Here is a 56,727-nt window from a genome sequence, read left to right on the forward strand (position 1 = left end):
GGACATGCCGCTGAACGCCTGACCGAGCAGTTCGCCAACCAGCAATTTGCGTTTGACCTGGGCGAGGCTGGTTTCAGCAGCGGTGCGCACGTTGGCGTCGGCTTCGACGCCGGGTTCGAGCAGGCCTTCAAGTCGGGTGCGAGCCAATGGGTCGCCGGTTTCACCGAGCAGACGCACGGCCGCGAGGCGCACCGCCGGGTCAGTGTCGACCAGTTGCAGGTTGGCCAGCGCCAGGCTCAGGGCGGCGTGGACGTTTTCATCTTGTTCGCCAGCCAGTTGCTGGTCGAGGAATTTCAGCTGCGCCGGTTTGGCGCTTTTCTGCAATTGCTGTGCAGCGCTCAGACGGGTTTTGGCGTCGGCGGCGAGCAATTGGTGGCTGGCCAGTGCGGTGTCGATCAGACCCCGCAGGCGGTTGTTCAGGCGCAGGGTTTTGGGTTGGCCGTCGACGGTCAGCTCGCCTTGTTGCAGGGCGTTGATCAGTTCGACACGCGCCGGATCGGGCTGCGCGGCCCAGGCTTCCAGCAGTTTGGCCTGTTGCGTCGGGTTGGCGGCGACGAAGTCTTCGGCGTCGCTGGCATGGGTCATCATGGGCAGCAGGAGCAAGAGGGCCAGGATGACGCGGTAAAAGGCAGTGGGCATGGGTGGTGCTTCCTGTGTTGCGGTGGCCGATGGAGCGGTGTCCGACTGCGAAATCCAGCCCTCACCCTAGCCCTCTCCCGGAGGGAGAGGGGACTGACCGAGTTGTCTGTTCATCAAGCATCGACCTGAAAAAACAGAGTCGAACTCAGGCTTTGAAAACGATGGAGATCTGCTCCCTTTCCCCCTCTCCCTGAGGGAGAGGGCTGGGGTGAGGGGGAAGGTCTCAAGTCCGCCTCAAGGTCTGAACCCGCCTCAGTTGCTCTTCACCGCATAATCCGGCTTCTTGTCATTACCCGGAATGAAAGGGCTCCAAGGCTGTGCCCGAATCGGCCCCTCGGTCTGCCACACCACGTTGAACTGACCGTCGGCCTGGATCTCGCCGATCATCACCGGTTTGTGCAGGTGGTGGTTGGTCTTGTCCATGGTCAGGGTGTAGCCGGACGGCGCAGCGAAGGTCTGGCCGCCTAGGGCTTCGCGGACCTTGTCGACGTCGGTGGATTTGGCTTTCTCCGCTGCCTGCGCCCACATGTGGATACCGACGTAGGTGGCTTCCATCGGGTCGTTGGTCACCGCTTTGTCGGCGCCCGGCAGGTTGTGTTTCTTCGCGTAGGCTTTCCAGTCGGCGACGAATTTCTTGTTCACCGGGTTCTCCACCGACTCGAAGTAGTTCCACGCCGCGAGGTTGCCCACCAGCGGCTTGGTATCGATGCCGCGCAGTTCTTCTTCACCCACCGAGAACGCCACCACCGGTACGTCGGTCGCCTTCAGGCCCTGGTTGGCCAGCTCTTTGTAGAACGGCACGTTGGAGTCGCCATTCACGGTGGAGATCACAGCGGTCTTGCCGCCGGCCGAGAATTTTTTGATGTTGGCGACGATGGTTTGATAGTCGCTGTGGCCGAACGGGGTGTAGACCTCTTCGATGTCTTTATCCGCGACGCCTTTGGAATGCAGGAACGAACGCAGGATCTTGTTGGTGGTGCGCGGGTAGACGTAGTCGGTGCCGAGCAGGAAGTAGCGCTTGGCGCCGCCACCTTCTTCGCTCATCAGGTATTCAACCGCCGGGATCGCTTGCTGGTTCGGCGCGGCGCCGGTGTAGAACACGTTCGGCGACATCTCTTCGCCTTCATATTGCACCGGGTAGAACAGCAGGCCGTTGAGTTCTTCGAACACCGGCAGCACCGATTTGCGCGACACCGAAGTCCAGCAGCCGAACACCACCGCGACCTTGTCCTGGGTCAGCAACTGCCGGCCCTTCTCTGCGAACAGCGGCCAGTTCGACGCCGGGTCGACCACCACCGGTTCAAGCATCTTGCCGTTCACGCCGCCCTTGGCGTTGATCTCGTCGATGGTCATCAACGCCATGTCCTTGAGCGATGTTTCGGAGATCGCCATGGTGCCGGACAACGAATGCAGAATTCCGACCTTGATGGTCTCGGCGGCCTGTACCGTCCAGGTCATGCCCATCGCGGCAATCGATGCCGTGAGTGTGAAAGCCTTGATCAAACTGCGACGCTTCATTGTGCGATCTCCATGAACGTTAAAGTTTTTTATGGTTGGCAGATGCGAACGACTGAAGGGTGTTTTGCAAGGGCTGTGCCCGGTCGTGTTTGAGCAGGGAAATGTCGGTTTAGAGCGGTTGCGCGCAAAGTCCGCGCACCATCGGAGGACGTGTTGCATGCAAAGGTGCAGCGGGGTGCGCCAGAATGGGGCGCGCCCCGAGGAGTCAGCGACGGCGCATCAGGCCGATGAAGAACAGCCCGCCGAGGGCCGCGGTGGCGACGCCGATGGGCAGGTCTTCGGGAGCAATCAGCGTGCGTGCGGCGACGTCGACCCAGACGAGGAATACGCTGCCGAGCAACACGCACACCGGCAGCAGACGCCGGTGCTCTGCACCGATCAAACGCCGGGCAATGTGCGGCACCATCAGCCCGACAAAGCCGATGGAACCACTGATCGACACCAGTACCCCGGTCATCAACGAAGCAATCACGAACACCCGCAGACGCACCGCCCGGGCATTCAGGCCGAGGGTGACGGCGGTCTGTTCGCCGGCCATCAAGGCGTTCAGCGGACGGGCCATGCCGATCAGCAGAATCAGTCCGAGCAACACGCTGAGCGCCGGCACCGCCAACAATTCCCAGCGCGCCAGACCGAGTCCGCCGAGCATCCAGAACATCACCGCTGAACTTGCCCGGTGATCGCCCATGAACAGCAGCAGGTTGGCGATCGCCATCATCACGAACGACACGGCCACGCCGCACAGCAGCAGACGATCACTGTCCAGCCGCCCCTGACGGTTGGCGATGCCCAGCACCAGAAACATGCTCAACAATGCGCCGATGAATGCGGCGATCGGCAAGGTCAGCAGGCCGACGATTTCACCGACGTGCAGCACCACGATTACTGCACCGAGCGTGGCGCCGGAGGTGACGCCGAGCAGGTGCGGATCGGCCAGCGGATTGCGCGTCACCGCTTGCAGTACCGCACCGATCAACGCCAGCCCGGCGCCGACCAATGCACCGAGCAACATGCGCGGCACGCGGATCAGCCAGACGATGTGCTCCTGGCCGGCGCTCCAGTCCGACACGCCGAGGCCGAACAGTTTGTGCTGCAGAATCCGCCACACCACGTCCACCGGCACCCGCGCCGGGCCGAAGCCCAGCGACACCACGCACGACACCAGCAGCACGGCACCGAGGGCGATCAGCAGCAGCGCATAGCGACGATCGATCATTCGCCGTGGAACCCTTTGGCCAGGGTTTCAACCGCCAACACGTTGTCGATCCCCGGCGTGGCCTGCACGTAAGGGATGACGATGAAGCGCTGGTTCTTGATCGCGTCCACCGATTGCAGCGCCTTGTTCTTCAGCAGGAATTCAATCTTCTGCTCGGCGGTGATTTCGCTGTAGTCGACGATCACGATCACCTGCGGATTGCGCTCGACCACGGTTTCCCAGTTGACCCGGGTCCAGCTCGCTTCGACGTCATCGAGCACGTTGCGCCCGCCGGCGGCGTCGATCAGCGCCTGCGGCATGCCGAGGCGGCCGGAGGTCATGGCGCGGTCTTCGCCGCTGTCGTACAGGAACACCCGTGGTTTTTCAGCGGGCAGGTTTTTGCGGATTTCCGCGACCTGACTTTGCATGTCGGCGATCAGCGCGTTGGCGCGGTCCTGCACGTCGAAAATCTTTCCGAGGTTGCGCAGATCGTTGTAAGTATCGTCCAGCGTGGCGGCCGGGCGCTTCATCACGAAGGCGCAGGACTCGGTCAGTTCATACACATTGATGCCCAGCGGTTGCAGGGTCTGCGGCGTGAGATCGCCGCCCACGCGCATGCCGTAGTCCCAACCGGCGAAGAAGAAATCGACGTTGGCGTTGAGCAGGGTTTCCACCGACGGGTACTTGGCTGCCAGTTCCGGCAGACCGTCGAGCAGGCTCTGCATTTCAGGCGTTACCGATTTCCAGCCACTGACGCCGCTGTAACCGGCCATCTTCGACTTGAGGCCGAGGGCGAGCATCATCTGGGTCATGTTGATGTCGTGACTGACCGCGTGTTTCGGCGCTTGCTCGAAGGTCACTTCGCGGTTGCAGCTCTGGATCGTCAGCGGGTACTTCGTGGCCTCGGCAAAGGCTTGAGTGGTGCCCAGCAACAGAGCGAGGCAAAGCAGGGAGCGCACAGTCATGGTCGGGTTATCCAGGTGATTCGCGGGTAGCCGTGGAGGGGGTGGGAATCGATCAGTGCTTCGACGCCGAACACGTCGCGCAGCAGTTCGACGGTCAGGACTTGTTGCGGGGTGCCGCTGGCGACGATGCGACCGTGGTTGATCACATACAAACGGTCGCAGAACGCGGCAGCCAGGTTCAGGTCGTGGATGCTCGCCAACGTGCCGATCTGCAAACGCTTGACCAGCTGCAGCAGTTCCAGCTGATAGCGTGGGTCGAGGTGGTTGGTCGGCTCGTCGAGGATCAGCAGTTGCGGTTGCTGGGTCAGGGCGCGGGCCAGAATCACACGCTGTTTTTCACCACCGGAAAGGGTGGCGAACGCGTGGTCTTCGAAGCCGTCGAGGCCCACGGATTTGAGGGCCTGGGTGGCGAGCTGGCGGTCTTCCAGTGTGTCGCCATCGAACAGACCCTTGTGCGGCGTGCGGCCCATGGCGACCACTTCTTCGACCGTCAGGCCGAAGGCGTCGGGGAATTCCTGCAGCACCACGGCGATGCGTTGCGCACACCAGCGTGAAGATTGTTTCCAGACGTTGTGGTGGTCGAGTTTGACCTCGCCGCGTTCCGGCTGGCTGAAGCGGTAGGCGCAGCGCAACAGGCTGGTCTTGCCGCTGCCATTGGGCCCGATCAGCCCGACGAACTCACCGGCGGCCACTTGCAGCGAGGCGTCACGCAGTTGGAACTGGTGATGGCAGTGGCCGTGGCCCAGGGGTGTCCAGGCGAGATCGGTGAGGGACAGTGAGGTCATTTCGTTCCTGTTCTAGAAGGTGTAGTCAGCCGTGACAAAGAACGAACGAGGCTCACCCAGAATCCACTGCTGCCCCTCATTGTATTGGCTTTGTGCATACGTCCGGTCAAACAGATTGTTCACCTGCAACCCCAGCGTGGTGTTGCGCAGGGCTTTCCACGACAGCGTCGCATCGACCACGGTGTAACTCGGCAGCTCGTTGCGGTTGGCCATGTCGGCGTAGCGCGCATCGACATAACGCACACCGGCGCCGGCCTTCAGGTCATCGGTCAACGCCTTGCTCAGCCACAGATTGGCAGTGCGACGTGGCACGTCCACCGGGCGATTGCCATTACGCGACACCGGCACGCCGCCGATCACTTCTTCGAAATCGTCGTACTTGGCCTTCACGATTGCGGCGTTGGCCTGCAGTTGCCAGGCGTTCGGCAGTTGCAGATCGAGGCTGGCTTCCAGGCCGTTCGACGATTGCTGGCCGACCTGTTGCTTGAGCGTCGGGTTGCCCGGGTCGTCAGTCAGCAGCTTCTTCTTCACGATGCGATACGCCGCCAGCGTGAACTCGCCGCGCTGATCCCAGAACAGCTGCTTCAGGCCGATCTCGGTTTGCCGCGCGGTGGACAGGTCATATTGCTGCTGGCTCGGGCTCAGGGAAATCAGGCCGCCGACGCCGTCGGTGCTGGTGGCGACCTGGCCGTAGAACGAGGTGTCCTGCGTCAGCGCGAACACCAGCCCGGCCTTCCAGTTGTTGCCGGTCAGGGTCTTGTCGCTCTGGCTGCCGTCGACCAGGTTGTTGCGATCCACGTGCACGTAGTCGCGGCGCACACCGGTCACCAGCGACCAGCGCTCGCTCAGTTGCGTGCGGTTTTCGGCGAACACCGACATCTGTCTGGTGGTGCTGTCGAACTGATCGCGATAGGGGTCGGCGCTCTCGAAATAGCCAATCTGCGGGTGATACCGATCCAGCGGCTCGCCGCTCGGCAATACATCGTTGAACGGCGAATTGCTGTCGAGCTGAAAGCGGATGCGGTTGTAATCGACGCCGGTCACGGTCTGGCTGTCGAGGCCGAACAGCGAGTGCTTGAAGGTGAAGGTCTGGCGGTCGCCGACCTGTTCCTGTTTGTGGCCAATGCCGAAGTAACCACTGCGGCTGAGCTGTTGGCTTGCGATATCGAAGTTGTAGTTCTCGGCGTTCTGCCAGCGGCGTTGGGCCTTGAGGTAATACAGCTCGTTGCTGGCGCTGACTGCATCGTTGATCTGCCAGTCGCTGGTCAGACGCGTCCATTGATCGTTGTAGTGCTGCTGGTCGTCGCGCACGTTGTAGTTCTTGTTGCGCAGGCTGTCCTTCAACTGGCCGTTGATCAGTGGCGTGCCGAAGTAGTTCTGTGGGCGTTGATCGCCGTAATCGTGGGCCAGGGTGAAGGTCAGATCATCGGTGGCCTGCCAGCGCAGGGCGGCGCTGATGAAGTCGCTGGACGAGTCGCCGCGATCAACCCAGCCGTTGCTGCGCAGGCGATTGAGGTTGAGGCGATAGCTCAGGGTATCGGTCAGCGAACCGCCGCTGTCGAACGCCTGCTGCTGGCGGTCGAACGAGCCGTAGCCGACCCGCACATGATTTTCGATTTCGCCTGCGAACGGCTTCTTCGGGATCACGTTGACCACCGCGCCGGTCGCGCCTTCGCCGTACAGCACCGAGGCCGGGCCGCGCAGCACGTCGACGCGCTCCACCGACCAGGTGTCGACCGGGAAGGTCACGGTGCCCATGCCGGTGTACATGCGGTTGCCGTCATACAACTGCATCACCGAACTCTGTCCGGTAAAACCCCGGGCCTGCAACGAAGTGCCGCCATCGCCCGGCGTGCCGGTGCGGCTGATGCCGGTGCTGCGCGACACCGCGTCCTGCACGCTGCGGTCGCCACGGGTACGGACTTGTTCGCCGCTCAGGCTTTCGACGCTGGCCGGGGTTTCCATCGCGCTGAGGTTCAGGCGCGAGCCGGCACTGGTCGGCGTGGTCAGGCTGACGGTCTGGTCGTCATTGGCCAGGGCGGTGATGGTGCCGGTGGGCAGCGTCAGCGGGGCGTTGTCGGCGTGGGCGCTGTTGTTCAAGGCGAACAGACAGAGGCTGGACAAGAGGTACTTGTTCATCGGGGCGGTGAATCACTTCTTCAAAAGAAAAGCCCGCAGGCTCATGACAGTGCATGGCTGCGGGCAGAGCAGCAAATTTGCGTTATACAGTAACACTAAAAAATGCCGGAGTTTAAGCCCCGGCAGTTTAAAGGTCTGTCTGGCTCGCGCATCTCGCCTGTTTCATGATGAAGTTGAGGCAGATTCAGTTTGTCGGCCCAGGCGCGACAGCAGCAGCCGATCCAGCAACCACACCACCACCAGCGAAGCCCCCACCAGCGGAAACACCACCGCCAGCACCAGCATGATCGCCACGCCGGTTTTCCACTTCGGCAGATCGTGGCGCAGCGGCGGCACGCCGAATTTGCCCTGGGGCCGGCGCTTCCACCAGATCACCACGCCGCTGACGGCGCTGAGCAGGATCATCAGGCAGATCAGCAACACGATGATCTGGTTGAAGGTGCCGAACATCTTGCCTTCGTGGAGCATCACGCCGATCTCGGTGGCCCGGGCAACCGCGCCGTACTGCTCGAAACGCACGTCGGCCAACACCTTGCCGGTGTACTGATCGACATGCAGGGTCGCGTCGTTGCGCGGGTCGTCGGCGAACACCGCAATGGTGAACACACCGGTGGAAGTGGTCGGCAGGGTGATGCTGTAGCCCGGCTCGACCTTGCTCTCGATGGCGATGTTCTGCACATCCTGCAGGCGGATGCTCGGCGCGGCGGGGCCGTGTTGCATGCCGCCGTGGGCCATGTGTTCGGCGTGGTCACCGGACATCGGCATCGGCGTGTTTTCCATCGCCCACGGCACGGTCTGGCGCGCGGCGTTGTTCAGGCTGCCGGCCTCGACGTCGGAGGTCGGCACGTTGTTCCACATCGCCGCCGGGAACACGTTCCACACCTGGGCGTACTGCTTGCCCCAGAAGCCGGTCCAGGTCATGCCGCTGAGCAGCATCACCAGCAGCAGTGCCGCGCCCCAGAACCCGGTGACCGCGTGAAGGTCACGCCACAGCACGCGACCGCGACTGTTCAGGCGTGGCCACAGAATCCCCGCTGCCTGACCTCGCGGCCACCACAGGAAAACCCCGGACACCACCAGCACCACGCCCCACCCGGCGGCCAGTTCGATCAGCCGGTCACCGACGGTGCCGATCATCAGTTCGCCGTGGATCGCCCGGGCGAGCGCCTGCAGGTTCTGCTTGGCATCCTGCTCGCCGAGGATGTCGCCGTGGTACGGATCAACGAACACGTTCAGCTCATGGCCGGCATTCTTCACCACGAATTGCGCACTGCGCTCGGCGTTCGCCGGTGGCAGGTACTGGGTGACCTGGCCTTGTGGATAAGCGCTTCTGACCTTTTGCAGCAGGTCGTCGGCCGGCACGGTGTGATGTCCGGCGGGGACGTTCAGCAGGCTGCTGTACATCAGTGAATCGAGCTGCGGCTTGAACAGGTAAATGATGCCGGTCAGGGCCAGCATCACCATGAATGGCGCGACGAACAATCCGGCATAAAAATGCCAACGCCAGGCCAGGTTGTAGAAATTCGGTTTGGGCTGTTTCATCACGAGTGCTCCGCTTGGCTTGGATCTTCTGGTTGTCTGTTGTCACTCGCTCCCTCAAGGGGAGCGAGTGCCCTTGAGGGTTAGAAACTCATGTCCACCTTGGTCCAGAGCGTGCGCCCCGGCTCGTTGATGGCTTGCGGGTCGTTGGCCGGATAGCCGAACCCGGCGTTGCCCGCCAGGTTGAGGTGTTCGGCGTAAGCCTTGCCGAACAGGTTGTCGACGCCGGTACTGACCTTCCAGTTCTTGTTGATCCGGTAGGCACCGTTGAGCGAGAACACGCCGAAGCCCGAACTCTTGTCGTAATCCTTGCCGACCACGTTGCCCTTGTTCTGGTCGATCCGGTTTTGCGCGGCAACCACCCTCCACAGTGCGCCGGCGCTCCAGTTGTCTTCGCTGTAGGTGAGGCCGAAACGTGCATCCAGCGGCGGCATCTGCGGCAGGGCCTTGCCGTCGCTGCTGTTCTTGCCCCAGGCGTAGGCCAGGGTCGCATCGGCTTTCCAGTTGTCGGTGAGTTTGTAGGCGGCGCCGAGTTCACCGCCCATGATCCGCGCGTCAATGTTCTCGGCGCGGGAGGTGCTCATGCCCATCATCGTCGGGGTGTAGTCGAACAGGATGTAGTCGCGCACCACGCCGATGTAGCCCGAGGCCCAGGCTTCGAGATCGGCGTCCTTGTAGTTCACGCCGAAGTCCAGCTGAGTGGTCTTTTCCGGTTTGATCGAATCGAACGCATTGACCGAACCCGCCGGGCCGGACTTGGGCGAAAACAGTTCCCAGTAATCCGGGAATCGTTGTGCGTGGCCGAGGCCGGCGTAGAGCGTGGTCGGGCTGTCGGTGAGGTCATGCTCGTAACGGATGAAGCCACTGGGCAGGGTGTCGGCTCGGGTATCGCCGGCAGTCGGATTCGGGCGAGACATCATTCCCGAGCCGATGCTCTGCCGGTAATCCTTGGCCGAGGCTCGGTCGACCCGGGCGCCGGTAATCAGCCGGTCGCGGTCGGCGGCGTACCAGGTCATCTCGCTGAACACCCCGTAGTTATGGAAGTCGGCGTCCTTGGTGTACGGCTGATCCTTGTAGGTATCGATGCCCATGCCGCTGCGCTGACGGTGTTCGTTGGTCTGCGCATCGAGCCCGGTGATCAGCTGGATGTCGGCCCAGCGCCAGGTGGCTTTGATCCGTGCGCCGAGGGTGCGACGGTCGACGTTGGACGCCATGGGACCTGCCATCATCCCGGTGCCGGACGGCGTGCGCAGGGTGTAGTTGTCCATCACGTGGTCGGCGTAGTTGTAGTAGACCTGGGCTTCGAGCTTCTCCAGCACATCGGTGATGTTGGATTTTTCGAAGCGCAGACCGAGGCTTTCGCGCAGGAACTGTGAGCCGTCCATGCCGCGTCCGGCGTAGCGCGCTTCGCCGTCGCCCTTGCCGGCGGTGAGTTCGATCAGGGTGTCGGCATCGGGAGTCCAACCCAGCGCCACGTCGCCGTTCCACTTGTCATAGCGGGAGGCAACGATGTCGTTGTTGCCGTCGCGGTAGTCGTCGGACTGCGCGGTGTTGCCGATCACCCGCACATAGCCCAGCGATCCTCCGGCCGCCGCATCGACGACTTTGTCGAAGCGGCCGTGGGAGCCCGCCAGCACGCTGGCATTCACGCGGGTACCGAGTTCGCCGAAGCTTTCCGGCTCGCGGTCGAACAGGATCGTGCCGGCCGAGGCGCCCGGTCCGTAGAGCACGGTTTGCGGGCCTTTGATCACGGTGAGTTTGTCGTAGGTCTCGGGCGATATGTACGAGGTCGGCGCGTCCATCCGGCCGGGGCAGGCACCGAGCATCATGCTGCCGTTGGTGAGAATGTTCAGACGCGAACCGAACATCCCGCGCAGCACCGGATCACCGTTGGTGCCGCCGTTGCGCACCAGGGCGAAGCCGGGAATGGTCTTCAGGTAGTCGCCACCGTCGCTGGCCGGCACCGGTTGGCGCGGATCTTTCGGATTGGTGACGATGGTCAGCGGCGAGCTCGGGGCGATGGCGGTGATCACCGTCGGGCTCAGTTCGTCAGCATGGCCGGTGTGTTCATCGGCGTGGACCAGCGGGGAAAGCAGGACGCCGCAAAGGACGGCGGTAGCGTGCCTGAAACGAACGCGGGATTCGTTCAGGGCAAAGGACGCCGGGGCAGAACCCGGGCGTGGGACAGCAGAAAACCTGGACATGACAATTTCCATCAAACAGTCGTAAACGACACGGCCGGCAGCCTGAAGCTGTCTTCTCAACCGTGTGCAATCAGAGGTGGGTGTTTACGCTGCGACGGGCGGGGCGCGGGTGCGGGCGCCGGGGAAGAAGGTCTGCCGGGCATGGCCCAGACGCGGGGAGGGTGGGGTGAAGGTGTTGACGAGTGGAATGCTGAAAGTGGCGAAGCTGCCGCCGCCGGTCAGCGCCGGGCAATTGAACAGCAGGCTGCAATATCCGCATTTTTCCCACAGCACATGATGCGAGGATTGCGGCGGGCAGTGTTCCGCCGAGGGCTGTGCACCGTGCCCGGCATGATCCATGCCCGGCATGTCCATCGACATGTCCATGCTCATTGGCATGGATGTCGAGGCGTGCTGATCCATCGGCATCGACTGGGAAATCAGCGGGCCGATGAAGATCATCAACATGGCGAACAGGGCGATCCAGCTGCCGCGGGTCAGGTGTTCAGTCTGACGGCGTTGCACGGACGACCTGGCGCTGCGCGGGCGCATGGGCGGAGTCTGCCGAAGGGGTTACTGGGCGTGCGCGTGTTCCGGCATGTCCTGCGGTGGCTTCTTCTGCACGGCGACTTCGACGGTCACGTTACCGGCCTTTTCGAAGTGCAGGGTCAGCGGGAAGCGCTTGCCGTCGGTGAGCAGACTGCGGTCGCTCGGATTCATCAGCATCACGTGATAGGCCATCGGCGCAAAGGTCACGTTGCCACCGGCCGGGATCGCCACGTTCGGCACCTGTTGCATCTTCATCAGGTCGCCCTGCATCACGTGTTCGTGCAGTTCGGCTGTCGGGGCGATGGGCGAATCGACGCTGAGCAACCGGTCAGCGGTTTTGCCGGCGTTGTGAATGATGAAATACGCGGCAACGGTCGGCGCATTCGGCGGCAGTTCCTGCGACCACGGGTGGGCGATTTCCAGCTCGCCGGCCTTGTATTCGTGGGCATGGGCGAAGCACGCAGGCAGCAACAGCGCAGCGATGACGATGAATTTGTTCAACATGGCAGTTCTCCAGAACGATTTGAAACGCAGGTCAAATGCGGGAACAAATCAAACCAGAGGAGAGGCGCGGGGATTGAGGCTCGGCCATTGCTGGCGCGGTGTCGGAGTCTGCAGCAAGGCGGGCGCCACGCTGCGATTGCTTTCGTATCGGGCGAAATACAGCTGCGGCGAATGCCCCGGCAACGCCACCACCGGCGCCGATCCTGAACAGCACCAGCAATGCTGCATGGTCGAATGATTGTCACCACTCTGCGGCGCTTTCTGATCGAGGCTGCCGATGTCGATCGCCACCATCTTCGTCCCGCTGCCGGTGCAGAAACTGCTCCACAGCAACTGCTCGGCCGGCGTCTGCGCCGCCTGCGCCATCGCTCCCGTCAACGGCATGGCGAGCATGTTGAACAGCACTGCAAAGCAGGCGATCCAGGCAAATGCGAGCCGGTGTCGGTTCATGGGACAGATCCGTAGGGTGGGCGATCAGGCGCGGCTATTTAGCCTGATCAGGGCCGATAAGTAAAAAAGCGTCGTGCGGTTTGGTGTCGCAGAGGATTCAGCCTGCTACGGCATGCAACCGCAAACCCAGCGCCTTCATGACTTTCATGATAGTCGCGAATTCCGGATTTCCAGTGCTGCTCAGCGCTTTATAAAGGCTTTCACGACCCAGACCTGCATCCCGCGCAACCTGAGTCATGCCTTGGGCGCGGGCAATGTCATTAAGCGCTGCACGGATGAGAACGCCATCGCCAGCATCTTCGTCAAAACAGGCGTCCAGGTAAGCCGCCATTTCCTCCGGCGTTTTAAGAAACTCTGCAGCGTCGAAGCGGGTGAATTTTTCGGTCATGACTTACTCCTCATTACCGATGCTTTGCGCCATCCGGATGGCGCGTTTGATATCTCGTTTTTGTGTCGACTTGTCGCCCCCCAGCAGTAGCAGATAAATCACGTTACCTTTACGTGTGAAGTACATCCTGTAGCCGGGACCGTAATGAACGCGCATTTCATAAACGGCACTGCCAACGAACTCGCAATCACCCATATTTCCATGCTCTGCACCTCGAATTCTGGCGATGATGCGAGCTTTGCCGTTGGTGTCTTTCATCGAGTCGAGCCAATCGGCAAATGCAGGGGATCGTTCAAATTCGATCATGTCGAAATCGTATTCCTTGGGATACGGACTGACAAGCCGCATTTATCTTGAGCGCTGCAGTGCGCTTCAAGAATTTGCTCGCTGCAAATCTGTGGGGGATTAAAGGAATCGAAATCTTGGCGTGAGGTGGCAAGAACGAACAGTCAGCTGCTTCCTGAAAATTTGCCGGTCAAATCAAGGATTAGCTCGAAATCAGGAATTATCTGACGTGGAGAGGGCTTTCAGGACTTCAGACGTACTCATGAATTCCCGATCAACCCCCGCCAACTCCGGCCGCTTCAACACCATCACCGGTACCCCAAGCTCCCGCGCCACCTCCAGTTTCGGCTCGGTCGCGGCGCTGCCGCTGTTCTTGCTGATCAGCACGTCGATCTGCCGCCGTTCGAACAGTGCCCGCTCATCTTCCAGCAGAAAGGGGCCACGGGCGCCGATGACTTCGCAGCGTTCGTTGCCGGGGTAGACGTCGAGGGCGCGCAGGGTCCAGAACTGGTGCGCGGGGATTTCATCGAGGTGTTGCAGCGGTTCGCGGCCAAGGGTGAACAGGGGGCGGCGGAAGGGTTCGAGGGCGGTGATCAGTTCGGCCCAGTCGGCGACTTCGCGCCAGTCATCGCCCGGTTGCGGTTGCCACGCCGGGCGGCGCAGGGCCCAGCAGGGGATGCCGGTGAGTTTTGCAGCGGTGGCGGCGTTCTGGCTGATTTGTGCGGCGTAGGGATGGGTCGCGTCGAGTAAAAGCGTGATGCCTTCAGCGCGAATGAACTGCGCCAGACCTTCGGCGCCACCGTAGCCGCCGACGCGTACCTGACACGTCAGATCGGTCGGGACCCGGCCGACGCCCGCCAGGCTGTAAATGTGTTCCGGCCCCAACGTGCGCGCGATGGCCAGCGCTTCAGTCACGCCGCCCAGCAACAAAATCCGTTTCATGTAAAAGCCCCCGCATGGCCAACGATGCCGCCCTGACGATCAATCGCAAACACCTCGACCTGCACCTGAGCCGGCACCACGCTGCGGGCGAATTCCAGAGCATGGCGGCAAACTTCATCGCCAAGGGCAACACCCGCCGCACTGGCCATCGCCAATGCCTGCTGACTGGTGTTCGCCCCGCGTATGGCTTGCTGCAAGGTGTCGTCGGCGCCAATCGCTGCCGCCCATTCGGCCAGTTGCGGCAGGTCGATGCTCGAGTGGCGCGAGTGCAGGTCCATGTGCCCGGCTGCCAGTTTGCTGATCTTGCCGAAGCCGCCGCACAGGCTGAGTTTATCCACAGGCACTTTGCGCAGGTGCTTGAGCACGGCGCCGACGAAGTCGCCCATTTCGATCAGGGCGATTTCCGGCAGGTTGTAGACCCGGCGCATGGTGTCTTCGCTGGCGTTGCCGGTGCAGGCGGCGATGTGCAGGTAGCCGTTGGTTTTCGCCACGTCGATGCCTTGATGGATCGAGGCGATGTACGCCGCGCAGGAAAACGGCCGGACGATGCCGCTGGTGCCGAGGATCGACAGCCCGCCGAGAATGCCCAGACGGGGGTTCATGGTTTTCAGCGCCAGGGCTTCGCCGCCCTCGACGTTGACCGTCACTTCGAAACCGCCGTTATAGCCGGTTTCTTCGGCGAGCAGCGTCAGGTGATCGCTGATCATCTTGCGCGGCACCGGGTTGATCGCCGGTTCGCCGACGGCCAGCACCAGTCCCGGGCGGGTGACGGTGCCGACACCTTTACCGGCGATGAAGCGAATTCCCGGCTCGTCGATCAGTTGCACACGGGAGTAGAGCAGGGCGCCGTGAGTCACGTCCGGATCATCGCCCGCATCTTTGATCGTCCCGGCTTCCGCGCCGTCATCGGTCAGCCGGCAGAACTCCAGACGCATCTGCACCTGCTTGCCCTTGGGCAACACGATCTGCACGGCGTCCGCCACCGCTCCGCCGAGCAGCAGGCGGGCGGCAGCAAGGCTGGTGGCCGTGGCGCAGCTGCCAGTGGTCAGGCCGCTGCGCAGGGGCGCGGGTTGTTCGGCGGTTTCGTCACGCATCGAGGGGTTTGACCAGATCGAGCAGGGTGATCGGCAACGCCTGGCGCCAGGTGTCGAACTCGCCCAGCGGTTGCGCCTGGGCGATGTGGATGCGGGTCAGCTCGCCGCCATGGCGTTCGCGCCAGCTCATCAAGGTCATTTCGCTTTGCAGGGTCACGGCGTTGGCGACCAGCCGGCCACCGGGTTTGAGTTGCTCCCAGCAGGTGTCGAGCACGCCTTCGCGGGTCACGCCGCCGCCGATGAAAATGGCGTCCGGACGTTCCAGCCCGGCGAGAGCTTGCGGGGCACTGCCGCGAACCAATTGCAGACCGGGAACGCCCAGCGCATCGCGGTTGTGTTCAATCAACTGTTGTCGGCCGTCATCGGCTTCGATAGCCAGAGCGCGGCAGCTCGGGTGAGCGCGCATCCACTCGATGCCGATCGAGCCGCTGCCGGCGCCGACATCCCACAACAGTTCGCCCGGCATCGGGGTGAGGCGGGCGAGGGTGATCGCGCGCACGTCGCGCTTGGTCAGCTGGCCGTCGTGCTGAAAGGCCGAGTCCGGCAGACCGGCGAGGCGGGACAGGCGTGGTGTCTGCGGATCGGCCAGGCATTCGATGGCGATCACGTTGAGGTCGGCAATGAGCGGATCGTTCCAGTCGTTGGCGGTGCTGTCGATCCGGCGCTCGGCGTTGCCGCCCAGATGTTCCAGAACACTCAGGCGACTGGCGCCGAATCCACGCTCGCGCAGCAATACCGCAACGGCGGCCGGGCTCTGACCGTCATTGCTCAGCAGCAACAGGCGCACGCCGCTGGACAACTGTGCATTCAGGGCGGCCAACGGTCGTGCCACCAAGGACGCGATCACCACCTCCTGCAACGGCCAGCCCAGTCGGGCAGCCGCCAGCGAGCACGAAGACGGCGCCGGCAGAACCAGCATCTCGGCCCCCGGCACATGCCGCGCCAGACTCGCGCCAACGCCATAGAACATCGGATCACCGCTGGCCAGCACGCACACCGCTTCCCCGCGACGCTCGAGCACCGGGGCCAGGGAAAACGGGCTCGGCCACAACTGGCGCTCGCCACGGATGCACACCGGCAACAGATCCAGCTGACGCTGACCGCCGATGATCCGCGAAGCGCCCATCAGGGCGCGCCGGGCATTCTTGCCCAGGCCCTTGAAGCCGTCTTCACCGATTCCTACTACTGTCAGCCAGGGTGACATCTGTAGCCTCTCAAAAAAGTGTCCGCAAACGCGCCGTTCCGACGGGCAGACTTTTCATGCCGTCGGACAAAGCAGGCATAATACCGCGCCTTCGCCCGCGAAGCGCCTTTCCCACAGAGCTGCCAGCCCTTGAACGAACGTCCGATGTCCAACGCCATACGCCCCTCGGCCTGTCCGGGGTTGCTGCGTATCGTCCAGGCGCTGGATGGTGGAATCTGCCGGATCAAGCTCGATGGCGGTTCGATCACGGCCGACCAGGCCGATGCGGTGGCCAATGCCGCCGAACGGTTTGCCGGCGGGGCGATCGAGGCCACCAACCGGGGCAATCTGCAGATTCGCGGGATCGGCGAGCAGTCCGCTGCGCTGATCGACAGCCTGCTGGCCGCCGGTCTCGGGCCACGAACCGCAGCGGGCGACGATGTGCGCAACCTGATGCTCAGCCCCGCCGCGGGCATCGACCCGCAGTTGCGCTTCGATACCCGCCCATTGGCCGGGCAGATTCTCGAGACCCTGCAAAACCATCCGCGCTTCCACGAGCTGAGTGCCAAGTTCGCCGTGCAACTGGACGGTGGTGAGGCGCTGGCGATGCTCGAACATCCCCACGATCTGTGGTTGTCGGCATTCGAAGATCACGGCGATACGCTGCTGGCGTTCGGCCTGGCGGGTTGCCCGACGGATCGACCGCTGGCCGCCGTGGCGCTTGCGGACGGACACGCGCTGGTGGTCGCGGTGCTGGAACTGTTCCTCGATCTGGCCCGACCGGAGCAGACGCGAATGCGGCATCTGCTGGACGAATGTCCGGCGCCCGTGTTTCTGGAAAAACTCGGTCAGCGGATCAGTTTGCAAAACGTCGGCGACTGGCAACGTGAAACCGTGCCGGAGGGCTTGCACATTGGCATTCATCCTCAGCAATCGGCCGGTCAGGTCTATGTCGGTGCCGCACCGGCGCTCGGCCGCCTCGATCCGGACATGCTGCGTGGCGCCGCGCAATTGGCCAGAGCCTTTGGCGACGGCAGCCTGCGTTTCACCCCTTGGCAGAGTCTGTTGCTGCCCGATGTGCGGGAAACCGATGCGGTTCAAGTGCTCGACGAATTGGGCAGGCTGAACCTGCTGACCCATGTCGAAGATCCTTTGGCGCGCCTGATCGCCTGCACCGGCGCCAACGGCTGCGGCAAAGGTCTTGCCGACACCAAACACGATGCCCGCCGTCTGGCTACGCTGTTGCCGCACGCCGTGGATGTGCACCTGTCCGGCTGCTCGCGTTCCTGCGCCGCCGCACACCGGGCTGCGGTGACTCTGCTGGCGGTGGGCCCCGGTCACTACGATCTCTATTTTCGCGATGCAGCGCTGCCGGGTTTCGGCGCGCTGCACGCCCACAACCTTACTATCGAAGCGGCCGCGGCCCTGCTCGCCGCCCGCTCACGGAGCCCCCTTGATGCTTGATTACATCCGCGACGGTCAGGAGATCTATCGCAACTCCTTCGCGATCATTCGCAGCGAGGCCAACCTGGCGCGCATCCCGGCCGATCTGGAAAAACTCGCGGTGCGGGTGATCCACGCCTGCGGCATGGTCGAGGCCATCGACGGGCTGCAATTCTCCGAAGGCGCCGGCAAGGCCGGGCGCGATGCGCTGGCCGCTGGCGCGCCGATCCTGTGTGATGCGCGGATGGTTTCCGAGGGCGTGACCCGTGCGCGCCTGCCGGCCAACAACGAAGTGATCTGCACCCTGCGTGATGACAGCGTGCCGGAGCTGGCGCGTGAACTGGGCAACACTCGCTCGGCAGCGGCGCTGGAACTGTGGCGCCCGCATCTGGAAGGCAGCGTGGTGGTGATCGGCAACGCGCCGACCGCGCTGTTCTATCTGCTGGAAATGCTCGACGCCGGCGCTCCGAAACCGGCGCTGATCCTCGGCTTCCCGGTGGGCTTCGTCGGCGCTGCCGAATCCAAGGCCGAGCTGGCCGCCAACAGCCGTGGCGTGCCGTTCGTAATCATGCAGGGCCGCCTCGGCGGCAGCGCCATGGCCGCCGCTGCGGTCAATGCCCTCGCCACGGAGATCGAATGATGCAGGCTAAAGGACGTTTGATTGGTCTGGGCGTCGGTCCCGGTGATCCGGAACTGATTACCGTCAAGGCCCTGCGCCTGCTGCGCGAATCGCCGGTGGTGGCGTACTTCGTGGCCAAGGGCAAGAAGGGCAACGCGTTCGGCATCATCGAAGCGCATCTGCAGGACGCGCAGAATCTGCTGCCGCTGGTGTACCCGGTGACCACCGAAGTGCTGCCGGCGCCGCTGTCCTACGAACAGGTGATCAGCGATTTCTACGATGACGCTGCCGAGGAAGTGGCCGCGCACCTGGACGCCGGTCGCGATGTGGCGGTGATCTGCGAAGGTGACCCGTTCTTCTACGGCTCCTACATGTACCTGCACGATCGCCTGGCCAGCCGTTACGAAGCCGAAGTGGTGCCGGGCGTCTGCTCGATGCTCGGCGGCGCTTCGGTGCTGGGCGCGCCGCTGGTGTATCGCAATCAGAGCCTGTCAGTGCTGTCCGGCGTGCTGCCTCATGACGAGCTCAAGCGGCGTCTGGCCGATGCTGACGCCGCGGTGATCATGAAGCTGGGGCGCAACTTCCCGAAAGTACGCGACGTGTTGGCAGAACTGGGTCTGGCCGAGCGTGCGCTGTATGTCGAGCGCGCCACCATGGCCAATCAGAAGATCGTGCCGCTGGATGAGGTCGAGCCGATGTCGTCGCCATACTTCTCGCTGATCATTGTGCCCGGCGAACGGTGGCAAGGCTGATGAACCATTCCACACCGGCCATCGTTATTCTCGGCCAGGGCGCACTGGCCACGGCCCGTCGCCTGCAACAGGTTTATCCGGCTGCGCAGATTCACGGCCTCTGCGGACGCGTCGAAGGTGCCGATCAGACTTACAGCGAGTTCGGCACGACCCTGCGTGAGCTGTATCAACAGGACACGCCGATCATTGCCCTGTGCGCGGCCGGCATTGTCATCCGCACCCTGGCGCCGCTGTTGCTGGAGAAAGGCAACGAGCCACCGGTGCTCGCCGTGGCTGAGGACGGCAGTGCCGTGGTGCCGCTGCTCGGTGGCCTCGGCGGGGTGAATGTCATGGCCCGCGAGATCGCGGCTGCGCTTGAAGTGGCAGCGGCGATCACCACCAGCGGCGAATTGCGTTTCGGCACTTGCCTGCTCAACCCGCCCGGCGGTTACGCGCTAGGCGATCTGGAGCAGGGCAAACGTTTTGTCTCTGATTTGCTCGCCGGCCACAGTGTGCGCATCGACGGTGCTGCGCCGTGGCTTGAGCAGGCACAACTGCCGGAAGATCCACTGGCACAGCGTTCGATTCATGTGGGCAGTGATGCTCGTGCGGCGAGTTCCAGTGAGTTGCTGATTTATCCACGCAGTGTGGCGGTGGCGGTCGGTTCAGACGTGACTGTCCTGCCGGGCACCCTTCGCGGTGCGTTGCAGCAGGCCGGGGTGGCGATTCAATCGCTGGCCTGTCTGGTGGCGGCGGACGTTCAGATGGCCTGTCCGGCCTTGCGTGAAGCTGCGCTCGAGCTGGCGGTGCCGCTGCGCTTTGTTGCGCCAGCGAATGACATCGGTGAGCTGGCTCGCGATGCAGTCCCTGACGCTCGAATCATCACAACATCCCACGATATAGCCATCGCCGTGGCCGAACAGCCGCTGGATGTTTCGCAGGTCGGTCGTCCGCGCGGACGTCTGGCTGTCATCGGCCTTGGCCCAGGTGCGGCGGAGCTGATGGTGCCGGCGGTGAAAGCCGAGCTCGCTCGAGCCACCGATGTGCTCGGCTACGAAACCTACGTGCGCATGGCCGGTCCTTTCCGCGACGATCAGGTGCAGCACTGCACGGACAACCGCGAAGAAATGCAGCGTGCCCGTCATGCCTTCAGGCTGGCCGCTGAGGGCCGTTCGGTGATCGTCGTTTCTTCGGGTGATCCGGGCGTGTTCGCCATGGCGGCGGCGGTGCTCGAAGCGTTGCACGAATCGACGGATCCGGCGTGGCACAGCGTCGATCTGGAAATCCTGCCGGGTGTTTCCGCCTCGCTGGCCACCGCTGCTCAGGCCGGTGCGCCGCTGGGTCACGACTTCTGCGTGATGTCGCTGTCGGACAACCTCAAGCCGTGGTCGATCATCGAAAAGCGTCTGGATCTGGCCGCCGAAGCCGATCTGGCATTGGCGTTCTACAACCCGATCTCCCGCGCCCGGCCATGGCAGTTGGGGCGCGCACTGGAAATCGTCGCGCAACACCGTGTGCCGCAGACACCGGTGGTGCTGGGCCGTGATATCGGTCGTCCGGGGCAGACGTTGCGGGTGACGACACTCGGCGCATTGACACCGGATCAGGTGGACATGCGCACCATGGTGCTGGTGGGATCCTCCACGACCTGCACTTTTCCACGGGCTGCCGGTGGGGAGTGGGTGTACACGCCGCGCTGGTATGGCGAGAAACCCGATAGCTGAGAAATGAAAAAGCGGCCCTTCGGAGCCGCTTTTTCATTTGCGGGGCGGCAGGTCAGCCAAGATAACCCTTCACCCCGGTAAAGATGATCTGCGCAGCCAGGGCACAGACAAACAATCCCATGAGCCGGCTGACGATCTGCAACCCCTGATCGCCGAGAATCCGCTCGATTCGATTCGACAGATACAACACCACGCCGACGGTAAAACTGGCGAGTGCGATGCTCATGATCGCGATCAGCTTGTCATCCCAGTGCGGCTGGCTGACGCCCATCACCAGCAGCGCACCGATCGTGCCGGGGCCGACGGTCAGCGGGATGGTCAGCGGGACAATGGTCACGTCCTGCTGCACATTGTCGGCCTGCACCGCCGACTTGCCCTGCGCCATGCCCAGCGCCGAGATGAAGAGCACGCTGCCGGCACCGATGCGGAAAGCATCCACGGTGATGCCGAACACGTCGAAGATCACCCGCCCGAACAGGTACAGCAACACGCTCGATACCAGGGTGGCGATCGCAACTTTCCAGGCCAGGCGCCGTTGTTCCTTGCGCGAATAACCCCGGGTCAGGCTGATGAAGCAGGACAACACGAAGAACGGGCTGTAGAGCACCAGCATCTTCAGGTAAACGCTGAACAACACATGGAGCATGATGGAAACTCGCGCCGACGAAAGTTGAACGGAGTCTATCAGGCGGATCTGGCGTCATCACGGCAAGATCCGTTGAGAAGGTGAGCGCTCGCCAGGTTCAGGGCGTTCGTGCCGCCGTGCGATTGTGTTGATCACGCTGAGCTACCCAGTGCTCGATCAGCTCGCGCAGTTGCGACAGTTCCACCGGTTTGGCCATGTGCCCGTCCATGCCGGCCTGGCGCGCACGCTCCTTGTGTTCGGCGAGGATGTGCGCGGTCAGCGCGACGATCGGCGTACGGATACGCTGATTGCCGACCTCCCAGGCCCGCAGTTGCTGGGTGGCGGAGAAGCCATCGAGGATCGGCATTTCGCAATCCATCAGCACCAGGTCGTAGCGCTGGGCCTTCATGGCCTGCAAGGCTTCTTCGCCATTGCTGGCGGTGTCCGGTTGCAGGTTGAGCTTGCCGAGCATGCCTCGGATCACCTTGGTGGAAATCGTATTGTCTTCGGCGACGAGGATGCGGAAGTCGCTCGGAACCTTGACGGCCGTGGCCGGGCCGGTCGCTTGTGGCTGGAACACCGCCTGGCCGCGGTTGCGCTGGTTCAGCTCGTCGGCCAGCGTGGTCTTGAGGGTATAACCGGCCACCGGTTTGGCCAGGATGCGCTTGATCCCCGAGTTGCGCGCGATGATCTTGCTCGGCGCATTGCTGATGCCGGTGAGCATGATCAGCAGGATGTCGTGGTTCAGGCTCGGGTCTTCCTTGATCTTGGCGGCCAGTTGCATGCCGGTCATGCCGGGCATGTTCTGGTCCAGCAGGACCACGTCGAAATAGTCGCGCAGATGCGCCTTGGTACGCAGCAGGGCCAGCGCTTCCTTGCCTGACGGCACGGCGCTGACGTTCAGGCCCCAGGCGCTGCACTGTTGCACCAGCACCTTGCGACAGGTTTCGTTGTCGTCGACCACCAGCACCCGCGCCCCTTGCAGCGGGCTGTCGAGATCGGAGGTCGGGTGCTCCAGGCGATCGGGATCCAGCGGCAGGGTCAGCCACAGTGTGCTGCCCTGAGTGCCACCGCTCTTGATGCCGAACTCGCCGTGCATCAGGCGAATCAGTTGCCGTGCGATCACCAGCCCGAGATTGCCGCCCAGTCGGTTGGCCGACAGGAAATGCTTGCTGTGGAGCTCGGCGTGCATCAGCGCATCGCGCTCTTCCTGATCCATCGGCTGACCGCTGTCCTGCACGGCAATGCGCAGGCGTGGCCCGGCCCTGCGCTCATCGAGGGCGACCACGACCAGTACTTCGCCTTCCTCGGTTTTCTTCAGGGCGTTTTCCAGCAGGCTCAGCAAGGTCTGGCGCAGGCGCGTCGGATCACCGCTGATGACCCGGGGTACCTGCGGCTGGATGAAGCTGATCAATTCGACGCTCTGCTGTTCGGCCTTCGCCCGATAGATGCTCAGGCAATCGTCGATCAAGGCGTTGAGGTCGAACTGCACGTCGTCCAGCTCGATCTGGCCAGATTCGAGCCGGGAGATGTCGAGGATCTCGTTGATCAGGGTCAGCAGTTCGTTGCCGGCGCTGTGGATGGTCTGCACGTAGTCCCGTTGCTTGACCGACAGCGGCGTGCCGAGCAGCAGTTCGGTCATGCCCAGCACGCCGTTCATCGGGGTGCGGATCTCGTGGCTGATCTTGGCCAGGAATTCGGCTTTGGCGTTGATTTCGGCGTTGCTCGCGGCGAGGTCGCGGCTGATGCTGAAACGGCTTTCGGTGATGCTGCGCTGGCGTTCGCCCAGGGCGATGCTCATCAGCAGCCCGCTGATGCAGATGAACCCCATCAGCGTCATGATCAGGCCTTGCGGCGCCACCAGGGTCAACCCCAACAAGGCCGGGAGGATGATCAGCGTACCGATGTTGAACACCACCATCGCGGCGACGAACAACCGGGCAGGGCGGTAGCCTTTCTGCCAGTGGTAGAACCCCACCAGCAACATGCTCAGGCCCGCCAGGGCCACCAGTGCATAGGTAATGATGTTCAGCGGCAAGGTGTTGACGAACAACAGCAGCAGGCTGCAAATCACGATGAACAGAATGTCGCCCAGCAACAGCTTGTTCAGCGGATGTTCGCCGAGCGGAGCGAAAAATCGGTAGGCGAACATCAGTCCGGACGGGGCGGTCAGCAGCAGGGCCAGATAGGCGCCGGGGGTCTGGATCGCGTGCCAGTTCGGCAGCCATGGGCCGGCCAGGTTGAGCAACAGCAACAGGCTCAGGGTCAGCAGGCCTTCACACACTGCCAGCCACAGACTGCTGCGCGAGCGGGTGTAGGCGTAGCGGATCAGGTTGTGCAGGATCAGCATGCCGAGGCAGCCGAACAGCAAGCCGTAGATCAGCGTCTGGTTATGATTGGCCGCGCCCATCACCGCCGATTGCAGAGTGATGTACGGACGCAACTGGTGATCGGAGACCATTCGCAGGTAGATGTCGAGAGTCTTGTCGCTTTGCGGCAATGGCAACAGAAAGTCAGTGCTGGGCAGCGGACGTTCGGCCTGGGCCTGCCCGGTCCCGGTTTCCCGTTGTTCGATCAGTCGCTCGCCGTCCAGGACGTACAGATTGAGGTGCGACAGGTCGGGGGCAAAGATTCGCAGCACTTGTTCGTGCTTGCCGGGGGCCAGTTTGAAGCGCAGCCATAGTGCGCCATCCGGTTCGGCCGCGGTGAGGCGGTCAAGCTCGATGGGGCTGAATTGATTGGTGTAGCGGGAGGAGCGGATATCGCTCAGCTGGAGGTTGCCCTGATCGTCGAGCAATATCGACCAGCCACTGCCTTGCGCGGCCTGGGCCGCAAGCATGCAGAGCAAGGTCAGCAAGGTGACGGTGAAGCCTATGGCAATCCTGAGCCAGCGCACGGCGAAATCCCTTCGTAGGTTGATGCCAGAATATAACGATGCGCAGCGTCGGAACAGTCCGGCAAGGGCGATGAGCCCCTGCCGGAAACACAGCGTAGCTTATTAGCGGGTTTCGCCGCGTTCACGGGCAATGGCGCGGTAGCCAATGTCGGTGCGGTAGAAGCAGCCTTCCCAGTCGATGGCCTTGGCCAGCTTGTAGGCTTGCTCCTGAGCGGCACCTACGCTGGCGCCCATGGCGGTAGCGCACAGCACCCGACCGCCGGCTGTCACGACGTTGCCGTCCTTGAGCGCGGTGCCGGCATGGAAGACCTTGCCTTCCAGAGCCGCTGCCGCGTCCAGGCCGCTGATCGTCGAGCCCTTGGCGTAATCGCCCGGGTAACCGCCGGCCGCCAGCACGATGCCGACGCTCGGGCGTGGATCCCACTGGGCTTCGACCTTGTCCAGGGCCTGGGCCAGCGCTGCTTCGACCAGCAACACCAGGCTCGACTGCAGACGCAGCATCACCGGTTGGGTTTCCGGATCGCCGAAACGGCAGTTGAACTCGATGACCTTCGGATTGCCGGCCTTGTCGATCATCAGACCGGCGTACAGGAAACCGGTGTAGACGTTGCCTTCGTCGGCCATGCCGCGCACGGTCGGCCAGATCACCTGGTCCATCACGCGCTGGTGCACGTCGGCGGTGACCACCGGGGCCGGGGAGTAGGCTCCCATGCCGCCGGTGTTCGGGCCGCTGTCGCCGTCGCCGACGCGTTTGTGGTCCTGGCTGGTGGCCATCGGCAGGACGTTCTTGCCGTCGACCATGACAATGAAGCTGGCTTCTTCGCCGTCGAGGAATTCCTCGATCACGACGCGGGAACCGGCGTCGCCGAAAGCGTTGCCGGCGAGCATGTCGCGCACGGCGTCTTCGGCTTCGGCCAGGGTCATGGCGACGATCACGCCTTTACCGGCGGCCAGGCCGTCGGCCTTGATCACGATCGGTGCGCCTTTTTCACGCAGGTAAGCCAGGGCCGGCTCGATCTCGGTGAAGTTCTGGTAGTCGGCGGTCGGGATCTTGTGGCGAGCCAGGAAATCCTTGGTGAAGGCTTTCGAGCCTTCCAGCTGTGCGGCACCCGCCGTCGGTCCGAAGCAGTCAAGGCCACGGGAGCGGAACAGATCGACGACGCCGGCGACCAGCGGGACTTCCGGGCCGACGATGGTCAGGGAAACGTTCTTCTCGGCGAAGTCAGCGAGTTGCTCAAGGGCCAGCACGTCGATGGCGACGTTCTCGCACTTGGCTTCAATCGCGGTGCCGGCGTTGCCCGGTGCGACGAAAACTTTCTGCACACGCGGATCCTGAGCCACTTTCCAGGCCAGGGCGTGTTCGCGGCCACCGCTGCCAATGATCAAAACATTCATTTCAAAAACCTCGGATGACGCTAATTCTGTTTTAGAACCTGAAGCGCTTCACGCTCCAGGAGGTCGCAATGAAGCCGGTAGATGCAAGGCGGAGTCGACCTCGGTGAGCGGAGTTGCCTTTTGGCAATGAGCATCATCGAGGTCGGCTCCAACGCAGCAGATGCCGGCTTCAGTGCGGCCGTTGTCGGATTAGTGACGGAAATGGCGCATGCCGGTGAATACCATGGCGATACCGGCTTCGTCGGCAGCAACAATCACTTCGGCATCACGCATCGAGCCACCCGGCTGGATCACCGCAGTGATACCGACCTTGGCCGCATTGTCCAGACCGTCGCGGAACGGGAAGAACGCGTCGGACGCCATCACCGAACCAGCCACTTGCAGACCGGCGTGCTCAGCCTTGATCGCAGCGATACGCGCCGAGTTTACGCGGCTCATCTGGCCGGCGCCGACACCGATGGTCTGACGGTTCTTGGCGTAGACGATGGCGTTGGATTTAACGTACTTGGCGACTTTCCAGGCGAAGATCAGGTCGTTGATTTCCTGTTCGGTCGGGGCGCGCTTGGTCACCACTTTCAGGTCGTCAGCGCCGATCATGCCGATGTCGCGGCTCTGTACCAGCAGGCCGCCGTTGACGCGCTTGTAGTCCCAGGCCGGAACGCGATCGGCCGACCACTCGCCACAGGCCAGCAGGCGAACGTTGGCCTTGGCAGCAACGATGGCGCGGGCTTCTTCGCTGACGCTTGGGGCGATGATCACTTCAACGAACTGACGCTCGACGATCGCCTTGGCGGTTTCGGCATCCAGTTCACGGTTGAAGGCGATGATGCCGCCGAACGCCGATTCGGTGTCAGTGGCGTAGGCCAGTTCGTAGGCCTGACGAATGCCGCCTTCGGCGTCCGGGCTCACGGCCACGCCGCACGGGTTGGCGTGCTTGACGATCACACAGGCCGGTTTGACGAAGCTCTTCACACATTCCAGCGCGGCGTCGGTGTCGGCCACGTTGTTGTACGACAGCTCTTTACCTTGCAGCTGGGTCGCGGTGGCGATGCCGACTTCGGCCGGTTTGGCTTCAACGTAGAACGCCGCGCTCTGGTGCGGGTTCTCGCCGTAGCGCATTTCCTGGGCCTTGATGAACTGGCTGTTGAAGGTGCGTGGGAATTCGCTGCGACCTTCGGTGCTCAGGGTCTCGGCAGCCTGGTTCACGGTGCCCATGTAGTTGGCGATCATGCCGTCGTAGGCGGCAGTGTGTTCGAATGCCTTGAGCATCAGGTCGAAACGCTGAGCGTAGGTCAGGCCGCCGGCCTTGAGGTTTTCCAGAACGTTGGCGTAGTCGCTGGCATTCACCACGATGGCCACGTCTTTGTGGTTTTTCGCTGCCGAACGGACCATGGTCGGGCCGCCGATGTCGATGTTCTCGATGGCGGTCGGCAGGTCGCAGCCTGGCTTGCTGATGGTGGCTTCGAATGGGTACAGGTTGACGGCTACCAGGTCGATCGGCTTGATGCCGTGCTCGTTCATGATGGCGTCATCGATACCGCGACGACCGAGGATCCCGCCGTGGATTTTCGGGTGCAGGGTTTTCACCCGACCGTCCATCATTTCTGCGAAACCGGTGTAATCCGCGACTTCCACTGCGGCCACGCCGTTGTCCTGCAGCAGTTTGAAGGTCCCGCCGGTGGAAAGGATTTCCACGCCCAGGGCTTCCAGCTCCCTGGCGAATTCGAGGATCCCGGTCTTGTCGGAAACACTGATCAAGGCGCGGCGGATCGGCAGGCGGGTAGTCTGGTCGGTCATCTCAATTTCCATCAAAAGCAAGGGAAGTCAGCAAAAAAGGCGACCGGTTTTACGCGGGCGCCTTTCTGGTTGGATTGAATGCTTACAGCAGGTCGTACTGCTTGAGTTTCTTGCGCAGCGTGCCGCGGTTGAGTCCGAGCAGCTCGCTGGCCTTGGTCTGGTTGCCCTTGACGTAGTTCATCACGCTTTCGAGCAGGGGAGCCTCGACTTCGGAGAGCACCAGGTTGTACACGTCCGTGACGGCTGCGCCCTCAAGGTGGGCGAAATAATTGTGCAGCGCCTTCTCGACACTCCCGCGAAGGGTCTGGCCTTCTTCGCTCGGGGTATTGAGGTGCTGTTTCAAATTCACGTTGTCGCTCACGGGTGTTGTTCCACTCACTAAAGTCTCGGTCATCATCGTCATGCGGCCACCCCTTCTCCGTCCCCTGTCAGGCTCTTGTAACGTTCGGCGAAGAACTCCCGAACGTTGGCGCATTGTGTTTCCGTACCATCCAAACGATTGAAACGGGCGCGAAACTCCTTGGCGCCCGGCAAGGTTGCGAGATACCAGCCCACATGCTTTCGGGCAATGCGTACGCCCATCACATCCCCATAAAAGGCGTGGAGGGCAGCCAGATGCTCAAGCAGAATGCGTTCCACCTCGATCAGTTCCGGCGCCGGCATTTTCTCGCCGGTACGCAGGAAGTGTTCGATCTCACGAAAAATCCATGGCCGCCCCTGGGCAGCCCGGCCGATCAACAGGCCATCGGCACCGGTCGCGTCGAGCACGTAGCGGGCCTTTTCCGGCGATACGATGTCGCCGTTGGCAAAGACCGGAATCGACACCGCCTGCTTGATCGCGGCAATGGTGTCGTACTCGGCTTCGCCGGTGTACAGGTCGGCGCGGGTGCGGCCATGCACCGCCAGCGCCGTGATCCCGGCCTGCTCGGCGATCTTCGCCACGGTCAGGCCGTTCTTGTTGTCGCGATCCCATCCGGTGCGGATCTTCAGGGTTACCGGCACATCAACCGCAGCCACGACGGCGTGCAGGATCTCGGTAACCAGTGCTTCATCCTTCAGCAACGCGGAGCCGGCAGCCTTGTTGCAGACCTTTTTCGCCGGGCAACCCATGTTGATGTCGATAATCTGTGCGCCCAGTTCGACGTTGGCCCGGGCTGCATCCGCCAGCATCTGCGCGTCGCCACCGGCAATCTGCACCGAGCGTGGCTCGGGATCGCCTTCGTGGATCATGCGCATGCGCGACTTGCGGGTATTCCACAAGCTCATGTCACTGGTGACCATTTCCGAGACTACAAGCCCTGCGCCCAAACGCTTGCACAACTGACGAAAGGGCTGGTCGGTGACACCCGCCATGGGGGCGAGGATCAAGCCGTTCTGCAATGTATATGGGCCGATGCGTACCGCCGACATAGGACTTCCCTGAAGTGGGGCCGGATCATGAGAGTTCGAAAAAGGGTTGGCATGATACCCGCTCTCGATGACTGGATAAAGGCTGAATTGAACAAAATCTGAACAGCCATTTCGTTATTGCCGACGGTTTGGTCGTGCCGGGCAAAGTCAGAAAACTGCCGTCAATCCTGAAGCAGTGGAGCGTTCTACTCGGGGGAGTGGAAACTCAGACTGTAGTTCACCGCTTTCGGTCCGGGATCGAGGATGTCCAGGGCGATGTGGATGGGCGTCTGCGGGGGCATTTCCGCCATGCCTTCGAGATCGCCATTGAGGTACTCGCCGGGCTTGAAGCGCCGGCTGGCGATCAGGTGTCCGTTGAGGTCGGCAAAGCGCAACTCCAGCAACGGAAAAGGCTGCGAGAAGGGGGCGCGGTTATAAATGATCGCATCCACCACCAGCGCACCGCTGAATTCCGGGTGGCTGCGCACCACCAGGTTGCTGCTCTTGATCTTGGCGATATCGACCTTGGACGGCACCGTGCAGCCGATCTGCGGGCACAGTTGCTGGAACCACGGGCGGTACTGGTCCTGGCGGGCCAGTTCGTCGAAGTGATAGCTGATGTACTGGCCGGCGAGGCCGCCGGCGGCCAGTAGCACCAGCAACAGCCAGAGCAGGCGCCGGCCCCAGGGCGAGCGACGCTTCTGCCAGTCCAGTTGCAGCGGATCGTCGGTCAGATCCTGCAGGACTTCGGCACGTACGCCGGGTTCGTCACGTTCGCGCTTTTTGCGGGATGGTTCGACCGCCGGCAGATCGTCATCGATTTCCGTGCTCGCCGACAGGCGCTCGTGGCGCGCTGCCGGATCGATCGGGTCATGCAGGCGCAACTGCGGAATGGCTGGCTCGTCATCGAGGTCGACCGGCTCCAGCGACAGTGAAGGTTCGGTGCGTTCCGGTTTCACCGGTTCGAAATCGGCGGGATCGCTGGCGTGTTCAGGCACGACGATCCGTTCATTTGCCGGTTTGCTGAACAGGCTGTCCGACCAAGGCTCGTCATCCGGCTCGTGGTCGTCACGGCGAGCGCTGAGGGATTCTTGGCGTGCACCGCCGAATTCGGTGGTCGGCTGGATTTCCCGCTGCTCGAGACGAGCCAGCTCTTCATCGAGATCCAGGCTGTCGAGATCCAGCTCGGCAGCGCTCCACTGCTTCTGGCTGATGGCGCGAGGTTCAGGTGGTTCGATGGGGTCGGGTTGTCTGGCGACGACCGGTGCTTCGGTTGCCGGTGCCGGTTCTGCGATGGCTGGCGCCGTCGGCGTGACTGCTTCCTTGCCTGCGCGTTGTTCGAGCAGCTGCTTGGCGGCGTTGAACACTTGCAGGCAGGAGCCGCAACGAACCACCCCGCGGGCCACGCTCAATTGAGTATGGCTGACGCGGAAACTGGTTTGGCAATGCGGGCACTGGGTGACGAAGCTGTCGGTCATGCGGCGATCCGGATTGAGCAGGCGGTCATTCTAGCGCCGACGGCCAGTGATGCGCACCCAGCCATCGCGATTGGCGATCGGGTCGAGATCGAAGTCCTGCGCGTAGGCGGCGGCGACTTCTTCGCCTTGTTCGGCGAGGATCCCGGACAGCGCCAGGCGTCCGCCGGACTTGACCAGGCCTGACAGCTGCGGCGCCAGGGATACCAGCGGGCCGGCCAGGATGTTGGCCACCAGTACGTCGGCTTTGACCTGTGGCAGGTCTTCCGGCAGATACAGCGGGAACAGTTCGTCGGCAATGCCGTTGCGCCCGGCGTTGTCGCGCGAAGCTTCCAGCGCCTGCACGTCGATGTCGGTGCCGACGGCTTCTTTCGCGCCGAGCAGCAGGGCGGCGATGGCCAGAATCCCCGAGCCGCAGCCGAAGTCCAGCACGTTGCAGTCTTTCAGATCCTGGCCGTCGAGCCATTCCAGGCACAGGGCGGTGGTCGGGTGGGTGCCGGTGCCGAAGGCCAGGCCCGGATCCAGCAGCAGGTTGACTGCATCGGGTTGCGGTGCGGCGTGCCAGCTCGGCACGATCCACAGACGCTGGCCGAATTGCATCGGCTGAAAGCCGTCCATCCAGCTGCGTTCCCAGTCCTGGTCTTCGATCACTTCGCTGTGGTGCTCGGGCAGCGGGCTGCCGGTCAGCAGTTCGAGATGGGCCAGTACCGGCGCCGCTTCGGTGCCGCCCTCGAACAGGGCCAGCAGGTGGGTGTGTGCCCACAGCGGGGTGGTATTGAGTTCCGGTTCGAAGATCGGCTGATCTTCAGCGTCCATGAAGGTCACCGAAACGGCGCCGACTTCAAGGAAAGCGTCTTCGTAGGTTTCGGCTTGTTCCGGGCTGATGGCCAGACGTACTTGCAGCCAAGGCATGGCGGGCACCTGTGAAAAAGATTGATTGCAGCCTAGCGGCCTGCGAGAAGCGCGCAAGTTTACGCGAGCTCGACGCTTTTGTGGGAGCGGGGAATGTGTGAGCAGATGAAACCTTCGGAAACAACAAAGCCGCCCGAAGGCGGCTTTGTCAGGTGCGGGCTGAAGCTTAGTGCTTCTCGCCAGCCAGCTTGTGCTCGAGGTAGTGAATGTTCACGCCCCCTTTGCAGAAGCCTTCGTCGCGGGTCAGGTCACGGTGCAGCGGGATGTTGGTCTTGATCCCGTCGACCACGATTTCGTCCAGGGCATTGCGCATGCGGGCCATGGCTTCGTCGCGGGTGGCGCCGTAAGTGATCAGCTTGCCGATCAGCGAGTCGTAGTTCGGCGGAACGGCATAACCGCTGTACAGGTGCGAATCGACGCGAACGCCGTTGCCGCCTGGTGCGTGGAAATGCTTGACCGTGCCCGGGCTCGGCATGAAGGTTTTCGGGTCTTCGGCGTTGATCCGGCATTCCAGCGAGTGACCGCGGATGACCACATCATCCTGGGTATACGACAGCTTGTTGCCAGCGGCGATGCTGAGCATCTCCTTGACGATATCGATACCGGTGACCATTTCCGAAACCGGGTGCTCCACCTGAACACGGGTGTTCATTTCGATGAAGTAGAAACGACCGTTCTCGTACAGGAACTCGAAAGTGCCGGCGCCACGGTAGCCGATGTCGATGCACGCCTTGACGCAGCGAGCCAGGACTTCCTTGCGCGCGTTCTCGTCGATGCCCGGAGCCGGCGCTTCTTCGAGAACTTTCTGGTGACGGCGTTGCAGCGAGCAATCGCGGTCGCCCAGATGGATGGCGTTGCCCTGGCCGTCGGACAGAACCTGCACTTCGACGTGGCGCGGGTTGGTCAGGAATTTTTCCAGATAGACCATCGGGTTGCCGAACGCCGCGCCTGCTTCGGAGCGGGTCAGTTTCGCCGAGGCGATCAGGTCTTCTTCCTTGTGCACCACGCGCATGCCGCGACCACCGCCGCCACCGGCGGCCTTGATGATCACCGGGTAGCCGACTTCGCGACCGATGCGCAGCGCCGTTTCTTCGTCTTCCGGCAGCGGGCCGTCAGAACCTGGAACGGTGGGAACGCCCGCTTCGATCATCGCGTGCTTGGCCGATACCTTGTCGCCCATCAGGCGAATGGTCTCGGCTTTCGGGCCGATGAAAGCGAAGCCGGAGTTCTCGACCTGCTCGGCAAAGTCGGCGTTTTCCGCGAGGAAGCCGTAGCCTGGGTGAATGGCGGTAGCGCCAGTCACTTCAGCGGCCGCGATGATTGCCGGGATGTGCAGGTAAGAGTGCGCGGCAGAAGCCGGGCCGATGCAGACGGATTCGTCTGCCAGACCCAGGTGCATCAGCTCTTTGTCGGCCTTGGAGTAAACGGCGACGGTCTTGATGCCCATCTCTTTGCAGGCACGCAGAATCCGCAGGGCGATCTCACCGCGGTTAGCGATCAGAACTTTTTCCAACTTCGCAGTCATCAAAGGCTCTCCGCAGTTCAAACGATGGTGAACAGCGGTTGGTCGTACTCAACCGGCTGGCCGTCTTCGACGAGGATGGACTCGATCACACCGCTGGTTTCAGCTTCGATGTGGTTCATCATCTTCATGGCTTCGACGATGCACAGGGTGTCGCCTTTCTTCACGGTCTGGCCGACTTCAACGAAGGACGGCGAGGTTGGCGAAGATTTGCGATAGAAGGTGCCGACCATCGGCGAACGGGCAACGGTGCCGTTCAGCGCTGGAGCAGCAGCGGCCGCTGGAGCGGCTGCAGCAGCAACCGGAGCGGCAGCCGCGGCAGGTGCAGCGGCCGGAGCCTGCATCGGAGCCGGTGCGTAGTACTGCTGCGCCGGGGTCTTGCTGTGACGGCTGATGCGTACGGACTCTTCGCCTTCCTTGATCTCGAGCTCGTCGATGCCGGACTCTTCCAGCAATTCGATCAGTTTCTTAACTTTACGGATATCCATGAATCATCAACTCCCAAGGGTCGGTCAGGGGCGTATAGCTTGTTGTTCAAGCTGCTCTAGTGCAGCCTCCAGGGCCAGTCGATAACCGCTGGCGCCAAGGCCGCAGATCACTCCCACCGCTACGTCGGAGAAGTAAGAGTGATGGCGGAAAGGTTCGCGTTTGTGCACGTTGGACAAATGCACTTCGATGAATGGGATGCTCACCGCCAGCAGCGCGTCACGTAATGCGACACTTGTGTGTGTAAAAGCTGCTGGGTTGATCAGAATGAAGTCCACACCTTCGCCGCGCGCGGCGTGGATGCGGTCGATCAATTCGTACTCGGCATTGCTTTGCAGATACAGCAGATGATGGCCGGCGTCACGGGCGCGGCGCTCCAGATCCTGATTGATCTGCGCCAGGGTGGTCGACCCGTAGGTCCCGGGTTCCCGGGTGCCGAGCAGGTTCAGGTTGGGGCCGTGCAGCACCAGTAGCGTTGCCATCTGCGTGTTCCTTGTTATGGGTGAGCCTTCATCAGAACCCGGCGACTATGCCGCAAAGACTTTGTGACTGTCCAGTTCTCTGCAATAGCCAGCACGATCTCCGATGTTTGCGCGAAATATGTGACTGAGTGATCAGATCCGGTCATTCACGCGGCCAAACCCGGCACAATCGCGATCAGACGCGGAATGCCTGCACCGCTGTATGCAGTTGCCCGCCCAATACCAGCAGATTCTCCCCCTGTTCGCGTCCTTCGCCGATGCGCAACAAGTTATCCCCACCCAATTGATGAATGCGTTCGCTGTGATCGCGGATTTCGCTGACCGCGCCGCTTTGCTGCGCGGTGACCTCGGCGATGCGCACTGCCGTGTCGGAAATGGTCTGGATCGCGCCGACGATCTTGTCCAGCGCACCGTCCGCCGATTGCGCCTGATTGGCCGTGGCTTCGGCGTGCTCCACCTGGGCGCGCATGCCTTCGACCGATTGTCGGGCGGCGGTTTGCAGGCCGGCGATCAAGGTCTGGATTTCTGCGGTGGCGCCGGCGGTGCGTTGTGCCAATGAGCGGACTTCCTCGGCCACCACGGCAAACCCGCGGCCCATTTCTCCGGCGCGGGCGGCTTCGATCGCGGCATTCAGGGCCAGCAGATTGGTCTGGTCGGCAATCGAACGGATCACTGTCAGTACGCCGCCAATGGTGGCCGACTCTTGCGCCAGATGTTCGATCATCTGCGCATTGCCTTGCACTTCTCCGACCAGCGCATGCAGGCCGGTGAGGCTCAGGCCGATGACCTTTTGCCCATGCTCGACGGCCTGTCCCGCGTGACGGCTGGCGTCCGCAGCCTGACGGGCATCGCCGGCCACCTGCTGGATGGTCGCTTCCAGTTCGCTCAGGGAGTCACGGATCAGCGCGGTATCGCCGGCCTGATGCTCGGCGCCTCTGTGCAGGTCGTTGCTCAGTTCGGCCAGGGTGCGGCTGCTGCCCGCCACTTGTTCGGCATTGCCGCGAATCGTCCCGACCAGATCCACCAGATAGGCACGCAGGCGATTGAGCGAGACTTCGATGTCGTGCAGTTCGCGGTTGGTCTTGCCCAGATGAATGTCACGGCTGAAATCACCCTCGGCCCAAGTCGACAATGCGGGCGCGAGATTGGTCAGGGTACGAGCCAGACGTCGCTGCAGGGTGTCGATCAGCAGGGCGATCAACAGGATCAAGCCGATCATCACACCTTGCATCAGGCGCACTTCGCTCTGGATCTGCCCGTGTTGGGCACGTACCACTGGCTCAAGGCCAGCGATGGCTTGTTGAACGGCGGCGATTTTCTGGTGGGTCGCGGTGCTGAGTTCGGTGCGTTTCTGGATCTGGTCGCGGGTGCGGGCCAGTTCTGCCGGATAGCGGCCAAGCAAGCTGTTGAGTTCGCGTTTGAGGCCGACGCCGGCGTCTTCGGCGACGGCTTTTTCAGTGTTTTCAATGCCCATCATCGAGGCGAAATCGTCGCTGCCGGATTCGCTACGGGTGACCACGCCGAGCAAGGGCAGGGCATCGATTGCCTGGGCCTGGGTGCGGATGTTGGTGATCTCGCGCTCGACATCGGCAGCCAGTTCACTGCGCCCGCTGCTGACCAGTTTGTCGCGGGCCAGCGACAACTTGCCCAGATGCTGAGAGGCGCCAAGCAACGGCGCCAGATAGGTCGAGTTGCCGCCGGCATAGGTGTTGAGCTGATCGAGGCTGGCACTCAATTCGCGCTCGGCCTGCAACAGCAGCGCCTGCGGATCGCCGGCCAGTTTGCCGGCGGCCAGCAGGTCGGTCTTGCTGAATTCATCGAGGCTGGTGAGGCTCGGGCGCAGAGTGTCGGCCAGGGCGGGCGGCAGCTCGCCGAGTTCTTTCTGCAGGCTGTCGATGGCCTGGCTGGCGCTGCTCAGGCGCAAGGCATCGCCGCTGCCGAGGTAGTCCTCGACGTTGCGCGCGACTTCATTCTGAAATTGCTGTGACAGCCCGAGGTAGCGCTCCATCAGCAGATACGGGCGTTCGAGGGCTTTTTGCGACCACCACAGCGTGGCACCGAGGGCCACGCAGACGGCGACCAGCAACAGCGTGTTGAGATTGGTGAGCAACTTCAGGCGCATGACGGCTACCAACGGCAGAAATGGTAAGTGCCTGAATTTATTTCTGTTCTGTTACAAGGTTATGACCGAATCGGTGGATTCCGGTGAAAAAGTGGCACTTTGCTTTGAGTCTCGCGCGGTCTGCACCCGATTGCGGCCTTCACCCTTGGCGCGGTAAAGCGCCTCGTCGGCCTGGCTGGCCATCATCAGACTGTCGGAGTCGTCGTGCATCTCCACTACCCCGGCGCTGAAGGTGCACCAAAGATCCTGTGGCTGGGCCGGGTAATGGATTTCAGCGAAGCGCTGGCGAATTTCGTCGAGCACTTTGTGCGCGGCTTCTATATCGGTGTCAGGCATGACGATGGCGAATTCTTCGCCGCCGTAACGGCCGATGAAGTCGGTCTTGCGCAGGCGCTGCTTGAGGAACAGCGCCAGGCTCTTGATCACCCGGTCGCCCATGGGGTGGCCATGGCTGTCGTTGACCCGTTTGAAATGGTCGATGTCGAGCATTGCAAAACTCAGCGGCTTGTTTTCGCGGCGGGCGCGGAACGAGCAGTCTTCCAGCAACTGAAGAATGTGCGTGTGGTTGTACAGGCCGGTGAGGCTGTCGCGGACCATCCGTGCTTTCAGGTTGCGCGCACGGGCGGCGCGGTTGCGCACCGTGGTGATCAGGTGGCGCGGTTTGATCGGCTTGGTCAGGAAGTCATCGCCGCCCTCGCTCATGGCGTCGAGCTGCTTGTCGAGGTCGTCTTCGGCCGACAGATAAATGATCGGCACGCTGACGTAACGGTCGTTGTGGCGGATGACCTTGGCCAGCTCGGTGCCGGTGCAGGCCGGCATGTACATGTCGAGGATGATCAGGTCCGGCTGGAAATCCGCCAGCTCGGCCATCGCCTGAATCGGCTCGATCAGGGTACGGGTGACAATCCCGGCGCTGTTGAGGAGGCGCTCGGTGTGCATCGCCTGGGCGCGGGAGTCGTCGATGATCAGCACTTTATAAGGTTCGTACTGAGCGACGCAGGTCAGGACTTCGATTTTCTCCAGCAAGCTCGAGGCTTCGAGGGTGCCGGTAAGGAACTCCTGACCGCCGGCGCGCACGGCGGCGAGGCGGGTCGGGGTGTCGGTTTCATGCAGGCTGAAGAACAGCAGTGGCAACGGCTCTTCCAGACCTTGCTGGGCTTCGGCGGCGAGTTTCAGGCCGACGCCGGCGCCGCTGAAGTCCACGTCCATGACGATGGCGGCCGGCAGACGCTCGACCATCGAGGAGCGAAACGCCGACACACTGTCCAGCGCCTGGGCGCTGAGACCGAAGAACTCCAGTTGTTTGGCCAGTCGTTCGGCGCGGTCGTGATCCTGAAGCATCACGTAGATCGGTTTGCGCAGGGGCGGCAGAAAGGTCTGGTCGAGTTGATCACCATGGCGCAGGCCGGTGCGTGACAGACGCTGCATCAAACGGTTGAGATCGGTGATCAGGCCGCTGCTCAGGCGCCCGCGATTGGCGTCGACGGCTTCCAGCGACTGGCTGATGTGATGGGCCAGTTGGGTGTGCTCGGGCTGTTCGAAGCGCTCGGCAAAACGCAGCAGGCGCAGATTGGCCTCGCTCAGTTCGGCGAGGTCGGCAGTGGACCACTCACTGCGTTGCAGGCGCTGCCATATCTCAAGAATCTGACGTGCCTGATGAATTACCCGCTGGGCAAAGTGGTGCTTGAGGCGCTCGCGGCTGGGGTCTTCTGGCTCGGTCATATCCTGACTACTAGTTAGGGTGCATGCTGAGATCGACTGGTGGCTCTATGCTAGCACCTCTTTCCGGTTACATCAGTGTCGTACGTCAATAATCTGCGGTGCGTCACCATTCAGTTTCTGACCGGCGGGTTTTGCTTCGAACCGGGTCGTCGGTAGAGGCCCCGTGAACAGGGCACTTAGTGGCGTGTCGAGAAGCAGTTTCTGCCGAAAACGCGTAACGAAAACCTGAGGGAACACGAGTTTTTCCGTGGGTATCGGCAAGCATTTCTCGGGGTGACGGGCATCAGGGAATCCCTTAGTGCACGACGCCCGGTCCAAAGAGTCACCCCCTGTCATTATTGACGGGTGCGGGCCAGAGGCACGTTGTTGTATGGTTGCTGTCGAACCGTTGAACCCAAGATTGAAAGGATATCGCCATGCTGGACTGGAAGAATCGCGCGAGCAGTGCGCCCGAACGTGCCGCCGAGCCGAAATCCGCCGCCCGCAGCTATGTGGGCGGCCTGTTGTTCAGCCGCGCGCTGGCCACGCTGGTCGGTATTTATCTGTTGGTGACCATCGCCCTGGGCTGGTACTGGAGCGAGGAACCGGCCCTGTTTCCCGTGGCGCAGAACGCCCAGCTGGCTGCCGAGAAGGAAGGCAAGCAGATGGTGGTCGGCTACACCACCGTCGAAACCCTCAAGACCGTCGCCGGTACTCTGCTGAACAAACCGGGCGGCTACATTTCCAACGACCGCTTCCCGCCGGGCCTGTGGATGGACAACATGCCGAGCTGGGAATACGGCGTGCTGGTCCAGGTGCGCGACCTGACCCGTGCCTTGCGCAAGGACTTTGCCCGCTCGCAGTCGCAGTCGGCTGAAGATGCCGATCTGGCCAAGGCTGAACCACGCTTCAACTTCGACAACAAGAGCTGGATCCTGCCGTCCAGCGAGTCGGAATACCAGGAAGGCATCAATTCCCTGAGCCGTTATCAGGCGCGCCTGTCTGACCCTACCCAGAAAAACGCCTTGTTCTACGCCCGCGCCGACAACCTGAACAACTGGCTGGGCGACGTCGGGACGCGTCTCGGTTCGCTGTCGCAACGGCTGTCCGCCAGTGTCGGCCGGGTCAAGCTCAACACCGCGCTGAAAACCGAAGTGCCGGCGGTGGGTGAAGTGCCGCAGGTCGACGAGGAAGTCGTCGAGACCCCGTGGATGCAGATCGACAACGTGTTCTACGAAGCCCGTGGCCAGGCCTGGGCGCTGTCGCACCTGCTGCGCGCCATCGAAGTCGATTTCGCCGACGTGCTGGCGAAGAAGAACGCGACCGTCAGCGTGCGTCAGATCATTCGTGAACTGGAGGCGTCTCAGGAGCCGATCTGGAGCCCGATGATCCTCAATGGCAGCGGCTTCGGTGTGCTGGCCAACCACTCGCTGGTCATGGCCAACTATATTTCCCGGGCCAACGCCGCCGTGATCGATTTGCGTCAACTGCTCAATCAGGGCTGAGTCATGGACGAGAGCGCCAGAGAGGCGGCCCACCGCGCCGCCTCGGATGCCGAACAGATCGCCTGGGTCGACGAGCAGGACAACCTGCTCGGCGCCCTGGTACGTTCCGACCTGCGCGAGCGCGGGCTGATCGGCCGTGGCACCTACATCATGCTGTTCAACTCCGCCGGTGAACTTTGCGTGCATCGGCGCACGTTGAGCAAAGCCATTTATCCCGGTTACTGGGACGTGGCGGCAGGCGGCATGGTGCAGGCGAACGAGACCTACGCCGAGTCGGCGGCCCGTGAACTGGAGGAAGAGTTGGGGGTGAGCGGCGTCGAGCTGACGGCCCACGACCATTTCTACTTCGAAGACACCGGCAATCGCCTGTGGTGTTCGGCGTTTTCGGCGGTGTGGGACGGGCCGTTGATCCTGCAACCGGAAGAGGTGCTCGAAGCGCGCTTCATTCCGGTCGATCAGGTGATGCGCGAAATCAAGCTGAAGCCCTATTGCCCGGACTCTCTGGCAGCGTTGAAACGCTATCTGAAGGCTCAGCAAAGCGACGTCGCAAAGAACTCATAAATTGGCGCCGATTGGCACTTAGCAATCGGCGTTTTTGCCGTTACACTGCGCGACCTTTTCAAGCTGTGCCGGCCTGTTTTCAGGAGCAACCGGTGCAGTAGCGCTGCCCCTGCCTGAGTGGGGCTTCGCGGTCGATAGCCTTGCCCAAGGCTGCGATCAGTCTTTGTCCTCCCAAGAGGATTGCCGGTGGCCAAAAAAGCCGCATCCTTCGCCGCCCTGGGCGGCCTGGTATTTTCCACCGACGCAGGTCGTCATTGCCCGGAATGCAGCAAGCCGGTGGACGCCTGTATCTGCAGACAAACCGTGATCCCGGCCGGCGACGGCATTGCCCGCGTGCGTCGCGAGAGCAAGGGCCGTGGCGGCAAGACGGTGACCACCATCACCGGCGTGCCCCTGGCCGAAGACGCACTCAAGGAGCTGGCGACAACGTTGAAGAAACGTTGCGGCACCGGCGGTGCGTTGAAGGACGGGGTCATCGAGATCCAGGGCGATCATGTCGAGTTGCTCCTGGCCGAGTTGATCAAGCACGGTTTCAAGGCGAAGAAGTCCGGCGGCTAGCAGCCTCTGTGAAAACCACCTGCGGCTTGATCCGGCACTGATCGTCATCGGTTCCGGCGTCGTTTCCATGGTTTTCACAGAGCCTGTTCATGACCGGTTTCTAAACTCAACGCTGTCAGCGCGGTCTACCGCCCCGCTGACGAACCGTCATTTTCATTCTTTAGACTGCGCCGGCCTGAGATCAGGCGACGCACTATGACTTCTTTATAGGGGACTTCGATGTCCGTACGACGCACACGCAAAGACGATGGCAGCCAATGGACAGTTGCGGACAGCCGCAGTGTTTACGGGATTCGCCATTGGGGGGCCGGGTATTTCGCGATCAATGACGCCGGTCGCGTCGAAGTTCGTCCGAACGGCCCGAGCAGTTCGCCTATCGATCTGTTCGAACAAGTCGACCAGTTGCGCAAGAGTGGCTTGTCCCTGCCGCTGCTGGTGCGTTTTCCCGACATCCTGCAAGACCGCGTCCGTCAGCTGACCGGTGCGTTCGATGCCAACATCGAGCGTCTGGAATACCAGAGCAAGTACACCGCGCTGTACCCGATCAAGGTCAACCAGCAGGAAGCGGTGATCGAGAACATCATCGCCACCCAGAACGTTTCCATCGGTCTGGAAGCCGGTTCGAAGCCCGAGCTGCTGGCAGTGCTGGCACTGGCGCCGAAGGGCGGCACCATCGTCTGCAACGGGTACAAGGACCGCGAGTTCATCCGTCTGGCGCTGATGGGCCAGAAGCTCGGCCACAACGTGTTCATCGTGATCGAGAAAGAATCCGAAGTCGGCCTGGTGATCGAAGAAGCGGCTTCGCTGAAGGTCAAGCCACAGGTCGGCCTGCGTGTTCGCCTGTCCTCGCTGGCTTCGTCGAAGTGGGCGGACACCGGTGGCGAGAAGTCCAAGTTCGGTCTGTCGGCGGCGCAACTGCTGTCGGTGGTCGAGCGCTTCCGCGCGGCGGGCCTGGATCAGGGCATCCGCCTGCTGCACTTCCACATGGGTTCGCAGATCGCCAACCTTGCTGACTACCAGCACGGTTTCAAGGAAGCGATCCGTTACTACGGCGAGTTGCGCAACCTCGGTCTGCCGGTCGATCACATCGACGTCGGTGGCGGTCTGGGTGTCGACTACGACGGTACCCACTCGCGCAATGCCAGCTCCATCAACTACGACATGGACGACTACGCCGGTGTCGTGGTCGGCATGCTCAAGGAGTTCTGCGACGCGCAGGCCTTGCCGCATCCGCACATCTTCTCCGAAAGCGGCCGTTCGCTGACCGCGCACCACGCGATGCTGGTGGTGCAGGTGACCGACGTCGAGAAACACAACGACGACGTGCCGCAGATCGAAAACAAGGAAGCGCTGCCGGAAACCGTGCAGTGGCTGGTTGACCTGCTCGGCCCGACCGACATTGAAATGGTCACCGAAACTTACTGGCGCGCCACCCACTACATGAGCGACGTGGCTGCCCAGTACGCCGACGGCAAGCTGACCCTGGCTGAAAAAGCCTTGGCCGAACAATGCTACTTCGCCGTGTGCCGTCGCCTGCACAACTCGCTGAAGGCGCGCCAGCGTTCGCACCGCCAGGTGCTGGACGAACTCAACGACAAGCTGGCCGACAAATACATCTGCAACTTCTCGGTGTTCCAGAGCCTGCCGGATACCTGGGCCATCGATCAGGTGCTGCCGATCATCCCGCTGCACCGTCTCGATGAAGAGCCGCTGCGTCGCGCGGTGCTGCAGGATCTGACCTGTGACTCCGACGGCAAGATCAACCAGTACGTCGACGAGCAGAGCATCGAGACCAGCCTGCCGGTGCACGCGCTGAACGAAGGTGAAGATTACCTGCTGGGCGTGTTCCTGGTCGGCGCCTATCAGGAAATTCTCGGCGACATGCACAACCTGTTCGGTGACACCGACTCGGTGAACATCTATCAGAACGCCGATGGCAGCGTGTACCACGCCGGCATTGAAACCCACGACACCATCGAAGACATGCTGCGTTACGTGCACTTGTCGCCGGAAGAGCTGATGACCCACTACCGCGACAAGTGCGCCAGTGCCCGCATCAGCGCCAGCGAGCGTACCCAGTTCCTCGATGCACTGCGCCTGGGTCTGACCCGTTCCTCCTACCTGTCTTCCTGACGGCAGGTTCCGAATCCATCAGGTTGTCTGAAATTGTTCCGTATTAATCGGAGTTTTCAGACAACCTGGTGAGACTTGTCTTTTTCGACTAGCGAATTGACTGTCGTCCTCACGAGAAAAGTGATGTCGTCTGCTTTTCACGTAGGTCATTTCCTAATTTGTACTTCGGCTCTCTACTCGGCCATGGCTCTCGGCGAGAATCCCCGCCCGCCCCTCCTGTAGAGAATCATCCATGTTCGATCCAGCCGACGAGCCGTCGTTTCGCCTCGATGTAGCGGGTCTGTCCGCCCCGTTCGAAGTCCTGGCCTTTACGGGGAGCGAGGCCATCAGCGAGCCTTTTGCGTTCGAAATCGATGTGTTGATCGACGATCCTCATCTGGACCTTGCCGGCCTGCTCTATCGCTCGGCACGCCTGTCCTTCGGGCCGTCGGGCAACGGCGTTCACGGTCAGTTGCAGGGGCTTGTCCAGCACGAACATGGCCATGGACCCAGGCTGTGCCGAGCGCGGCTGGGGCCCCGGCTGAGTTGCCTGGGGCTGCGTCACAGCCAGCGGATTTTCAGTGGCCGGTCTGTTCCACAGATTCTGGACCAAGTGCTCAGGGAGCATGGAATCACCGGTTCCCGGCGCCGCTTCGAATTGCAGGTCGAGCATCCGGCCCGCAGATTCTGCACCCAATACGGCGAATCGGATCTGCAACTGGTGCAGCGCCTGTGTGCGCAGGCACGGATTCACTATCACTTCGAGCATGGGCAGGACAGCCACTGCCTGGTGTTCGGCGATGATCCGGCGTTGCTGCCGCCATCAGAGGCTGTGCGATTCGACGTTGAGGGGCAGGCGCCGGCGGTGCGCCGCTGGGCGACCCGGGAACAGGCTTGTGGCCCCGGTGAACATGCCCGGCGGATTCGATCGGCGCAGGGGCACTCCGACGTGCCGACCCTGCGCTGCGGTCAATGGCTGAGCCTGTCGTCGCAGCCATTTGCGCAATGCGGTACGAACTGGTTGCTGACCCGAGTCGAGCATCGCGCCGATCAGTTGCTCGAGCCCACTTACAGCAACCGAATCTGTGCCGTCGAACACTTGCAGGTCAATGCGCCGGCCGTCGAACGCCCGGCGTTGAGCATGAGCAGTCTGCAACGCGCCTGGGTCGTGGCGGTCGATGAGCCCCGACCTGACCGTTCGAGGCCCGTTGCGGTGCAGTTCGACTGGCTCTACCAGGGCGAGGGCGCAGCGCCCAGCCACTGCTGGCTGCCACTGGCTCCGGCATTGACCGACACGGCGACGAAGGCATTGCGCGAGGGTGTCGAAGTGGTGGTCAGTTTTCTTGAGGGTGATCCCGAGCAGCCGGTCATCAGCGGAGTCCTGCAGCCACCGGCATACGACGGCAGCCATGAGGAGGATGAACCGCCGCCATTGCCCGAGACGCTGGCCAGTGAAGGGATCGCACAATGGCTGCGTGGCGCCGAGCCCCTGTTGTTGCTGTGCCTGATGCCCGGGGGCGGCAGCTTTCATCACTGTCGGGAGGCCGTGTGCAGTTGCCGGCTGCTCGCGGGGCGCAAACCTGGCGATGGGCGATGAGCGGTACAGCGCCGGGGCAACGTGCGCAGTGGCTGTTGCTGGACGTTGCGCATGCGGCGCAGGCCTTGAGTGTATTGCGCCAGGGTTTCCCGGATGTGCCGAGCCTGAAGCTGTTCGACGGTACGGAGTTTCAGCCCGTGTGCGAGCAGGGACCGTTGCTGGTCGATCTGCGCGATTGTCCGATGCTGTCGGCGTTATGTCATACAGACCCGCAGATCTGGTGCGGGCTGTTGCTGGGCAGCGATGCCTCGAGCGAATCGCTGCGTGAACATTTGCAACGGATGCTGACGGTTTCTGTCGGTCTGAATCATCGTGCGCTGCTCAATTACTACGACCGGCAGACGGCCAGCTACTTTTTCGACGCCTGCGATGCGCGCCAGTTGAGCCGCTGGCTCGGGCCGATCGGTTGGCTGCGCTGGTTCGGCGGTACCTGGGCCGACCGGGCGAGCGGCATCCAGGGCTGGCAGCAACTGCGCAATCCTGGGCTGGACGTCGAGCCACTCAACATCGAGCAGTCCCTGACCCGTCATCAGCGTGAACACTTGCACCGCTGCCTGCTGGAACAACATATCTGGCGCTGGAGCCAATCGACGGGAACCGATTACCGCGCGTTGTCCTCCCACGTTGAACAAGGCCTGACATTGGGTTTCAGCGAGCGGGCCGTGCTGGACGACTGGTTGTGGCTACGCCTGCTGCATCCGCGTGCAGAACTGATGCAACCGCCGCAAGGATTGACCCAGCAAGAGCGGCTCGATCATCTGCGTCGACGCTGGCAGAACGACCCACCCTGACACGAGGTTTCGCGCGCATGGCCCATTCTTTACGGCATTGGTTTTGCGCGATTCCTGCCGGTGCTCGATCAGATCGACGAGTTTATCCGGCACACGCCGCCTCAATGAACACCGCCGGCGAGCCAGCCGTCGTTGCGCCGCAGTCGCCACGCCAATGTGCCGAGGGTCAGGCTGCGCAGCACCATGAACAGCAGGAATGAAATCCACAGTCCGTGATTGCCCAGCCCGCTCAACGCCCAGGCGAACGGCAGCAACAAAGCGACCGTCAGCAGCATGCCGTTGCGCATTTCCCGGGCGCGGGTAGCGCCGATGAACAGGCCGTCGAGCAAGTAGCTCCACACCGCAATCAACGGCAGCACGGCGAGGTAGGGCAGATAGATGAACGCGGTCTCGCGCACGCTCTGAATATCGGTCTGCATTTCGATGAACAAGTGCCCGGCGAACAGAAACAACACAGCAAAACCCAGGCTTGCCAGCAACGACCAGCCACCGGCGACCACCAGCGAACGACGCAGCGCAAGGCGATCACGGGCGCCGATGGCGTGTCCGCACAAAGCCTCGACCGCGTGGGCCAGGCCGTCCAGCGCATGGGCGGTCAGCAGCAGGCCGTTGAGCAGCAGCGCGTTGGCTGCCACCGTGGCATCACCCAGTCGGGCGCCCTGCACGGTGATCAGGAAAAATACCGATTGCAGCGCCAGGCTGCGGATGAAAATGTCGCGGTTGACCCCCAGCAGCGGTCGCCAGCTCTGCCACACCCTCAATGCCGCCCAGACGATATGCCCGGGGTAAGCGCGCAAGGCCTTGTGGGTGAGTGCCAGGCCGAGCAGGGCGCCGCACCATTCGGCGACCACCGAGGCCCGGGCCGAGCCGACCACGCCCCAGTCCAGACCGATGACGAACCACAGGTTCAGCACGATGTTGATCAGGTTGGTGGTCAGCAGAATCGCCAGCGGCGCCCGGGCGTTCTGGGTGCCAAGAAACCAGCCGACCAGTGCATAACTGGCCAGCGCCGCCGGCAGCCCGAACAGGCGGGTGTAGAAGAAGTCGCGGGTCAGTTCATTGAGTTCCGGCGACGGTTGCATGAAATGCAGGGCGACGCCACTGAGCGGCACGCCCACGGCCCCCAGCAGCAGCGCCAGCCCCATTGCCAGCAACAAGCCTTGCAGCAGAATCTGCCGCAGTGCCGCACCATCGCTGCGCCCGGCCGCCTGCGCGGCGAACCCCGTGGTGCCCATGCGCAGGAAACCCATGGCCCAGGCCAGAACGGTGTACAGGCTCGCGCCCACCGCTACGGCGCCCAGTTGGTGGGCATGGGGCAGGTGACCGATGACGGTGCTGTCGACCAGCGCCACCAGCGGCACAGAGAGGTTGGAGAGGATCATGGGGGCGGCGAGGGCCCAGACCCGGCGATGGGTCGGGCGGTCGCGCCAGTCGGCGATCAGGTTGGACATGCGGGCTCCTTGGGGAGCGGCATTGTAGCGGGAGGTGTCAGTGAATGATCCAGCTCAGCAGCCACAGCCCCAGCAGCAACCAGATGATCCCGGCAATGATCGACGCATTCATGAAGGCGCGGATCGCCGACCACAGCAGCATCAGGCCAACGATCAACGCGATGATGCTGATGATCGAAGTGTCCATGCCCAGGGCCTTCGCCAGCCCGTCGACGAAGTTGCCGCCGGCATGGCTCAGCACGTTGAACAGGCCACTCAGGCCGTCGACGATGAAACGGATGATCGAGCCGAGCGCCTGGCCCAGCCATTCGAAGAAGCTTTCTACCTGCATGTTTTCATCCTGATGAAAGAGCTGAGCCTTGGGCCGCGGCGGGGGCGGTCGAGTTCCCTGCAAGCATAGAGGGTTTGCCGGGTGGTGGCTGCCCCTTGCCTTCGCGCAGCATCCCCTCGAAGCTATACGCCTTCAGGAGAAATCGATGAACCTTGTTGAACTGACCGAACGCCTGCACGCCATTCGCGACCGCAATGACTGGCGGCAATTTCACAGCCCGAAAAACCTGACCATGGCGGCCAGCGTGGAAATGGCCGAGCTGGTGGAAATCTTCCAGTGGCTGAGCGAAGACCAGTCCCGCGAACTGCCCGCCGAAAAACTGGCCCACGCCGGGCAGGAAGTCGGTGACATCGTCCTTTATCTGTTGCTGCTGTGCAGCGAACTGGGGCTGGACATGAATGAAGTGGTGCGCAGCAAGCTCGCCGACAGCGAACGGCGGTTCAGCTGATGAGCGACCGTCATTTCGATCAGTTGGCGACCCGTTTCGCCGAAAAAATCTATGGCGGTGCCAAAGGCGCGATCCGCCTCGCGGTGCTGCAGGCCGATCTTGCAGAAGCCTTGCCGGATCGTCCGTTGCGGGTGCTGGACATCGGTGGCGGCCTGGGCCACATGTCTCTGTGGCTGGCCGAGCGTGGGCATGACGTGACTTTCACCGAGCCGGCCGAACCGATGCTTGAAGGCGCGCGTCAGCGTTTTGCCGAGGCCGGGCAGACAGCGACGTTCATTCAGGCGCCGTGGCAGGCGTTGCTCGGTCAACTCACCGAACCCTATGACGTGGTGATCTGTCACGCGGTGCTCGAATGGCTCGCCGAACCCCACGCGATCCTGCCGGTGCTGCATCAGTTGACCAAGCCCGGCGGCTGGTTGTCGCTGGCGTTCTACAACCGTGATGCGCTGGTCTATCGCAACCTGCTCAAAGGCCATTTCAAGAAAATGCGCAAGAACGACATGGCCGGCGAGAAGCAGAGCCTGACCCCGCAGCAGCCGCTCGATCCTCGGGAGCTGGCCACGCAACTCGAAGGGTTGTGGCAGGTCGAAACCCAGAGCGGGGTGCGGGTTTTCCACGATTACATGCCGGTGGAATTCCAGGCCCGCGCCGAGTTGATTGATTTGCTCGAGATGGAACTCGCCCACCGCCGTCACCCAAGCTTCGCCGGGCTTGGGCGCTACTTGCACTGGATCTGCCGGCCGATCTGATCGGAGCATGAAATGAAAGGTCATTCAGGGTTATTGCTGATCTGTCTGGGGTTGGCCGCCTGCCAGGGCAGCAACCCTTATGTGGCACAGTCGCGGCCCTTGCCGCCGGCGCCACCGCAAGCTGCGACCACCTTTGACCGCAGCGCTTACCCCGCGCCGCCACGCGATTACGGGCGTTACCGCAGTTGGGCGTGGCTCAACGGGCGCCTGCCGCCGGGGAGTGCCTGGGCGGATTCGGCACAAGTGGCCGAGGCCGTCAGCAGTGCACTGGACCAGCGCGGCTTGCGCCCGCTGCACGACAATCGCCCGGCCGACTTGTTCGTCAGCGCCAACCTGAGCCTGGAAACCCGCCTGCGTCAGGTCCAGGACGATTACGGTTACTACGGTGGATACGGCGGTTATGACCGTTACGGCCGGGGTTACGGGATGTACAACACGGTGCCCATTGTCCGCACCTATCAGGAGCAGGTCGTGGTGGTGCGGGTCGATCTTTTCGACGCCGGCACCGGCCAGCCGGTCTGGAGTGCCAGCGCCGAAACCGGCACTCAGGGCAACCAGAGTGACCGTGCCGATGCGATCCGGGAGGCTGTCGAAAAGGCCATGTCGGCGTATCCTCCCAGTTAGCTTCCCGTGAACCGGAAGCTCCCTCAGGTTCATGTTTTCCACCGGAGAAAAACCATGTTCCGCCGTTTTGCTTTACTGGCTGTGGCCGCGCTGCTCAGTGCCTGCGCCACCAACCAGGTCAATCATGACTTTGACGCCAGCCGCGACTTCGCCGCCTACCGCAGCTGGAGCTGGAAAGAGCCTGCCCTGCAGTACCGCCCCGACGATCCTCGGATCAAGAGCGACCTGACGGAACAGCGGATTCGCCAGTCGGTCGCCGATCAACTGGACCAGCGCGGCCTGCGCCCGGCCACGGCGGGCAGCAAAGGTGACTTGAGTGTGCAGGCCTACCTGATCGTCGAGGATCGCCAGCAACAGGTCACCACCAATTACGGCGGTGGCTGGGGTGGTCCATGGAACGGTTATTGGGGCGGGCCGATGTACAACGAAACCCGCAACGTCACCTACAAGGTGGCGACCATTCAGATCGACCTGCTCGACGGCAAGGACGGCAAACTGGTGTGGCGAGGCAGCGACGAGCAGATGCTCAGCCGCACGCCGAACCCTGCGGATCGCAGCAGCGCCATCCATGAAACGGTGACGCGTATCCTGTCGAACTACCCTCCGCGCTAAGTGAGCGCCTTGAACGGGAGCCCAGGAGCTCCCGTTTTTTCTGAAGGGACGGCTGGCGTGTTGCCAGCCGTGTCGTCACGCCGCGTCTACACTGACATCCACCAATGGAGCTTGCACCCGGCCGTGCGCCGGCAAAGGAGTGCGCCATGTCGCGTCTTTCGCAGTGTCGCGGCCCCGCCCGGCAGCGCGGGGCCATCGGCTTGATGGCGGCTGCCACCCTCAGCCTCGCGCTGATCCTGATGTTGCTGGTGGTGGACACCGGCCGTCTGTACATGGAACAGCGCAAATTGCAGCGGCTGGTGGATAACGCGGCACTGGAGGCGGTCAGCCGTGGCGGCAACTGCCTGCCGGGCCTCACTGCCGCCAGCTACGCCGGGCAAAGTGCGACACGCAACGGGTTTGTCGCCGATGCCAATAACGTCCTTGTGATCGATTGCGGAAAGTTGGTGACAGCCGCCACCGGCCTGCGCACGTTTACGGTTGACGCGACGCAATCAGAGGCGGTCAAGGTCGCGGCCAACCGCACCGTGACCACCAGTTTTGCCGGCGGCGTGCAGGCGCTGTTCAGTGCCGCACCGGTCAGTCTCAATACCGTGCTCTACGCTTCGGCGGTGGCGGCCAAGCCCAAGCCGACCGTCGCTCAATTGAACATCCGCAGTAATCTGGCCAGTATCGACACCGCGCAATCGAACATCCTCAACCCGCTGTTTTCCGGATTGCTCGGCGGCAACGTCAATCTGACGGCCCTGGGCTGGAACGGCTTGCTCAACACCGACATCAATCTGCTCAGCTACCTGAATCAACTGGCAATCAACCTCAACGTGGCCGCCGGCAATTACAGCCAGTTGCTCAATACCCAGGCCACGGTGACCCAATTGATCCAGGCTGCGGCTACCGTGGTGCAACTCAACGGTGCCACCGCCGATGTGATTACGGCGCTCGGTCAGTTGCAAGTGGCGGCGATCAATGCTGCGCCGGTAAAACTCGGCGACATCCTGCAACTGCAGACCGGCACCACGGCGGCCGGGCTGGATGCCAATCTGCAACTGTTACAACTGGTTCAGGGCGTGATTCAACTGGCCAACAGCAAAAGTGCGGTGGCCGCGACCCTGCCAATCAGCGTGCTGGGGTTGGCGAATGTTACGGTGCGGGTCAAGGTGATCGAGCCGCCGCAGTTCTCGGCGATTGGTGATCCGGCGCTGGCCAAGGCCAATCCTCTGGGGCCGAACCGGATTTATGTGCGCACTGCGCAGATTCGCACGATGCTCTCGGTGAATCTGCCGGTGTTGACCGGGGTGGCCGGGCTGAGCAACGCGGTATTGGGGTTGGTCGGCACTCTGAGCACGACTGTCAATCAGCTGTTGACCCTGAATCTGGTCTCGTTGGCCAACTCACTCCTTTGCCTCAGTTGCCAACGGATGGACCCGTTATTGTTGCCGTCACCGGAAATCGACATCAGCCTGGATGCCGGCGGCGCCATCAGCTACGTCACCGACTACAGCTGCCCGACCGGCAATACCGGCACCAAAAGCCTGACGGCCCACACCATCACCTCGATTGCCGACCTCAAACTGGGCAAGATTGACCCGACCAACGCGTTTTCATCCTCTGCCGAACCCACGGTCACCCCGTTGCCGCTGGTGGACCTGGGCATTGTGACCTGCCATACGATTTTAGGTATTGGCAGCTGTGACTCGAGTACCCACGTGCAATACGGCGCCGGCGGTATCGCGATCATGGTCGATACCAGCGTGGCGCAGAACACTCAGGATCTGGTGTTTTCCAGCAACACACCGTTCGCCACGCCACCCAACCTGAAACAGCCGCCGAGCGTGATTTCCGTCGTACCCACCAGCAACATCGTCAACAGCCTGTCGAGCACGCTCGCCGGAATCAATCTGATTGTCTACCAACCGATTGGCAGCAATCCGCTGGGCGCCGTTGTAGCGGGTGTGGCGGGCCTGATCAGTAGCGTCACGGCAATCCTGCAACCGCTGATCACCAACCTGGTCAGCCCGCTGCTCGACCCGTTGCTCAATAACCTGCTAAAGGGGCTGGGGATCAACCTGATGGATGTTGATGTCGGCGCCAACATGACCTGCGGCCAGACCGGCAAGGCGTATCTCGTCATCTAGTCATCGGGTGCAATCGGCAGTTCGATGCAGAACCGCGCACCGTCCGCCGAGTTGCACACGCTCAGATGGCCGCCCATGTTTTCGATGATTCCGTAACTCACCGACAACCCCAGACCGGTACCGATGCCCACCGGTTTGGTGGTGAAGAACGGCTCGAAAATCCGCTCCAGCAGACGCGGGTCGATGCCGCCACCATTGTCCTCGACCCACAGGCGCACCTTTTCTTCATCCCGTTCGGCGTAGATCGAGATCCACGGCTTGAACGCCGGATCGGACTCGCGTTTGCCCAGCAGCGCATCCCGGGCGTTGACCATCAGGTTGATCAGCACCTGTTCAAGCTGATCGACGTATCCGCGCACCTGAACCTCGAACGCGGTTTCACTGATGCGCAAATCCACGCCTTTGCCGCGCATGCCTTCGGCCAGCAGTGACAGCGTGCCTTCGATGGCGCTGGCGGGGTTGAACAACTGTTGTTCGATTTCCGAGCGACGGCCGAACACCCGCATGTGATCCACCACTTTCGCGGCACGCTGGACCTGGGCGTCGATGCGGTTGAGTTTGTCGGTCAGGTAGTCGATCTGCACATCGCCGTTGCTCAGGCGTTTTTGCACGTTGACGATGGCCATGCGCATGACATTCAGCGGCTGGTTGATTTCGTGGGCGAGACCTGTGGCCATTTCGCCGAGGGTGGCCATTTTCGCGCTCTGGGTGAGTTGTAGTTGGGAGCGGCGCACTTCGGTGTTGTCGCGGCCAACGGCTTGTACTTCGATCAGTCTCCCGTGCTCATCGAACATGCCCCGATCCGACCACACCCACCACGCATGCTCGCGCTCCGGCAATTGCAGGTTGATTTCGGCGGTGCTGACGGGGGATTCCGGGGTCAACAACGCCAGGCGCTCGACGAAGTCTGCGCGTTGTACGTCCGACATCCAGCTGCCCAGATTGACCCCGGGTAAATCTTCGGGGGCGCATTCCAGATACTTCGCCAGCGGCTGGTTGCCGAACGTCAGGATCAGGTCCGGACGATAACGGCAGATCATCGCCGGCGAGTCCTCCACCAGAATCCGGTAGCGCTCTTCACTCTGTCTGACTTGTTCGGCAGCCAGCGTCGCCTCTGTGACGTCCAGCCACAGGCCGACGGCTTCCACTGGCAGGCCGAGGTCATTGCGCAGCAGGCGGGCCTCGTCGAGCAGCCAGTGGTAATCACCGCGACTGTCGCGCAAGCGATAGCGGGCACGTACCAAACCTTCGCGCAACAGCTGGCGGGTGCGTTCGAAATACAGGGCCCGGTCCTCCGGGTGTATCCGCTCCACCAGTGCGCCGGCATCGCAGTCTTCCAGGCTCCAGCCCAGCAACGGTTGCAGACTGGCGCTGAAAAACGCCGGCAGCAACGCGCCCTCGACGTAGTGCTGGACATAGATGACCGCCGGTGAACTGGCGATCAGATTGTCCAGTCGCGCATGGGCCGCAGCGGCCAGTTGCTGCTGATTCTTGATGTCGCTGATGTCCAGCATGAAGCCTGCCAGCCGACGGTGATCGCCGGTGCCGCTGACCTGCCCCTGAAGGCGATACCACGCCGGGGGCTGACTGCTGTCGCGAAGCTGCAGGCGCACGCACAGGTCGAGGATTTCGCCGTGCACCTGCAGGTCCTGCAGGCGGCTGCGCACTTCTTCGCGGTCAGCGGGGTGGATCAGATTCAGCCAGTTTTCCAGGGTCAGCGTCGAGCTGTCCCGTTGCAGGATGGCGGCCAGTGTCGGGGCCAGCTGGATGTGGTCGCCACTGCTGCCGATTTCCCACCAGCCGGTGCCCAGCAATGTCTGCAACGACTCCAGGCGTTCCAGCTGCAGTTGATGCTGCTGCTCACGCAAACGCCCGAGCAACGGACCTGCCAGCGCCCCGGCCAGCATCAGCCAGTCACGGTCGGTCAGATACGGCGCGGTCTTGTCCACCGCATAAAAGCCGCAGAGCAGCCACGCCATCACGCCACGATCATCGCTGTAGGGCACGGCGAACCCCTCGGCATTGCCGAACAGCCCCTGCACCCGTGTGTGTTCATACTGGCCGTAATGCGCCCCGAGGCGCTGCGGGCCGGTGCCATTGAGGCTGTCCAGCGGCGTGCCGAGGCGCTGGCCGTCCTGCCATAGCGCGGGCGCATCGTGGGCGTGGAACTGGCAGTGAATCTGCCACACCTGTTCCTGCTCATTGAGCAAGGCGAGTGCCACGCACGGGATCTGCCAGCGCTGCGCGATTATCTGCAGTTGATCGCTGACGACCATCGGCAGTCGTCCCAGGCTGCAACTGCGCAACTGCTTGCTGATCTGCTCGGCAATCCCGTGGCACGCCTCGCGTTGATGCGCTTGCCGGCGTTCGGACAGCAGGTCGGCAATGTCGATCAGTTGCAGCAGCCAGCCGTGGCCCAGAGGCTGGGCCCAGCCGCGCAGGTGCAGGGTCTGTTCGCCCAGGCCGGTGAAGTCCAGGTCCAGCAGTTGCCCTTGCCATTCCTGCGGCCGGCCTTCGATCGCCAGGTTGCTGTGGGGTAGCAGTAACTCGTGCAGTGGCAACGGTTTGTCATGGGGTATCTGCTGTGCCAGCAACAGGCGCAAGGGGCCGGCCATTTGCAACACGGCGCCTTCGCCATCGAGGTACAGATGCAGGCCCGTCGCGGGCGAGCCGAGCACGTCCGGCAGGTCCCCGGCGAGCGGGGCGCGCTTGAGCAGACGGCCGAACAGATTGTCCCCGGCCGTCAAAATTTCAGGCTCGAGCTGGCGGTCAGGTTGGTGGGCAGGCTGGGTACGGCGCCGATGCCTGGCAACACCAGAAACGGAATGACCTGATTGAGTTTGCTGACGGGGTAATTGACGCTGACGGTGAGCGTGCCCAGCGTTGAGTCATAGGTTGCTGAAGTGTCCACGCCTACTACCACGTTCAGGGACGTTGGCAAGCCTGAAAACTGCTGCGTCAGAGCGGCATTGGCGGTGTTGACGACAACCGTCGAGTAGTTGGGCGTCGCAGGGTCGACGGCGACACTGCGGCGGACCGCTTCGGCGGTGGCCTGATTGAACGTCTGCATCAGCACGAACGGCAGGGCATAGCTGACCAGGCCGTAAAACACCGCGAAAAAGATCACGAACACCAGGGCGAATTCGATCGCCACCGCACCTTTTTGCGCCTTGCGAGAGCCGGTTTTCATCCGTGCGTCTACCCTGACAGTCACTGCGTAGTATCAGCATAGAATCATTCAGCCAAAACGGACGGTTTTTACCGGATGCAAAGCCTTGTTCTTCTGATCTGGTTGGGCTTGTGTGCAGCCCAGGATGCCCGGCAACGGAGAATCGCCAACCTCCTGACATTGGGCGTTGGCGCCCTGGCACTGGTTTATCTGCTGTATTGCGGAACCACCTGGATGGGCGCCGCAGCGGAACAGGGCGGCTGGGCCTGCCTGGTGGCGCTGGCGTTCACCCTGCCGGGGTATTTCATGGGGCGCATGGGGGCCGGGGATGTGAAATTAATGACAGCCCTTGGCCTTGCGACGGACGGTACATCGCTGCTCGGGATATTTATCGGCGCCGGCGTTGCGAGCCTTGTCTGGATCCTGCTGGCGCCAAGACTCTGGCTTCATATGAGTCAAGGGGTTAGGCAACGTCTTCGATATATGGCGCCATCCATGTCAAAAAAGCTGCCATTTGCGCCGTTCGTGCTGATCGGTTTTTTACTCGCACTACCTTGGATCCATTAGTCGCCAAACGCCACTAGTCTTATGTACATAGTCGGAAAGTGCGTCTACTTTCAATGTACTGGTTATACAGCCAACGGCTGACAGTACAGGAACGGTCAGGTTTGGCCCGGGCATGGAGTGGCACGTGAACAAGCTTACATCTGCGGTAAAGGTTCTTGTGGTCGATGATCAGGCACTGATCGTCGAGGAGCTCTGTGAGTTTCTCGAGAGCAGCGGCTATCGCTGTGTCCCCTGCGGGTCCGGCAAAGAGGCGGTCGAGCGTTTTGCCGAGGATCCGGCGATCGGTCTGGTGCTGTGCGACCTGCACATGCCGGACCTGGACGGCATCCAGCTGGTGCAGGAGCTGCAGCGCCAGGCCGGCAAGCAGCGAGTGTTCGAAGCGATCATGCTCACTGGCCGCGCCGACAAACAGGATGTGATCAAGGCGCTGCGTGCCGGGATTGCCGATTACTACCAGAAGCCGGTCAATCTGGATGAACTGCTCGAAGGCCTGCAGCGTCAGGAGACCGTTCTGCAGGAGCGGCACAAAACCCTGCAACTGGGGCAGTTGAATCAGAAACTGCAGGACCTGTCGTCGTCCATCGATGATCTGTATCAGGATCTGGACAAAGTGCGCCGCGGGCCGGTACCCGTCAGTGAGCAGGCATCGGGTGACACCGACGTGCTGGAGATCCCGGCCATTTTCAATCAGCTGTCGCCGCGGCAACTGGACGTGGCGCGCCTGGTGGGCAAGGGGCAGACCAATTACCAGATCGCCTGCGAGCTGGGCATCACCGAAAACACCGTGAAACTTTACGTCTCGCAGGTGCTGCGCCTGACCCACATGCACAACCGCACCCAACTGGCGCTGGCGCTTACGCCGCGTGCTGCGGCTTTACGTCAGCGGGTTACCGCGCACTAGCTCGTTGCTCCTGGCCGCCATCGGGCGGCCAGGAACGTCGACACCTCCAGTCAGTTCTTCCTCTCGATCTTGCCCCCGGCATCGGGGTCATAGAAGTCGGGGATGTCATATTTGTATTTCTTCAGCCAGCGCTGCATGGCCAGTTCACGTTCGGTGGCCGTGGCTGCCTGCGGATCGGGGGACGCGGCCTTGTTGCGGCTTTGCAGCAACAGCCAGCCCTCGGTTTCCTGCTGCTGGGCCGAGGCGGGGCCGGCGTCGATGGCCTGTGCGCCGAGCGGCAGGCTCAGCAGCCCCACGCAGCACAGTGTCTTGACGATGTTCATGGCGCCTCCTTGAGGATCACTTGATGGTCGCCGGTTGCGGGTCAGCCACTACCGCGACCTGATTGCCCGCGGCGGCTTTCGCCTTGACGGGCGACTTGAGTTTTTCCGCCCGCTCCTGAGCGTCGGTGAACTGTTCCGGAGTCAGGTGTGCGCGACTGACGATTTCGGCAGCCTGCTGCCAGTTGTTCTGGTAGATCAGCAGGGTGATCAGATTCAGCGTCGCCAATTGATTGTTCTGCTTGAGCTCGATGGCCGTGAGGAACTCGAAGCGCGCGTCTTCGAGCCGCAACTGATTGAGGTACACCACGCCCAGATCGTTGTGAATGTTTTCATTGGTCGGCGCCAGTCGCACGGCGCGCTGCAGGTGCGCCTGGGCCTGGCCGTTGTCGCCACGGGCGGCATACAGCTGACCCAGGCCGTGTTCGGCGTCGGCACTCAGACAGGTGCCGAGCAGGCCGCGATACAGCGGTTCGGCTTCACTGCGCCCCAGCAGACGATAGACCTTGGCCTTGCGCAGACGCACCTCCACGAGGTTGTCGGGCAGGCCTTGCAGGTTGGCCAGACTGGCGTGCAGCTTGCCGTCGTTGGCCAGGTCGTCCACCAGATTCAGCGACAG

52 protein-coding genes (2 of these 52 only partly in view) are annotated in these 56,727 nt (G+C 62.4%); 17 read left to right on the forward strand and 35 right to left on the reverse strand.

The genetic code is table 11. From position 1 onward, the window contains the following. The 16 genes from urtB to cbiE all read right to left on the reverse strand — a co-directional run. Window positions 1–639: the start of an urea ABC transporter permease subunit UrtB gene (urtB, locus tag J5M72_RS12895; RefSeq protein ID WP_207865632.1), read on the reverse strand. The gene continues 864 nt to the left of window position 1, outside the view; 639 of the gene's 1,503 nt are visible here — the first part of the coding sequence; it begins with the start codon at window positions 637–639; its stop codon lies off the left edge, out of view. A gap of 252 nt (window positions 640–891) precedes the next feature. After that, window positions 892–2,157: an urea ABC transporter substrate-binding protein gene (gene urtA / locus J5M72_RS12900; RefSeq protein WP_207865633.1), complete on the reverse strand. Its 1,266-nt coding sequence runs from the start codon at window positions 2,155–2,157 to the stop codon at window positions 892–894. Between the two features lie 205 nt (window positions 2,158–2,362). Next, entirely contained in the window at window positions 2,363–3,373 is a 1,011-nt protein-coding gene (locus J5M72_RS12905) for an iron ABC transporter permease (RefSeq protein WP_207865634.1), read from the reverse strand. Beyond that, on the reverse strand, window positions 3,370–4,317 hold the full coding sequence (locus tag J5M72_RS12910; protein WP_207865635.1) for an ABC transporter substrate-binding protein: 948 nt from the start codon (window positions 4,315–4,317) through the stop codon (window positions 3,370–3,372). The genes J5M72_RS12905 and J5M72_RS12910 overlap by 4 nt, the downstream gene beginning before the upstream one ends. Then, on the reverse strand, window positions 4,314–5,102 hold the full coding sequence (locus tag J5M72_RS12915; protein ID WP_169428665.1) for an ABC transporter ATP-binding protein: 789 nt from the start codon (window positions 5,100–5,102) through the stop codon (window positions 4,314–4,316). The genes J5M72_RS12910 and J5M72_RS12915 overlap by 4 nt, the downstream gene beginning before the upstream one ends. Window positions 5,103–5,114: 12 nt before the next feature. Continuing rightward, entirely contained in the window at window positions 5,115–7,241 is a 2,127-nt protein-coding gene (locus J5M72_RS12920; protein WP_207865636.1) for a TonB-dependent receptor, read from the reverse strand. Between the two features lie 162 nt (window positions 7,242–7,403). Beyond that, window positions 7,404–8,783 (reverse strand): PepSY domain-containing protein, encoded by a 1,380-nt coding sequence (locus tag J5M72_RS12925; RefSeq protein WP_207865638.1) that lies wholly within the window; start codon window positions 8,781–8,783, stop codon window positions 7,404–7,406. 80 nt (window positions 8,784–8,863) lie between these two features. Next, on the reverse strand, window positions 8,864–10,984 hold the full coding sequence (locus tag J5M72_RS12930) for a TonB-dependent copper receptor (RefSeq protein WP_207865640.1): 2,121 nt from the start codon (window positions 10,982–10,984) through the stop codon (window positions 8,864–8,866). Between the two features lie 84 nt (window positions 10,985–11,068). Continuing rightward, window positions 11,069–11,515 carry a DUF2946 domain-containing protein gene (locus J5M72_RS12935; RefSeq protein WP_207865642.1) on the reverse strand — a complete coding sequence of 149 codons (447 nt, stop codon included), beginning with the start codon at window positions 11,513–11,515 and terminating at the stop codon, window positions 11,069–11,071. 21 nt (window positions 11,516–11,536) lie between these two features. After that, window positions 11,537–12,016 (reverse strand): copper chaperone PCu(A)C, encoded by a 480-nt coding sequence (locus J5M72_RS12940; RefSeq protein ID WP_169428670.1) that lies wholly within the window; start codon window positions 12,014–12,016, stop codon window positions 11,537–11,539. Window positions 12,017–12,064: 48 nt separating this feature from the next. Next, window positions 12,065–12,466 (reverse strand): DUF2946 domain-containing protein, encoded by a 402-nt coding sequence (locus tag J5M72_RS12945; RefSeq protein WP_192563337.1) that lies wholly within the window; start codon window positions 12,464–12,466, stop codon window positions 12,065–12,067. A 97-nt stretch (window positions 12,467–12,563) separates the two neighbouring features. After that, on the reverse strand, window positions 12,564–12,854 hold the full coding sequence (locus tag J5M72_RS12950) for an addiction module antidote protein (protein ID WP_085609233.1): 291 nt from the start codon (window positions 12,852–12,854) through the stop codon (window positions 12,564–12,566). A gap of 3 nt (window positions 12,855–12,857) precedes the next feature. Next, a complete protein-coding gene (locus tag J5M72_RS12955) occupies window positions 12,858–13,160 on the reverse strand; it encodes a type II toxin-antitoxin system RelE/ParE family toxin (protein WP_085611238.1) in 303 nt (100 codons plus the stop codon). Between the two features lie 192 nt (window positions 13,161–13,352). Then, complete coding sequence (locus tag J5M72_RS12960) at window positions 13,353–14,081, reverse strand: cobalt-precorrin-6A reductase (protein ID WP_207865644.1); 729 nt, start codon at window positions 14,079–14,081, stop codon at window positions 13,353–13,355. Beyond that, on the reverse strand, window positions 14,078–15,175 hold the full coding sequence (locus J5M72_RS12965) for a cobalt-precorrin-5B (C(1))-methyltransferase (RefSeq protein WP_169428673.1): 1,098 nt from the start codon (window positions 15,173–15,175) through the stop codon (window positions 14,078–14,080). Before J5M72_RS12965 ends, J5M72_RS12960 begins: the two co-directional genes overlap by 4 nt. Next, window positions 15,168–16,379 (reverse strand): precorrin-6y C5,15-methyltransferase (decarboxylating) subunit CbiE, encoded by a 1,212-nt coding sequence (cbiE, locus tag J5M72_RS12970; protein ID WP_207865646.1) that lies wholly within the window; start codon window positions 16,377–16,379, stop codon window positions 15,168–15,170. The genes J5M72_RS12965 and cbiE overlap by 8 nt, the downstream gene beginning before the upstream one ends. Window positions 16,380–16,523: 144 nt before the next feature. On the opposite strand from cbiE, the gene cobG reads away from it, so the two are divergent. The 4 genes from cobG to cobJ are packed head-to-tail and all read left to right on the forward strand — an operon-like array spanning window position 16,524 to window position 20,875. Then, the gene (gene cobG / locus J5M72_RS12975) at window positions 16,524–17,822 is read left to right on the forward strand and encodes a precorrin-3B synthase (RefSeq protein ID WP_207865648.1); all 1,299 of its coding nucleotides are present in this window, start codon (window positions 16,524–16,526) and stop codon (window positions 17,820–17,822) included. Further along, window positions 17,815–18,441, forward strand: coding sequence for a precorrin-8X methylmutase (locus J5M72_RS12980; RefSeq protein ID WP_085609238.1), 627 nt, complete (start codon window positions 17,815–17,817; stop codon window positions 18,439–18,441). The genes cobG and J5M72_RS12980 overlap by 8 nt, the downstream gene beginning before the upstream one ends. Next, window positions 18,441–19,172 (forward strand): precorrin-2 C(20)-methyltransferase, encoded by a 732-nt coding sequence (locus J5M72_RS12985; protein WP_096819953.1) that lies wholly within the window; start codon window positions 18,441–18,443, stop codon window positions 19,170–19,172. The genes J5M72_RS12980 and J5M72_RS12985 overlap by 1 nt, the downstream gene beginning before the upstream one ends. After that, window positions 19,172–20,875, forward strand: coding sequence for a precorrin-3B C(17)-methyltransferase (gene cobJ, locus J5M72_RS12990; protein WP_207865650.1), 1,704 nt, complete (start codon window positions 19,172–19,174; stop codon window positions 20,873–20,875). The genes J5M72_RS12985 and cobJ overlap by 1 nt, the downstream gene beginning before the upstream one ends. Window positions 20,876–20,927: 52 nt before the next feature. Here cobJ and J5M72_RS12995 read toward each other — a convergent pair whose 3' ends face one another. From J5M72_RS12995 to gcbA, 13 genes are all read right to left on the reverse strand, one after another. Then, window positions 20,928–21,521, reverse strand: a complete 594-nt coding sequence (locus tag J5M72_RS12995; protein WP_119429392.1) for a MarC family protein — start codon at window positions 21,519–21,521, stop codon at window positions 20,928–20,930. Between the two features lie 97 nt (window positions 21,522–21,618). Further along, window positions 21,619–24,396, reverse strand: a complete 2,778-nt coding sequence (locus J5M72_RS13000; RefSeq protein WP_207865652.1) for a hybrid sensor histidine kinase/response regulator — start codon at window positions 24,394–24,396, stop codon at window positions 21,619–21,621. Window positions 24,397–24,498: 102 nt separating this feature from the next. After that, window positions 24,499–25,791: a phosphoribosylamine--glycine ligase gene (gene purD, locus J5M72_RS13005; RefSeq protein WP_207865654.1), complete on the reverse strand. Its 1,293-nt coding sequence runs from the start codon at window positions 25,789–25,791 to the stop codon at window positions 24,499–24,501. A gap of 189 nt (window positions 25,792–25,980) precedes the next feature. After that, entirely contained in the window at window positions 25,981–27,588 is a 1,608-nt protein-coding gene (gene purH, locus J5M72_RS13010; RefSeq protein ID WP_207865656.1) for a bifunctional phosphoribosylaminoimidazolecarboxamide formyltransferase/IMP cyclohydrolase, read from the reverse strand. An 82-nt stretch (window positions 27,589–27,670) separates the two neighbouring features. Then, window positions 27,671–27,991, reverse strand: a complete 321-nt coding sequence (fis, locus tag J5M72_RS13015) for a DNA-binding transcriptional regulator Fis (RefSeq protein ID WP_003186237.1) — start codon at window positions 27,989–27,991, stop codon at window positions 27,671–27,673. Further along, window positions 27,988–28,998, reverse strand: a complete 1,011-nt coding sequence (gene dusB / locus J5M72_RS13020; protein WP_207865658.1) for a tRNA dihydrouridine synthase DusB — start codon at window positions 28,996–28,998, stop codon at window positions 27,988–27,990. The genes fis and dusB overlap by 4 nt, the downstream gene beginning before the upstream one ends. Before the next feature lie 185 nt (window positions 28,999–29,183). Then, a complete protein-coding gene (locus J5M72_RS13025; protein ID WP_207865660.1) occupies window positions 29,184–30,455 on the reverse strand; it encodes a DUF3426 domain-containing protein in 1,272 nt (423 codons plus the stop codon). Window positions 30,456–30,485: 30 nt separating this feature from the next. Beyond that, the gene (gene prmA, locus J5M72_RS13030; protein ID WP_085732735.1) at window positions 30,486–31,364 is read right to left on the reverse strand and encodes a 50S ribosomal protein L11 methyltransferase; all 879 of its coding nucleotides are present in this window, start codon (window positions 31,362–31,364) and stop codon (window positions 30,486–30,488) included. A 166-nt stretch (window positions 31,365–31,530) separates the two neighbouring features. Beyond that, window positions 31,531–32,889, reverse strand: a complete 1,359-nt coding sequence (gene accC / locus J5M72_RS13035) for an acetyl-CoA carboxylase biotin carboxylase subunit (RefSeq protein ID WP_011332264.1) — start codon at window positions 32,887–32,889, stop codon at window positions 31,531–31,533. A gap of 17 nt (window positions 32,890–32,906) precedes the next feature. After that, on the reverse strand, window positions 32,907–33,374 hold the full coding sequence (accB, locus tag J5M72_RS13040) for an acetyl-CoA carboxylase biotin carboxyl carrier protein (RefSeq protein ID WP_007951023.1): 468 nt from the start codon (window positions 33,372–33,374) through the stop codon (window positions 32,907–32,909). 24 nt (window positions 33,375–33,398) lie between these two features. Next, window positions 33,399–33,854, reverse strand: coding sequence for a type II 3-dehydroquinate dehydratase (gene aroQ, locus J5M72_RS13045; RefSeq protein WP_169428681.1), 456 nt, complete (start codon window positions 33,852–33,854; stop codon window positions 33,399–33,401). A 175-nt stretch (window positions 33,855–34,029) separates the two neighbouring features. Beyond that, window positions 34,030–35,976, reverse strand: a complete 1,947-nt coding sequence (locus J5M72_RS13050) for a methyl-accepting chemotaxis protein (RefSeq protein ID WP_207865662.1) — start codon at window positions 35,974–35,976, stop codon at window positions 34,030–34,032. Window positions 35,977–36,027: 51 nt separating this feature from the next. Continuing rightward, the gene (gene gcbA / locus J5M72_RS13055; RefSeq protein WP_085711233.1) at window positions 36,028–37,698 is read right to left on the reverse strand and encodes a diguanylate cyclase GcbA; all 1,671 of its coding nucleotides are present in this window, start codon (window positions 37,696–37,698) and stop codon (window positions 36,028–36,030) included. A 416-nt stretch (window positions 37,699–38,114) separates the two neighbouring features. Between gcbA and J5M72_RS13060 the strand changes: the two genes are divergently transcribed. From J5M72_RS13060 to J5M72_RS13085, 6 genes are all read left to right on the forward strand, one after another. Then, window positions 38,115–39,182, forward strand: a complete 1,068-nt coding sequence (locus J5M72_RS13060; RefSeq protein ID WP_207865664.1) for a DUF2333 family protein — start codon at window positions 38,115–38,117, stop codon at window positions 39,180–39,182. A gap of 3 nt (window positions 39,183–39,185) precedes the next feature. Further along, window positions 39,186–39,743 (forward strand): NUDIX hydrolase, encoded by a 558-nt coding sequence (locus J5M72_RS13065; RefSeq protein ID WP_169428684.1) that lies wholly within the window; start codon window positions 39,186–39,188, stop codon window positions 39,741–39,743. A 186-nt stretch (window positions 39,744–39,929) separates the two neighbouring features. Beyond that, the gene (locus tag J5M72_RS13070; RefSeq protein ID WP_085732741.1) at window positions 39,930–40,301 is read left to right on the forward strand and encodes a translation initiation factor Sui1; all 372 of its coding nucleotides are present in this window, start codon (window positions 39,930–39,932) and stop codon (window positions 40,299–40,301) included. A 219-nt stretch (window positions 40,302–40,520) separates the two neighbouring features. Continuing rightward, window positions 40,521–42,434, forward strand: a complete 1,914-nt coding sequence (gene speA, locus J5M72_RS13075) for an arginine decarboxylase (RefSeq protein WP_011332271.1) — start codon at window positions 40,521–40,523, stop codon at window positions 42,432–42,434. 232 nt (window positions 42,435–42,666) lie between these two features. Continuing rightward, on the forward strand, window positions 42,667–44,010 hold the full coding sequence (locus tag J5M72_RS13080) for a contractile injection system protein, VgrG/Pvc8 family (protein ID WP_207865665.1): 1,344 nt from the start codon (window positions 42,667–42,669) through the stop codon (window positions 44,008–44,010). Next, window positions 44,007–44,801, forward strand: coding sequence for a DUF4123 domain-containing protein (locus J5M72_RS13085; RefSeq protein ID WP_207865667.1), 795 nt, complete (start codon window positions 44,007–44,009; stop codon window positions 44,799–44,801). Before J5M72_RS13080 ends, J5M72_RS13085 begins: the two co-directional genes overlap by 4 nt. A gap of 101 nt (window positions 44,802–44,902) precedes the next feature. On the opposite strand, the gene J5M72_RS13090 is transcribed toward J5M72_RS13085, so the two are convergent. Next, window positions 44,903–46,252 (reverse strand): MATE family efflux transporter, encoded by a 1,350-nt coding sequence (locus J5M72_RS13090; RefSeq protein ID WP_207865669.1) that lies wholly within the window; start codon window positions 46,250–46,252, stop codon window positions 44,903–44,905. A gap of 37 nt (window positions 46,253–46,289) precedes the next feature. Continuing rightward, a complete protein-coding gene (locus J5M72_RS13095; RefSeq protein ID WP_085711241.1) occupies window positions 46,290–46,583 on the reverse strand; it encodes a hypothetical protein in 294 nt (97 codons plus the stop codon). A gap of 145 nt (window positions 46,584–46,728) precedes the next feature. Between J5M72_RS13095 and J5M72_RS13100 the strand changes: the two genes are divergently transcribed. The 5 genes from J5M72_RS13100 (at window position 46,729) to J5M72_RS13120 (ending at window position 51,151) form a co-directional block, all read left to right on the forward strand. Next, window positions 46,729–47,031, forward strand: a complete 303-nt coding sequence (locus tag J5M72_RS13100) for a MazG-like family protein (RefSeq protein ID WP_207865671.1) — start codon at window positions 46,729–46,731, stop codon at window positions 47,029–47,031. Beyond that, the gene (locus tag J5M72_RS13105; RefSeq protein ID WP_207865673.1) at window positions 47,031–47,780 is read left to right on the forward strand and encodes a methyltransferase domain-containing protein; all 750 of its coding nucleotides are present in this window, start codon (window positions 47,031–47,033) and stop codon (window positions 47,778–47,780) included. Before J5M72_RS13100 ends, J5M72_RS13105 begins: the two co-directional genes overlap by 1 nt. A gap of 12 nt (window positions 47,781–47,792) precedes the next feature. After that, window positions 47,793–48,404 (forward strand): DUF4136 domain-containing protein, encoded by a 612-nt coding sequence (locus J5M72_RS13110; protein WP_085732749.1) that lies wholly within the window; start codon window positions 47,793–47,795, stop codon window positions 48,402–48,404. A gap of 54 nt (window positions 48,405–48,458) precedes the next feature. Further along, window positions 48,459–49,016, forward strand: coding sequence for a DUF4136 domain-containing protein (locus J5M72_RS13115; RefSeq protein WP_207865675.1), 558 nt, complete (start codon window positions 48,459–48,461; stop codon window positions 49,014–49,016). A gap of 146 nt (window positions 49,017–49,162) precedes the next feature. Then, window positions 49,163–51,151 carry a pilus assembly protein TadG-related protein gene (locus J5M72_RS13120; protein ID WP_207865677.1) on the forward strand — a complete coding sequence of 663 codons (1,989 nt, stop codon included), beginning with the start codon at window positions 49,163–49,165 and terminating at the stop codon, window positions 51,149–51,151. On the opposite strand, the gene J5M72_RS13125 is transcribed toward J5M72_RS13120, so the two are convergent. Both J5M72_RS13125 and J5M72_RS13130 read right to left on the reverse strand, forming a co-directional pair. After that, on the reverse strand, window positions 51,148–53,898 hold the full coding sequence (locus tag J5M72_RS13125) for an ATP-binding protein (RefSeq protein WP_207865679.1): 2,751 nt from the start codon (window positions 53,896–53,898) through the stop codon (window positions 51,148–51,150). The genes J5M72_RS13120 and J5M72_RS13125 overlap by 4 nt on opposite strands. Continuing rightward, the gene (locus J5M72_RS13130) at window positions 53,895–54,341 is read right to left on the reverse strand and encodes a TadE/TadG family type IV pilus assembly protein (RefSeq protein WP_169428693.1); all 447 of its coding nucleotides are present in this window, start codon (window positions 54,339–54,341) and stop codon (window positions 53,895–53,897) included. Before J5M72_RS13130 ends, J5M72_RS13125 begins: the two co-directional genes overlap by 4 nt. Before the next feature lie 75 nt (window positions 54,342–54,416). On the opposite strand from J5M72_RS13130, the gene J5M72_RS13135 reads away from it, so the two are divergent. Continuing rightward, window positions 54,417–54,887 carry a prepilin peptidase gene (locus J5M72_RS13135; protein WP_169428694.1) on the forward strand — a complete coding sequence of 157 codons (471 nt, stop codon included), beginning with the start codon at window positions 54,417–54,419 and terminating at the stop codon, window positions 54,885–54,887. 124 nt (window positions 54,888–55,011) lie between these two features. Further along, entirely contained in the window at window positions 55,012–55,788 is a 777-nt protein-coding gene (locus J5M72_RS13140) for a response regulator transcription factor (RefSeq protein WP_347709519.1), read from the forward strand. Window positions 55,789–55,838: 50 nt separating this feature from the next. Here J5M72_RS13140 and J5M72_RS13145 read toward each other — a convergent pair whose 3' ends face one another. Together J5M72_RS13145 and J5M72_RS13150 are read right to left on the reverse strand one after the other, a co-directional pair. Then, window positions 55,839–56,111 (reverse strand): DUF3613 domain-containing protein, encoded by a 273-nt coding sequence (locus J5M72_RS13145; RefSeq protein WP_169428696.1) that lies wholly within the window; start codon window positions 56,109–56,111, stop codon window positions 55,839–55,841. A 16-nt stretch (window positions 56,112–56,127) separates the two neighbouring features. Further along, window positions 56,128–56,727: the 3' portion of a tetratricopeptide repeat protein gene (locus tag J5M72_RS13150; protein ID WP_169428697.1), read on the reverse strand. The gene runs 123 nt beyond the window's last position; 600 of the gene's 723 nt are visible here — the last part of the coding sequence; its start codon lies off the right edge, out of view; its stop codon occupies window positions 56,128–56,130.

It is taken from the genome of Pseudomonas sp. 58(2021), assembly GCF_017491585.1.
Taxonomy (GTDB): domain Bacteria; phylum Pseudomonadota; class Gammaproteobacteria; order Pseudomonadales; family Pseudomonadaceae; genus Aquipseudomonas; species Aquipseudomonas fluorescens_BT.

Bases quoted from the DNA above. Each gene is read 5' to 3' on its own strand.
- J5M72_RS13105 (WP_207865673.1), top strand. From the start codon at position 47,031: ATGAGCGACCGTCATTTCGATCAGTTGGCGACCCGTTTCGCCGAAAAA.
- J5M72_RS13060 (WP_207865664.1), top strand. From the start codon at position 38,115: ATGCTGGACTGGAAGAATCGCGCGAGCAGTGCGCCCGAACGTGCCGCC.
- J5M72_RS13135 (WP_169428694.1), top strand. From the start codon at position 54,417: ATGCAAAGCCTTGTTCTTCTGATCTGGTTGGGCTTGTGTGCAGCCCAG.
- cbiE (WP_207865646.1), bottom strand. From the start codon at position 16,379: ATGTCACCCTGGCTGACAGTAGTAGGAATCGGTGAAGACGGCTTCAAG.
- J5M72_RS12915 (WP_169428665.1), bottom strand. From the start codon at position 5,102: ATGACCTCACTGTCCCTCACCGATCTCGCCTGGACACCCCTGGGCCAC.
- J5M72_RS12995 (WP_119429392.1), bottom strand. From the start codon at position 21,521: ATGCTCCATGTGTTGTTCAGCGTTTACCTGAAGATGCTGGTGCTCTAC.
- J5M72_RS12940 (WP_169428670.1), bottom strand. From the start codon at position 12,016: ATGTTGAACAAATTCATCGTCATCGCTGCGCTGTTGCTGCCTGCGTGC.
- accB (WP_007951023.1), bottom strand. From the start codon at position 33,374: ATGGATATCCGTAAAGTTAAGAAACTGATCGAATTGCTGGAAGAGTCC.
- J5M72_RS12935 (WP_207865642.1), bottom strand. From the start codon at position 11,515: ATGCGCCCGCGCAGCGCCAGGTCGTCCGTGCAACGCCGTCAGACTGAA.
- J5M72_RS13100 (WP_207865671.1), top strand. From the start codon at position 46,729: ATGAACCTTGTTGAACTGACCGAACGCCTGCACGCCATTCGCGACCGC.
- purD (WP_207865654.1), bottom strand. From the start codon at position 25,791: ATGAATGTTTTGATCATTGGCAGCGGTGGCCGCGAACACGCCCTGGCC.
- J5M72_RS12960 (WP_207865644.1), bottom strand. From the start codon at position 14,081: ATGAAACGGATTTTGTTGCTGGGCGGCGTGACTGAAGCGCTGGCCATC.
- fis (WP_003186237.1), bottom strand. From the start codon at position 27,991: ATGACGATGATGACCGAGACTTTAGTGAGTGGAACAACACCCGTGAGC.
- J5M72_RS13080 (WP_207865665.1), top strand. From the start codon at position 42,667: ATGTTCGATCCAGCCGACGAGCCGTCGTTTCGCCTCGATGTAGCGGGT.
- J5M72_RS13025 (WP_207865660.1), bottom strand. From the start codon at position 30,455: ATGACCGACAGCTTCGTCACCCAGTGCCCGCATTGCCAAACCAGTTTC.
- J5M72_RS12945 (WP_192563337.1), bottom strand. From the start codon at position 12,466: ATGAACCGACACCGGCTCGCATTTGCCTGGATCGCCTGCTTTGCAGTG.
- J5M72_RS12905 (WP_207865634.1), bottom strand. From the start codon at position 3,373: ATGATCGATCGTCGCTATGCGCTGCTGCTGATCGCCCTCGGTGCCGTG.
- aroQ (WP_169428681.1), bottom strand. From the start codon at position 33,854: ATGGCAACGCTACTGGTGCTGCACGGCCCCAACCTGAACCTGCTCGGC.
- J5M72_RS12910 (WP_207865635.1), bottom strand. From the start codon at position 4,317: ATGACTGTGCGCTCCCTGCTTTGCCTCGCTCTGTTGCTGGGCACCACT.
- J5M72_RS12965 (WP_169428673.1), bottom strand. From the start codon at position 15,175: ATGCGTGACGAAACCGCCGAACAACCCGCGCCCCTGCGCAGCGGCCTG.
- J5M72_RS13090 (WP_207865669.1), bottom strand. From the start codon at position 46,252: ATGTCCAACCTGATCGCCGACTGGCGCGACCGCCCGACCCATCGCCGG.
- cobG (WP_207865648.1), top strand. From the start codon at position 16,524: ATGTCCAACGCCATACGCCCCTCGGCCTGTCCGGGGTTGCTGCGTATC.
- cobJ (WP_207865650.1), top strand. From the start codon at position 19,172: ATGAACCATTCCACACCGGCCATCGTTATTCTCGGCCAGGGCGCACTG.
- urtA (WP_207865633.1), bottom strand. From the start codon at position 2,157: ATGAAGCGTCGCAGTTTGATCAAGGCTTTCACACTCACGGCATCGATT.
- J5M72_RS13115 (WP_207865675.1), top strand. From the start codon at position 48,459: ATGTTCCGCCGTTTTGCTTTACTGGCTGTGGCCGCGCTGCTCAGTGCC.
- J5M72_RS13110 (WP_085732749.1), top strand. From the start codon at position 47,793: ATGAAAGGTCATTCAGGGTTATTGCTGATCTGTCTGGGGTTGGCCGCC.
- J5M72_RS12950 (WP_085609233.1), bottom strand. From the start codon at position 12,854: ATGACCGAAAAATTCACCCGCTTCGACGCTGCAGAGTTTCTTAAAACG.
- J5M72_RS13130 (WP_169428693.1), bottom strand. From the start codon at position 54,341: ATGAAAACCGGCTCTCGCAAGGCGCAAAAAGGTGCGGTGGCGATCGAA.
- J5M72_RS13145 (WP_169428696.1), bottom strand. From the start codon at position 56,111: ATGAACATCGTCAAGACACTGTGCTGCGTGGGGCTGCTGAGCCTGCCG.
- J5M72_RS12920 (WP_207865636.1), bottom strand. From the start codon at position 7,241: ATGAACAAGTACCTCTTGTCCAGCCTCTGTCTGTTCGCCTTGAACAAC.
- dusB (WP_207865658.1), bottom strand. From the start codon at position 28,998: ATGTCGGCGGTACGCATCGGCCCATATACATTGCAGAACGGCTTGATC.
- purH (WP_207865656.1), bottom strand. From the start codon at position 27,588: ATGACCGACCAGACTACCCGCCTGCCGATCCGCCGCGCCTTGATCAGT.
- prmA (WP_085732735.1), bottom strand. From the start codon at position 31,364: ATGCCTTGGCTGCAAGTACGTCTGGCCATCAGCCCGGAACAAGCCGAA.
- accC (WP_011332264.1), bottom strand. From the start codon at position 32,889: ATGACTGCGAAGTTGGAAAAAGTTCTGATCGCTAACCGCGGTGAGATC.
- J5M72_RS13095 (WP_085711241.1), bottom strand. From the start codon at position 46,583: ATGCAGGTAGAAAGCTTCTTCGAATGGCTGGGCCAGGCGCTCGGCTCG.
- gcbA (WP_085711233.1), bottom strand. From the start codon at position 37,698: ATGACCGAGCCAGAAGACCCCAGCCGCGAGCGCCTCAAGCACCACTTT.
- J5M72_RS13085 (WP_207865667.1), top strand. From the start codon at position 44,007: ATGAGCGGTACAGCGCCGGGGCAACGTGCGCAGTGGCTGTTGCTGGAC.
- J5M72_RS12980 (WP_085609238.1), top strand. From the start codon at position 17,815: ATGCTTGATTACATCCGCGACGGTCAGGAGATCTATCGCAACTCCTTC.
- J5M72_RS12925 (WP_207865638.1), bottom strand. From the start codon at position 8,783: ATGAAACAGCCCAAACCGAATTTCTACAACCTGGCCTGGCGTTGGCAT.
- speA (WP_011332271.1), top strand. From the start codon at position 40,521: ATGTCCGTACGACGCACACGCAAAGACGATGGCAGCCAATGGACAGTT.
- J5M72_RS13065 (WP_169428684.1), top strand. From the start codon at position 39,186: ATGGACGAGAGCGCCAGAGAGGCGGCCCACCGCGCCGCCTCGGATGCC.
- J5M72_RS13050 (WP_207865662.1), bottom strand. From the start codon at position 35,976: ATGCGCCTGAAGTTGCTCACCAATCTCAACACGCTGTTGCTGGTCGCC.
- J5M72_RS13120 (WP_207865677.1), top strand. From the start codon at position 49,163: ATGTCGCGTCTTTCGCAGTGTCGCGGCCCCGCCCGGCAGCGCGGGGCC.
- J5M72_RS12955 (WP_085611238.1), bottom strand. From the start codon at position 13,160: ATGATCGAATTTGAACGATCCCCTGCATTTGCCGATTGGCTCGACTCG.
- J5M72_RS12985 (WP_096819953.1), top strand. From the start codon at position 18,441: ATGCAGGCTAAAGGACGTTTGATTGGTCTGGGCGTCGGTCCCGGTGAT.
- J5M72_RS12930 (WP_207865640.1), bottom strand. From the start codon at position 10,984: ATGTCCAGGTTTTCTGCTGTCCCACGCCCGGGTTCTGCCCCGGCGTCC.